At 54.3% G+C, this 53,117-nt stretch carries 71 protein-coding genes (2 of these 71 running past the window's edge); 17 read left to right on the plus strand and 54 right to left on the minus strand.

Features of this window, described 5'->3' with window-relative positions; all coding sequences use genetic code 11:
• The 3 genes from MF6394_RS01925 to MF6394_RS01930 form a co-directional block, all read right to left on the minus strand.
• Window positions 1–314, minus strand: the 5' portion of a protein-coding gene (locus tag MF6394_RS01925) for a hypothetical protein (RefSeq protein WP_078466016.1). The gene continues 145 nt to the left of window position 1, outside the view; only the first 314 of its 459 coding nucleotides appear in the window; the start codon lies at window positions 312–314; its stop codon lies beyond the left edge, outside the window.
• A 90-nt stretch (window positions 315–404) separates the two neighbouring features.
• Complete coding sequence (locus MF6394_RS35090; RefSeq protein ID WP_352231491.1) at window positions 405–782, minus strand: DUF6283 family protein; 378 nt, start codon at window positions 780–782, stop codon at window positions 405–407.
• A 148-nt stretch (window positions 783–930) separates the two neighbouring features.
• Window positions 931–1,917 (minus strand): ParB/RepB/Spo0J family partition protein, encoded by a 987-nt coding sequence (locus MF6394_RS01930; RefSeq protein ID WP_078466017.1) that lies wholly within the window; start codon window positions 1,915–1,917, stop codon window positions 931–933.
• Window positions 1,918–2,675: 758 nt separating this feature from the next.
• Here MF6394_RS01930 and MF6394_RS01935 point away from each other — a divergent pair.
• Entirely contained in the window at window positions 2,676–3,665 is a 990-nt protein-coding gene (locus tag MF6394_RS01935; RefSeq protein WP_078466018.1) for a hypothetical protein, read from the plus strand.
• Window positions 3,666–3,691: 26 nt separating this feature from the next.
• On the plus strand, window positions 3,692–4,159 hold the full coding sequence (locus MF6394_RS01940; protein WP_011923104.1) for a hypothetical protein: 468 nt from the start codon (window positions 3,692–3,694) through the stop codon (window positions 4,157–4,159).
• A 20-nt stretch (window positions 4,160–4,179) separates the two neighbouring features.
• Here the strand turns inward: MF6394_RS01940 and MF6394_RS01945 are convergent, their stop codons facing one another.
• On the minus strand, window positions 4,180–4,677 hold the full coding sequence (locus MF6394_RS01945) for a hypothetical protein (RefSeq protein ID WP_078466020.1): 498 nt from the start codon (window positions 4,675–4,677) through the stop codon (window positions 4,180–4,182).
• A 182-nt stretch (window positions 4,678–4,859) separates the two neighbouring features.
• Window positions 4,860–5,498 (minus strand): SOS response-associated peptidase, encoded by a 639-nt coding sequence (locus MF6394_RS01950; RefSeq protein ID WP_011923102.1) that lies wholly within the window; start codon window positions 5,496–5,498, stop codon window positions 4,860–4,862.
• Between the two features lie 226 nt (window positions 5,499–5,724).
• Here MF6394_RS01950 and MF6394_RS01955 point away from each other — a divergent pair, with 226 nt between their 5' ends.
• Window positions 5,725–6,132, plus strand: coding sequence for a hypothetical protein (locus MF6394_RS01955; RefSeq protein ID WP_011923101.1), 408 nt, complete (start codon window positions 5,725–5,727; stop codon window positions 6,130–6,132).
• A 140-nt stretch (window positions 6,133–6,272) separates the two neighbouring features.
• Here MF6394_RS01955 and MF6394_RS01960 read toward each other — a convergent pair whose 3' ends face one another.
• The 3 genes from MF6394_RS01960 to MF6394_RS01980 form a co-directional block, all read right to left on the minus strand.
• Window positions 6,273–6,521 (minus strand): hypothetical protein, encoded by a 249-nt coding sequence (locus MF6394_RS01960; RefSeq protein ID WP_078466021.1) that lies wholly within the window; start codon window positions 6,519–6,521, stop codon window positions 6,273–6,275.
• A gap of 122 nt (window positions 6,522–6,643) precedes the next feature.
• The gene (locus MF6394_RS01965) at window positions 6,644–6,862 is read right to left on the minus strand and encodes a hypothetical protein (RefSeq protein ID WP_078466022.1); all 219 of its coding nucleotides are present in this window, start codon (window positions 6,860–6,862) and stop codon (window positions 6,644–6,646) included.
• A 523-nt stretch (window positions 6,863–7,385) separates the two neighbouring features.
• On the minus strand, window positions 7,386–7,577 hold the full coding sequence (locus MF6394_RS01980; RefSeq protein WP_078466024.1) for a hypothetical protein: 192 nt from the start codon (window positions 7,575–7,577) through the stop codon (window positions 7,386–7,388).
• A 200-nt stretch (window positions 7,578–7,777) separates the two neighbouring features.
• Between MF6394_RS01980 and MF6394_RS01985 the strand changes: the two genes are divergently transcribed.
• On the plus strand, window positions 7,778–8,488 hold the full coding sequence (locus MF6394_RS01985) for a CPBP family intramembrane glutamic endopeptidase (protein ID WP_161952150.1): 711 nt from the start codon (window positions 7,778–7,780) through the stop codon (window positions 8,486–8,488).
• Window positions 8,489–8,862: 374 nt separating this feature from the next.
• Here the strand turns inward: MF6394_RS01985 and MF6394_RS01990 are convergent, their stop codons facing one another.
• From MF6394_RS01990 to MF6394_RS02040, 10 genes are all read right to left on the minus strand, one after another.
• A complete protein-coding gene (locus MF6394_RS01990; RefSeq protein WP_153045980.1) occupies window positions 8,863–9,273 on the minus strand; it encodes a hypothetical protein in 411 nt (136 codons plus the stop codon).
• Window positions 9,274–9,677: 404 nt separating this feature from the next.
• Window positions 9,678–10,319, minus strand: coding sequence for a hypothetical protein (locus MF6394_RS34435; protein ID WP_233100506.1), 642 nt, complete (start codon window positions 10,317–10,319; stop codon window positions 9,678–9,680).
• A 142-nt stretch (window positions 10,320–10,461) separates the two neighbouring features.
• A complete protein-coding gene (locus MF6394_RS02005; RefSeq protein ID WP_078466027.1) occupies window positions 10,462–11,247 on the minus strand; it encodes a hypothetical protein in 786 nt (261 codons plus the stop codon).
• 76 nt (window positions 11,248–11,323) lie between these two features.
• Window positions 11,324–11,698, minus strand: coding sequence for a hypothetical protein (locus MF6394_RS02010; protein ID WP_078466028.1), 375 nt, complete (start codon window positions 11,696–11,698; stop codon window positions 11,324–11,326).
• A 127-nt stretch (window positions 11,699–11,825) separates the two neighbouring features.
• Window positions 11,826–12,308: a hypothetical protein gene (locus tag MF6394_RS02015; protein ID WP_078466029.1), complete on the minus strand. Its 483-nt coding sequence runs from the start codon at window positions 12,306–12,308 to the stop codon at window positions 11,826–11,828.
• A gap of 105 nt (window positions 12,309–12,413) precedes the next feature.
• Window positions 12,414–12,695 (minus strand): hypothetical protein, encoded by a 282-nt coding sequence (locus MF6394_RS02020; protein ID WP_078466030.1) that lies wholly within the window; start codon window positions 12,693–12,695, stop codon window positions 12,414–12,416.
• A gap of 59 nt (window positions 12,696–12,754) precedes the next feature.
• Window positions 12,755–13,255: a hypothetical protein gene (locus MF6394_RS02025; protein ID WP_078466031.1), complete on the minus strand. Its 501-nt coding sequence runs from the start codon at window positions 13,253–13,255 to the stop codon at window positions 12,755–12,757.
• A gap of 126 nt (window positions 13,256–13,381) precedes the next feature.
• Window positions 13,382–13,594 (minus strand): hypothetical protein, encoded by a 213-nt coding sequence (locus MF6394_RS02030; RefSeq protein WP_078466032.1) that lies wholly within the window; start codon window positions 13,592–13,594, stop codon window positions 13,382–13,384.
• Window positions 13,595–13,800: 206 nt separating this feature from the next.
• Complete coding sequence (locus MF6394_RS02035; protein ID WP_078466033.1) at window positions 13,801–14,136, minus strand: hypothetical protein; 336 nt, start codon at window positions 14,134–14,136, stop codon at window positions 13,801–13,803.
• Between the two features lie 75 nt (window positions 14,137–14,211).
• Complete coding sequence (locus MF6394_RS02040) at window positions 14,212–16,038, minus strand: phosphoadenosine phosphosulfate reductase domain-containing protein (protein ID WP_078466034.1); 1,827 nt, start codon at window positions 16,036–16,038, stop codon at window positions 14,212–14,214.
• Window positions 16,039–16,307: 269 nt separating this feature from the next.
• Here MF6394_RS02040 and MF6394_RS02045 point away from each other — a divergent pair, with 269 nt between their 5' ends.
• The 3 genes from MF6394_RS02045 (at window position 16,308) to MF6394_RS02055 (ending at window position 17,666) form a co-directional block, all read left to right on the plus strand.
• Window positions 16,308–16,682: a hypothetical protein gene (locus tag MF6394_RS02045; protein ID WP_153045981.1), complete on the plus strand. Its 375-nt coding sequence runs from the start codon at window positions 16,308–16,310 to the stop codon at window positions 16,680–16,682.
• A gap of 31 nt (window positions 16,683–16,713) precedes the next feature.
• Complete coding sequence (locus MF6394_RS02050) at window positions 16,714–17,202, plus strand: hypothetical protein (RefSeq protein WP_078466036.1); 489 nt, start codon at window positions 16,714–16,716, stop codon at window positions 17,200–17,202.
• Window positions 17,203–17,276: 74 nt separating this feature from the next.
• Entirely contained in the window at window positions 17,277–17,666 is a 390-nt protein-coding gene (locus tag MF6394_RS02055; protein ID WP_078466037.1) for a hypothetical protein, read from the plus strand.
• A gap of 700 nt (window positions 17,667–18,366) precedes the next feature.
• Here the strand turns inward: MF6394_RS02055 and MF6394_RS02065 are convergent.
• The 7 genes from MF6394_RS02065 to MF6394_RS02090 all read right to left on the minus strand — a co-directional run bounded on the left by MF6394_RS02065 (window position 18,367) and on the right by MF6394_RS02090 (window position 22,864).
• A complete protein-coding gene (locus tag MF6394_RS02065; RefSeq protein WP_078466039.1) occupies window positions 18,367–18,669 on the minus strand; it encodes a hypothetical protein in 303 nt (100 codons plus the stop codon).
• 171 nt (window positions 18,670–18,840) lie between these two features.
• On the minus strand, window positions 18,841–19,635 hold the full coding sequence (locus MF6394_RS02070) for a hypothetical protein (protein WP_078466040.1): 795 nt from the start codon (window positions 19,633–19,635) through the stop codon (window positions 18,841–18,843).
• A gap of 86 nt (window positions 19,636–19,721) precedes the next feature.
• The gene (locus MF6394_RS33685; RefSeq protein ID WP_153045982.1) at window positions 19,722–20,015 is read right to left on the minus strand and encodes a hypothetical protein; all 294 of its coding nucleotides are present in this window, start codon (window positions 20,013–20,015) and stop codon (window positions 19,722–19,724) included.
• A 224-nt stretch (window positions 20,016–20,239) separates the two neighbouring features.
• Entirely contained in the window at window positions 20,240–20,662 is a 423-nt protein-coding gene (locus MF6394_RS02075; protein ID WP_078466041.1) for a hypothetical protein, read from the minus strand.
• 276 nt (window positions 20,663–20,938) lie between these two features.
• Window positions 20,939–21,142: a hypothetical protein gene (locus MF6394_RS02080; RefSeq protein ID WP_078466042.1), complete on the minus strand. Its 204-nt coding sequence runs from the start codon at window positions 21,140–21,142 to the stop codon at window positions 20,939–20,941.
• 76 nt (window positions 21,143–21,218) lie between these two features.
• Window positions 21,219–21,635: a hypothetical protein gene (locus MF6394_RS02085; protein ID WP_078466043.1), complete on the minus strand. Its 417-nt coding sequence runs from the start codon at window positions 21,633–21,635 to the stop codon at window positions 21,219–21,221.
• Between the two features lie 524 nt (window positions 21,636–22,159).
• Entirely contained in the window at window positions 22,160–22,864 is a 705-nt protein-coding gene (locus MF6394_RS02090; protein ID WP_078466044.1) for a hypothetical protein, read from the minus strand.
• A 243-nt stretch (window positions 22,865–23,107) separates the two neighbouring features.
• On the opposite strand from MF6394_RS02090, the gene MF6394_RS02095 reads away from it, so the two are divergent.
• Entirely contained in the window at window positions 23,108–23,392 is a 285-nt protein-coding gene (locus MF6394_RS02095) for a hypothetical protein (protein ID WP_153045983.1), read from the plus strand.
• A 7-nt stretch (window positions 23,393–23,399) separates the two neighbouring features.
• On the opposite strand, the gene MF6394_RS02100 is transcribed toward MF6394_RS02095, so the two are convergent.
• Window positions 23,400–23,669: a hypothetical protein gene (locus MF6394_RS02100; protein WP_153045984.1), complete on the minus strand. Its 270-nt coding sequence runs from the start codon at window positions 23,667–23,669 to the stop codon at window positions 23,400–23,402.
• 122 nt (window positions 23,670–23,791) lie between these two features.
• Here MF6394_RS02100 and MF6394_RS02105 point away from each other — a divergent pair, with 122 nt between their 5' ends.
• A complete protein-coding gene (locus MF6394_RS02105; RefSeq protein WP_116827136.1) occupies window positions 23,792–24,079 on the plus strand; it encodes a hypothetical protein in 288 nt (95 codons plus the stop codon).
• Window positions 24,080–24,175: 96 nt separating this feature from the next.
• Here the strand turns inward: MF6394_RS02105 and MF6394_RS02110 are convergent, their stop codons facing one another.
• A complete protein-coding gene (locus MF6394_RS02110) occupies window positions 24,176–24,895 on the minus strand; it encodes a hypothetical protein (RefSeq protein WP_078466048.1) in 720 nt (239 codons plus the stop codon).
• Window positions 24,896–25,083: 188 nt separating this feature from the next.
• Between MF6394_RS02110 and MF6394_RS02115 the strand changes: the two genes are divergently transcribed.
• Window positions 25,084–25,782, plus strand: a complete 699-nt coding sequence (locus tag MF6394_RS02115) for a DUF4262 domain-containing protein (protein WP_078466049.1) — start codon at window positions 25,084–25,086, stop codon at window positions 25,780–25,782.
• Window positions 25,783–27,084: 1,302 nt separating this feature from the next.
• On the opposite strand, the gene MF6394_RS34400 is transcribed toward MF6394_RS02115, so the two are convergent.
• The 3 genes from MF6394_RS34400 to MF6394_RS02140 form a co-directional block, all read right to left on the minus strand.
• A complete protein-coding gene (locus tag MF6394_RS34400) occupies window positions 27,085–28,290 on the minus strand; it encodes a hypothetical protein (protein ID WP_198834114.1) in 1,206 nt (401 codons plus the stop codon).
• Window positions 28,291–28,336: 46 nt separating this feature from the next.
• The gene (locus MF6394_RS02130; RefSeq protein WP_078466051.1) at window positions 28,337–28,999 is read right to left on the minus strand and encodes a hypothetical protein; all 663 of its coding nucleotides are present in this window, start codon (window positions 28,997–28,999) and stop codon (window positions 28,337–28,339) included.
• A 473-nt stretch (window positions 29,000–29,472) separates the two neighbouring features.
• On the minus strand, window positions 29,473–29,664 hold the full coding sequence (locus MF6394_RS02140; protein WP_078466053.1) for a hypothetical protein: 192 nt from the start codon (window positions 29,662–29,664) through the stop codon (window positions 29,473–29,475).
• Between the two features lie 46 nt (window positions 29,665–29,710).
• Between MF6394_RS02140 and MF6394_RS02145 the strand changes: the two genes are divergently transcribed.
• The 5 genes from MF6394_RS02145 to MF6394_RS02170 all read left to right on the plus strand — a co-directional run bounded on the left by MF6394_RS02145 (window position 29,711) and on the right by MF6394_RS02170 (window position 32,233).
• A complete protein-coding gene (locus MF6394_RS02145) occupies window positions 29,711–30,223 on the plus strand; it encodes a hypothetical protein (protein ID WP_153045985.1) in 513 nt (170 codons plus the stop codon).
• Window positions 30,224–30,416: 193 nt separating this feature from the next.
• The gene (locus MF6394_RS02150; protein ID WP_078466055.1) at window positions 30,417–30,611 is read left to right on the plus strand and encodes a hypothetical protein; all 195 of its coding nucleotides are present in this window, start codon (window positions 30,417–30,419) and stop codon (window positions 30,609–30,611) included.
• Window positions 30,612–30,945: 334 nt separating this feature from the next.
• Complete coding sequence (locus MF6394_RS02160; RefSeq protein WP_078466057.1) at window positions 30,946–31,278, plus strand: hypothetical protein; 333 nt, start codon at window positions 30,946–30,948, stop codon at window positions 31,276–31,278.
• A gap of 188 nt (window positions 31,279–31,466) precedes the next feature.
• On the plus strand, window positions 31,467–31,781 hold the full coding sequence (locus tag MF6394_RS02165; protein ID WP_078466058.1) for a hypothetical protein: 315 nt from the start codon (window positions 31,467–31,469) through the stop codon (window positions 31,779–31,781).
• A 170-nt stretch (window positions 31,782–31,951) separates the two neighbouring features.
• Window positions 31,952–32,233, plus strand: a complete 282-nt coding sequence (locus MF6394_RS02170) for a hypothetical protein (RefSeq protein ID WP_078466059.1) — start codon at window positions 31,952–31,954, stop codon at window positions 32,231–32,233.
• Between the two features lie 17 nt (window positions 32,234–32,250).
• Here MF6394_RS02170 and MF6394_RS02175 read toward each other — a convergent pair whose 3' ends face one another.
• The 5 genes from MF6394_RS02175 to MF6394_RS02190 all read right to left on the minus strand — a co-directional run bounded on the left by MF6394_RS02175 (window position 32,251) and on the right by MF6394_RS02190 (window position 38,076).
• Entirely contained in the window at window positions 32,251–33,549 is a 1,299-nt protein-coding gene (locus tag MF6394_RS02175) for an HNH endonuclease (protein ID WP_078466060.1), read from the minus strand.
• Between the two features lie 220 nt (window positions 33,550–33,769).
• The gene (locus MF6394_RS02180; RefSeq protein WP_153045986.1) at window positions 33,770–34,468 is read right to left on the minus strand and encodes a hypothetical protein; all 699 of its coding nucleotides are present in this window, start codon (window positions 34,466–34,468) and stop codon (window positions 33,770–33,772) included.
• 2,009 nt (window positions 34,469–36,477) lie between these two features.
• Entirely contained in the window at window positions 36,478–36,978 is a 501-nt protein-coding gene (locus tag MF6394_RS02185) for a hypothetical protein (protein ID WP_078466062.1), read from the minus strand.
• A gap of 95 nt (window positions 36,979–37,073) precedes the next feature.
• Entirely contained in the window at window positions 37,074–37,253 is a 180-nt protein-coding gene (locus MF6394_RS33695; RefSeq protein WP_153045987.1) for a hypothetical protein, read from the minus strand.
• 118 nt (window positions 37,254–37,371) lie between these two features.
• Window positions 37,372–38,076 (minus strand): hypothetical protein, encoded by a 705-nt coding sequence (locus MF6394_RS02190; protein ID WP_078466063.1) that lies wholly within the window; start codon window positions 38,074–38,076, stop codon window positions 37,372–37,374.
• Between the two features lie 186 nt (window positions 38,077–38,262).
• Here MF6394_RS02190 and MF6394_RS02195 point away from each other — a divergent pair, with 186 nt between their 5' ends.
• Window positions 38,263–38,820 carry a hypothetical protein gene (locus tag MF6394_RS02195; protein WP_153045988.1) on the plus strand — a complete coding sequence of 186 codons (558 nt, stop codon included), beginning with the start codon at window positions 38,263–38,265 and terminating at the stop codon, window positions 38,818–38,820.
• Between the two features lie 175 nt (window positions 38,821–38,995).
• Here the strand turns inward: MF6394_RS02195 and MF6394_RS33700 are convergent, their stop codons facing one another.
• The 8 genes from MF6394_RS33700 to MF6394_RS02235 form a co-directional block, all read right to left on the minus strand.
• Entirely contained in the window at window positions 38,996–39,211 is a 216-nt protein-coding gene (locus MF6394_RS33700) for a hypothetical protein (protein WP_153045989.1), read from the minus strand.
• Window positions 39,212–39,215: 4 nt separating this feature from the next.
• Window positions 39,216–39,563 (minus strand): hypothetical protein, encoded by a 348-nt coding sequence (locus MF6394_RS02200; protein ID WP_153045990.1) that lies wholly within the window; start codon window positions 39,561–39,563, stop codon window positions 39,216–39,218.
• 73 nt (window positions 39,564–39,636) lie between these two features.
• Entirely contained in the window at window positions 39,637–40,692 is a 1,056-nt protein-coding gene (locus MF6394_RS02205; protein ID WP_078466066.1) for a hypothetical protein, read from the minus strand.
• Between the two features lie 205 nt (window positions 40,693–40,897).
• Entirely contained in the window at window positions 40,898–41,341 is a 444-nt protein-coding gene (locus tag MF6394_RS02210; protein ID WP_078466067.1) for a hypothetical protein, read from the minus strand.
• 592 nt (window positions 41,342–41,933) lie between these two features.
• The gene (locus tag MF6394_RS02220; protein ID WP_078466161.1) at window positions 41,934–42,425 is read right to left on the minus strand and encodes a phage protein NinX family protein; all 492 of its coding nucleotides are present in this window, start codon (window positions 42,423–42,425) and stop codon (window positions 41,934–41,936) included.
• A 108-nt stretch (window positions 42,426–42,533) separates the two neighbouring features.
• Window positions 42,534–43,121: a DUF262 domain-containing protein gene (locus MF6394_RS02225; protein WP_078466068.1), complete on the minus strand. Its 588-nt coding sequence runs from the start codon at window positions 43,119–43,121 to the stop codon at window positions 42,534–42,536.
• Between the two features lie 99 nt (window positions 43,122–43,220).
• Window positions 43,221–43,625 carry a hypothetical protein gene (locus MF6394_RS02230; RefSeq protein ID WP_078466069.1) on the minus strand — a complete coding sequence of 135 codons (405 nt, stop codon included), beginning with the start codon at window positions 43,623–43,625 and terminating at the stop codon, window positions 43,221–43,223.
• 185 nt (window positions 43,626–43,810) lie between these two features.
• Window positions 43,811–44,446: a hypothetical protein gene (locus tag MF6394_RS02235; RefSeq protein ID WP_078466070.1), complete on the minus strand. Its 636-nt coding sequence runs from the start codon at window positions 44,444–44,446 to the stop codon at window positions 43,811–43,813.
• Window positions 44,447–44,700: 254 nt separating this feature from the next.
• Here MF6394_RS02235 and MF6394_RS02240 point away from each other — a divergent pair, with 254 nt between their 5' ends.
• Complete coding sequence (locus tag MF6394_RS02240; RefSeq protein WP_078466071.1) at window positions 44,701–45,384, plus strand: hypothetical protein; 684 nt, start codon at window positions 44,701–44,703, stop codon at window positions 45,382–45,384.
• 57 nt (window positions 45,385–45,441) lie between these two features.
• Here MF6394_RS02240 and MF6394_RS02245 read toward each other — a convergent pair whose 3' ends face one another.
• The 11 genes from MF6394_RS02245 to MF6394_RS02295 form a co-directional block, all read right to left on the minus strand.
• The gene (locus MF6394_RS02245) at window positions 45,442–45,816 is read right to left on the minus strand and encodes a hypothetical protein (RefSeq protein ID WP_078466072.1); all 375 of its coding nucleotides are present in this window, start codon (window positions 45,814–45,816) and stop codon (window positions 45,442–45,444) included.
• 55 nt (window positions 45,817–45,871) lie between these two features.
• The gene (locus MF6394_RS02250; protein ID WP_078466073.1) at window positions 45,872–46,174 is read right to left on the minus strand and encodes a hypothetical protein; all 303 of its coding nucleotides are present in this window, start codon (window positions 46,172–46,174) and stop codon (window positions 45,872–45,874) included.
• A 354-nt stretch (window positions 46,175–46,528) separates the two neighbouring features.
• The gene (locus tag MF6394_RS34115) at window positions 46,529–46,666 is read right to left on the minus strand and encodes a hypothetical protein (RefSeq protein ID WP_161952151.1); all 138 of its coding nucleotides are present in this window, start codon (window positions 46,664–46,666) and stop codon (window positions 46,529–46,531) included.
• A gap of 1,044 nt (window positions 46,667–47,710) precedes the next feature.
• Window positions 47,711–48,244, minus strand: coding sequence for an N-acetyltransferase (locus tag MF6394_RS02260; RefSeq protein WP_011923042.1), 534 nt, complete (start codon window positions 48,242–48,244; stop codon window positions 47,711–47,713).
• Window positions 48,245–48,448: 204 nt separating this feature from the next.
• Window positions 48,449–49,075 (minus strand): hypothetical protein, encoded by a 627-nt coding sequence (locus tag MF6394_RS02265; RefSeq protein WP_078466075.1) that lies wholly within the window; start codon window positions 49,073–49,075, stop codon window positions 48,449–48,451.
• 96 nt (window positions 49,076–49,171) lie between these two features.
• Window positions 49,172–49,819, minus strand: coding sequence for a hypothetical protein (locus tag MF6394_RS02270; protein ID WP_153045991.1), 648 nt, complete (start codon window positions 49,817–49,819; stop codon window positions 49,172–49,174).
• 68 nt (window positions 49,820–49,887) lie between these two features.
• The gene (locus MF6394_RS02275) at window positions 49,888–51,069 is read right to left on the minus strand and encodes a hypothetical protein (protein WP_078466077.1); all 1,182 of its coding nucleotides are present in this window, start codon (window positions 51,067–51,069) and stop codon (window positions 49,888–49,890) included.
• Between the two features lie 78 nt (window positions 51,070–51,147).
• On the minus strand, window positions 51,148–51,378 hold the full coding sequence (locus MF6394_RS02280; RefSeq protein ID WP_078466078.1) for a hypothetical protein: 231 nt from the start codon (window positions 51,376–51,378) through the stop codon (window positions 51,148–51,150).
• A gap of 22 nt (window positions 51,379–51,400) precedes the next feature.
• Window positions 51,401–51,607 carry a hypothetical protein gene (locus MF6394_RS02285; protein WP_078466079.1) on the minus strand — a complete coding sequence of 69 codons (207 nt, stop codon included), beginning with the start codon at window positions 51,605–51,607 and terminating at the stop codon, window positions 51,401–51,403.
• Between the two features lie 40 nt (window positions 51,608–51,647).
• The gene (locus tag MF6394_RS02290; RefSeq protein ID WP_078466080.1) at window positions 51,648–51,881 is read right to left on the minus strand and encodes a hypothetical protein; all 234 of its coding nucleotides are present in this window, start codon (window positions 51,879–51,881) and stop codon (window positions 51,648–51,650) included.
• 250 nt (window positions 51,882–52,131) lie between these two features.
• On the minus strand, window positions 52,132–53,117 hold the 3' portion of the coding sequence (locus MF6394_RS02295) for a hypothetical protein (RefSeq protein ID WP_233100507.1). The gene runs 187 nt beyond the window's last position; only the last 986 of its 1,173 coding nucleotides appear in the window; the start codon falls outside the window, past its right edge; it ends in the stop codon at window positions 52,132–52,134.

Genomic DNA, 53,117 nt, shown 5'->3' on the forward strand with positions numbered 1-53,117 from the left:
TCTTCCCCGCCCCAGTCGCAGTCCTGGTATTTCTGCTTTGTGAAACAGAACCATTGCACTTCGTCATCAGACTGCAATGGGGAGTAGTGCTCGAGCATTACGGTTTCGATCTTGTCTGCCAGCGTGACAACGCCAACTTTCATGGTTTCGCTGACTGATGCCAGGGTGCCCGGCGGCATACTGAGCAATCGGTCGCCAATCAGAAACGCCAACTCCTGCATGCGGTTCAGGTGGGCGTCGTACTCAGGAAACAGTTGCGGCGGCTGACCTGGGCGATAGATGCCAGTCGTTGTCAGGGCTTTGTTCATTTGCATGGTGGCTTCATCAATGGCTTAGAGTTGAGCCATCGTAGATCGCGTTATGGCGTGCCAGAAGCCAAGCGCCAGCTCCTGGCTTGTTGAGGATCACTCGACGGTTGACTCCCTGAGCTTGTCGAGGACGTCTAGGTAGTTAGAGTGCAGCTCTGGCCAGCCAGTGCCGGGGTTGAGTGCCTCTGCTGGGAGCTTACCAGTGCTAACGAGATATCGAATGCGAGGGTGGGCATGCCCTACCTTGGCCAGCCAACCGGCGCAGGCGAATTCCTCTCCCACCCGGCTTTGGTGACATGCGAATATCGGGTCGAGATAGCTTGGACCCATCCCATTGATGTCCGGGCTGCAGTTTCTCAGCCGTTCAGCCTTCTCCAGATCAAAATTGGGAATGTCTGAGGCTTCTTGATTCACTCGCCAAGGACAAGAGCCGCAGGGCTTTTTGAGAGGGTTCAGCGCGCATGAACTGGACACGGGTGATCACCTTGATCTGGGCGGTTCAGAGACCATTATTATGCCTGAGCTGTGAATCGCCACCCTAGGTCAGGGGCTAAACACGGCGGCGGCCGGTTGAGCTGCTCCGTCTAGTTTTCCCGCGACGGAATAGCGGTGGCTTTGGGAGTTAGTTGGTGGCGACTGCTGGCAGTGCATCCCCGGTCGCAGTGCGATGTGCATTGCGTAAGTTGGCCAGCGCAGTGAACAGAGCTTGTAGGTCGCCGCCGAGTTTCAGCTGCAGTGTTACTTCGCCGGGTGTGTCGCCCATCATCGGCAGCTCTTTCTCAAGTGCATCTGCGAGAGTGAGCAGCACAGGGACAGACGCATCGAGATCTTTGCGGCTGAAAAGGGGCGAGGGCGCCGAAGTGTTCTTGGGTGTGATCTTCTTGTGGCCGTTTTCGCGTGCTTTGGCCAGTTGATCTTGCATGTGAACTACGGTGTCCGCCCCTTTCATCTGGCACTTGAGATCTTCGTTGATCGCGCGCTTAACCGATACCTGTCCGGCCACAACCATTTGTTTTACTTCAGCCGGTACACGGTCGAAGTCCAGCATGGTGCGCACATGGCTCTCCTTGACGTGGAGACGGGTGGCAATCTCAGGGACGGTCATCTTGAGCTCAATTAGTTCGCGATACGAGTTGCCCAACTCCACAGGCTTCATGGCCACCTGACGGTTAGAGTTCAGCTGGCGGATGATGATCGACGCAGGGTCCGCATCGGTTTCCATAACCCACACCTGCTTGATGGTGCAGCCCTCGGAGATGGCAAGCATCAGGCCAGCGTAGCGAGTAATGCCGGTCACCACTCGAAGCTTGCCGCTTTCTGGTACCACAGTCATAGGATCGACGTGGTCGCCAGCCTTGTAAGCATTGGCGAAGCTACGGATCTGGTCCGGATCCAAGGATTCACGACGGGAGTCGGACATGTAGCAAACCAATAGAGCGACGGGTAGTGCAAACGCGTTGTTGCGTTTCGGGGCGAAATCGAGCCCGAGTTGTTGGTTCTTGATCAGGGTCTGGGTTACGTCGTGAAACTTGCGCAGAGAATTGCATGCGGCGAGGGAGTCGATGGCATGAGGGGTGATCAGGTCCGCGGCGATGTTGGGGGTAGTCATGAGGAGTTCTCCTGTTAGTTAATGAGCCTAGTTTCCTACTGATTTAGGTGTGCCAGAACCATACTTTAAAAAAATACGTAGCTTGAAAGCCCGTGTGCTCAGTAAAGAAAACGGCATATTTTTTACTTCCTTTAAATCGGCATGACAGAGTTTGTAAAAGTTTAGGAATTGGCTTTTATTTTCCATCCGGCCAAGTTAGATTGTTCAGGTGTTTTCTTTTTGTGGTGGTCGTGAGATGTCGAGACATAAATTCTATTCTTTTTGTACGGATTCAAATGTACAGGTGTATTTTTGTATTTCCGCTCTGGGTTCGATGCTTGGCATTGTGGTATTGATGTTGCTGGCTAGGACTTCAGGTGCTTCGATCTCTGGAGTGGACGTAGTTACCTATATGCATTTTGGTTTGCTTTCATCACTCTTCACCTGGTTTGCATATTGTGAATTTTGGGTGGGGTGGAGATTTCCGAACAACCTATTAACAGATGCGGCTGCTGTTCTCCTCGTTGCAGCAGCGCCTATGCACTTGCTGTTCTTCCCACTTATATTCAAATAGTTCAGGCTTTTTGGCGTCATTTTGTATTGTAAAATAGTTAGTTAGGTAGGATTGGCCTCAGTGATTAACAAATCTACTCATTGACCTATGAGTTGCGGATTCATGTGTAAGATTTGCACGAGTAGGCATACCCAAAAAATCAATAGGGAATTTCAGGGGGCGCAGGTTAGGATAGGTGTCATACCAACTTGCCCAGCATGACAATATGAACGACCAGACAGTATTGAACCTTACCTCTATGGCCAGAAGCATTGAAAATGCAGTGGTGCAAGATTCAAGATCAATCATGGCCGAGTGGGTTATTAAGTCTATTGAAAGATTGGCTAAGGAAGCGGGGCTCCTTGAGAAGCTAGTGACTGATGCCGCAGGGGACGTGTCCGGACCATTGACCCTGATATTCGCGATTCAACTCAAGCTTGCACCTCTGATCGGAGCAAAGATCGGGGTGGCCTGCACGAAGGGACATCTGGGACGGTGGGAGTTCGTGGATATGCCCAACTTAAACGAGCAGTTTTCGACCGTGCGCGAGATCGCCGTAGGGGCGATCGGAACCCTTGATCGGGACTCAATGGAGCGTTTCGGGTACCGAGTGACGGACGTATTCAAGCAGGTTGTCGCCACCGGCGAAGACCAGCACCAAGCAAATGCCCGGGTTTATGCTGAGAAGGTAGGCTTGCATCAAGCTGGTGAGGCTCCTGACCGAGAACAACCTGCAGCTCCGGGCGCCCCGACAGCTATCGACCTGACGGAGGCCTGCGCAGTCCTTCAAGCCGATTTTGCTCGTGACGGGCTCGATGTCCATAGCCAAGATCTCATGAAGATCTTCTTGGATGAAGTGCGGGCCCTGAACTTGGGCAGTCAGGTTGCAACCCTTCCAGATGGCCACGTCTACTGCGACCTGTCACTGCTGTATCTCGCGCATGCCAAATGGGTTGGAATAATTGCACAGACTTTGGAACTGCCATTGTCCGAGGACCTTGAGTCAATCACGGTCGCACCAGCTGCGACGCAGACCCTAAAAAGCCTCAAGGGCCTTGGGCATTTGCGAATCCGGGTGATGGAGGCTGAGACCTTAAATAAACGAGGCTTTGGCGTACTGGAGCCTATATTTGAGTCAGCTCGAACAGGTGAGTCGATGGAGCAGGCGAGGGTCAGGCTGCACCACCAGAGCCTGGGTCTTCGTCCGGTGAAGTAGCACCGCTCAGCCCCAGGGCAAAAAACGTGAAGTTTTTGTTAGGCCAGTTTGAGGTGCATGAATCAGGTTTGAAACATAAGCTCGGCGTTCAATTTCCCTTTGCGTGCCGGCTAATGACTACCGCAGCGGTCGGGCTCCTCGCCCAAACTACCAAATCGCGACGCACATGCCTGTGGCTTGTGCTCGCAACGCTGGGCACAACTGTTGCCAGCTCACTGATCAGCGATTTCGAAGACAGCATCATGCTCGGGATAGCTGCCACCGTCCTGCTGTTGGTCGTGAACTGTCTACCCTGGAGCTTCAAAATCCACGGAGACACACCCGTTGAACTGCTCTACCTGTCCGACTATTTCAAACCCGTGTTGATAGCACTTACCGTAGTGGTAGCTCTTGCGTCTATGGGGGGAGGTAGTGACACCTGGAGCGCCATCTCATCGCTTCTGATGGTGAGCACCGCACTGTTACCTTTGCGCAAAAAACTTCTAAGAGCCTAAATGCCAACCTGGGCCGGCATTCAGCTGAGTTTTGAGCGCCAGGCCGGCCCCGCTTCGGCAAGTTTGGCCGCCTCATCAAGGCTCCCGCTGGAACCCCACCAGGTAGATCTGTCCCACGCTCCGCCATCAAGGCATCTGACGTCATAACGAACACCGTCCGGGAATTCAGCAAACCAGCGAAGTTTTTCCGCCTGGATCTTGGCCTCAAGCTCATCATCGGAAATAACGTAGTCGTTTGCCTGCTCGCGATGGTGGGCCTGATTGGCTTTGATGATCTCAACGCAAGATTCCCAGTCACGGGAGATGATGAAGGGCAGGTCCCACCAATGCTCCGTCTCAAGCGACTCGCGGTCCTCATTTGGAGTTTGGTCAAAGCAACGACGCAATGTGGGATTTAGGGGAAACCGCCCTGCGACCAGTTCTTGATTTTCGGGCCAATGTACTGGCTGGTATGTGTCGACCTCGACAAATTCATCTAGGAAGAGGATTTTCCGGGTACTTTCAGCCGGCTTGGTCATTGTAGGGCCTCTGATTGGGGATGCGTTGAGGGTCGCTATCCTAATGATAACCCCGCGGTGTGCCACCAGAACGAGCTCACCGCCTGGCAGTTTCTTGGCGAATGGTTAGCTCGGTCTGAATTTCGACCCCACACTATGGGGTGCACCGTCACAAATCCGTCGGTAGGATCTCATTTGTTGCCTTACTTCGGCTTGGCTTCGGCTTTGAGCTTATCCCCTGGATACAAGCGCATGAACTCCATGGACTGCTCTGGGGTGGCGCGTAGCCAGTCGTTGATCAGCCCGTTAGGAAGGATGACAACGCTTCGTTTCTCATCGTCGGGTTTGTGGTACTGATTCATGAAGTGATTTTGTGCGTTGACCGTGAGCATTGTGAAGCTGAGTAGCCGGCCTTCAGGGCTGTGCCATTCGTCCCATAAGCCTGCGATCGCCATGACCCCTTCATCAGAGCGGGTAATTCGGGTGGGCACTGCTTTGCCGCTTCTCCAATCGGGTTCGTAGATCCCCGAGGCAAGGATCACGCAGTGTTGCCCTTTCTTCCAGGCATCACGGAAGGAAGGTTTGCTGCTGACCGTTTCAGATCTGGCGTTGTAAGTTCGTCGTCCAAGATTCCGGTCTTTAGACCAAAAGGGGAGGAGACCAAACTGGCCAACTTGGGCTTCGAGTTCTGACTGATCATCATCGGTTGCTTCGCTGCCACGAAGTCGGATGAAGGGACCAAGGTAAGTAGGCCATAGGTCATGTTGGTATGGTTCTGTAGGGGCGACCCCGAAGCCTGCAAGAAGGCGGTCTTCAGTTGGGGCTTCGTAGTGTGAGCACATAGTCAGTCTCCAAAGAGTTGCGTCACAGGATAGACCGCAAGCGACATGTTGTGTCGCGGGGCGAGGGTAGGGCCACACAGGGATCGGCCAACTGAATACCGGAAATGGGATGTGAATTTCTCAGCCGGATACATAGTGCATCTGATTGCCGCCTGTCCAAAAGGTGTGACCCACCCTCTCTGGATAGGGTCAGCAGATGTAGATCCGATTTTTGTAAGGAGTACAGATGACCGCGCCAATGACCATCCTGGCCGCCGCGTTGGACAAGGTTCAACACGATCCAGCTGCATGTTCGCTGCCGGCACGCGCACAGGCAGAACGCGCGGCGATTCTGGTTATAGCCCAGACCATTGAGGTAGAGGGGGAGCCAGCACATCACCCTTCAAGTGGCTTGCTTCCCTACGTAGGGGAAGTTACAAGGGCCAAAGAAGGTTTGCGGGTGGCGCTAGAGGAGCTGGCCAGCGAGGCGCCGCCTGCAAGGCGTGCAGTGCTCTTGGCCAATTTCGAGCGGGCCCAGGACGTGTATTACCAGGCCACCGCCAGCGTTGCCGAGATCATCGGCCGAATCGTCAATGCTCCACCTGCGAGAGGGGGAGAGAGTGTTGACTCTGATTGGTCTGCCGGATATGTTTAAATCCTGGCTGCGAGAGACAGCCTTTATGGGCCCTGCCCCGCGACCCTAAGGGTGGCACCGCCGGAACTAGCCAAGAAGCCTCTGCTTCTCTCCCAAGAGCCCGCATTCGATGCGGGCTTTTTGGTTCTTGGCTTCCGAAGTCAAGCCTTCCGGACGTCGAGCTCCCCCGGCATTTCCGCTCCGAGATCAATTCCAAGCAACCGAGCGCCGCGAAGAATCGCTTGCTCGGCATGGCAAGCATCAGACATATGGACTGGCCGCTCATCACCTTCAAGAGGAAGGCCAGCCGCGTTCCGAAGCATTTTGATTGCGAATCGAAATGCCGCTGCACTTGGCTCTAGGTTTTCGAGTGGAACAGTCAGTTGCTTTGTTGGTGCATGGTATTTCATCAGTGCTTGTCCTGGGCCTAATCGACTTTTCAACAACCGCGGTTTTTATCCTTTGGAGGCCCAGGTCTGAGCTGAGGTAAAACAGGCCTGCTGCGCTCTATGCGCCCCGGCTGTCCAGCCGCTCACTCGTCATCAACTACTTCAAGCTTTCCGAAAAGCGCGATTTCGCCCAGATGGGTCTGGTCGGGCAGCATATGCTCGAGCTCGCGAAGGATTTTTTGAGCCAGACCTAGGGCTTCGTCTTTCGGGATAATCAACCGAACAAGGTCGGGATAATGGGACTTACCGTCCAATACTTCCTGGCCCTTATTGATGGTGAATTCTTGATCGTTGCAGCGCATAGTGCCGATTCCTTTTAATGTCTGTTGAACATGTCTGCTTGAGTATTGGCCGTATCTGTCTTTGGTGCGTTCAGCGGGTGGCCCAGCTGACGGCGAATCTCACCAAGCCAGGCCTTGTAAGGTGTGTTTGCTCGCTCCCCCCAGGGGTAGGCTTCTATTAACGCCTTACGTAGCGCTTTCATATCACTGCGGCCAACGTTGCGAATCACTTGCGCTACCACCGGCGCAGCTGCATCTGCCCATGACATTGTGTTTAGCTCCCGCTTATCAACTTCAACGGCGATACCAGTTTAGCTTGAAGCATCTGGCATCCGCGGGTATCTCGGCCGGCACCCAGCGCAGGCAGTCCAAGTACAAACGTTCAGGTTTGCTTGGGCTCGGTCGAGTTGCTTGGACTAGATAGGCTGAACCACCAGAAGTGACGATATAGTCGCCGGCGCTCAAGTCTTCAGCTCCGTCGATGTACAATTTACAAGGGGTGTAGGGCTGACGGCGGCTAGCCATAGACGGATTCCCTCTTAATTCAGTGCTTCTGGGAATTGGGCGTGATTGTACGTTTGATGGTGACAACCCCCAGATCAGCCTCAAATTCCAGATCATTCTTCGCCTCGTGGGCAAGGCAGATCAAAGCCCGGGCCATGCAGCTTGCAGCGCCTTCGGCCCCGAGAAGTTGTACTGCTGCCGCGATTTGCTCTGCGAACTGGCGATTTTCCATCGTGGGCTATTCCTTGCTATTGCGGACAGTGCCCGCTCGGTCATGTTCATAGTCGAGCACTGCAATGAGTGCCACAAGCCATAACAACCTTGCAAAATCCTTAACCTGCCGGGCATCCATTTTGGCGCTCTTGCTTTGGCTAGATCATTTGATGGACCGGGTAAGATGTAGGCACTTATTTTCGCGAAAGGATGCTTAGCGTGAACAACGCCATTTCCCCAGGTTACCCAGCAATCGATCAAGCCCGCTACTCATGGTGGCGGCGTTGCTTGATGGGCATCACAGCTCTCTTTCTTGCGCTAGCAATACCGACCTGGATATTCACTGTCGTTGGGAAAGAAGAATGGAATTCCCTGTGGCTTATGCTCGCACACGGTGCAACAGCCGTAGCACTTCTGTTCCTTGCCGCAGTACAACTCAGAGGCTCTGGCGGACTCAGGGCGCTTTTAGGCCGCGACCTTGGGCGCACCTACAAGATCTGTCTACCAATCGTAATCGTCATCTATGTGGTCTGCACCAGCCTAGACGTGGGGCTGGGGTTCGGCCGCGAGACTTTTATGGTTTCCTTCTTGGGCGGCCTAACTGCCCTGGAAAAGGTGGTATGTCTGGTTATGCTGCTGGCACTTCCCCCGATCAGTGAAGAGCTTCTGTACCGCCACTTTTTGATGAGATTGTTCCCTTTGAACAGCCGGCTCTGGCAGTGGGTTGCGATCTTGTGCACCAGCTCGTTATTCATGCTGATGCATAGCCAATATACGCATTGGCCCTCATTTGCCCTGATCGGGTCTTTGGCTGTGCTTTTTGCCTACGCACGCATGCGCACCGGTGGCATCTTGGTGCCTATTCTCCTGCATAGTTTTGCAGAGGTCTGCGGCATGCTGAGCGATACAGTTTTGAGCCAGTTGGTATAGGAAGCTATTGAGCCATATGCAGATGCGGTGCTGTGCATCAAGGCCATCAAGGCGCCAGGGATCTAGGTCGCGTTCTGTCCTAATATGGAACTGCCCTTTGGTGCGGCGTTGACAGGGCACTTTGCCGACCTGGATGCTCACATGTTCAGATTTGATATAGGGGTTCTAAAGCCCGATCTGAGCATTTACGAGTGGGCTGCGGGATATGAGCGTTGATGCGGAAGCTACCTGGAGGATGGGTGATTCCCAGCAGTGCGATAAATAAGGCGTCCGAGACGCTTGGCATCAAAGTGCATTTTCTTTAGCGGGCCGGCGGAGAGGTTCCTGACCTGCAGGAGTTTTGCAACATCGTCATTTGAACTGTCGATCTGTGATTACTTGTCCAGCATACGTTCCTGCTCCGCCACTAAAATGGCCCGACCGTAGAGATTCGTGGAGATGTGCGAAAGCACCAAGCTGCCGAGCCCGCAACCGATAAGATTCTTGAATGGAGGCCAGGCATCGGTGCCATACAAGCGAGACAAGACTGAGGTTATTTCCAGCGCATTCAGCCCCCACGTGAAGAAACTAAGCAGAGCCCCGAGGGACATGACGAATGACATGAACCAAAAAAATCGGGCGGCTAATTTACCGACTGTGCTCGCGACCATAGCCATCTCCTGATGGTTTAGTGATTTGGACGCATTGTGCCCTTGACTTTGAGCATGTGAAAGCCAAAGGGTATCCAGCAAATTCCCGATGTCTGGCCGCTGGAATGAATCATTAGCCAGTTTGAGCAAATACACGGTAAAGCATGGCCCTTTTTGGATTTGGCAAACTGGACGGTCGCGTTAATCTGTCGATTGACTATGAAATCCGGGGGCAGGGCTTTGAGGTTTTGGACTACAGCAGAAGAGAAGGTAATCAAGGAACTCTACGGGGACACTCCAATGGCTGAGTTGACGTCCATCCTAAACCGAAAAGTAGGGTCGATTCATGCTAAGGCAAGGACCTTGGGCATCAAGCGCAGCGACTCTTTCCGAGATGGTCAGCACGGTGGCCGATTCAAGTCAGGGAGCAAGTCCGGGGAATCTACCCGTTTCAAGAAGGGGAGGAATCCCCACGCCAACAAGCTTGCAAAGGTTTCTGCAAAGACGCCAGAGTAAGGATCCCTCCCTAGGACAGAGATCTCCCCAGCATAACCAAATTGCTAAGACTCCTGAGCTTTGAGCATTTCCAGATGTGCTTCTTCATCATCTGTCGATTTCCCATTCGCCGCCCGCCAGACAATCCTCAGTTCGTAGAGTGAAATTAGCCCCGCGTGAGTCGTGCGGAAATAAGTACCTGAATCATCAGACCGGATTTTCTCCAGCTGCCCGCGCCCATGCAGGTCATTTACGATCTCATCGAGGTCGCTGAGTCTCTCAGCTTCCTTCGGCGAAACGTGCATACCCTCAGGCTTGTTGGCCAGCCAAAGCACCTTTTCGGGATTGAACAGGTTTTTGGTGCCGGGTACGCCTGTCTTCTGGCTTACAGGCCTTGTCGTGGTTGGCGTTACTTTAACTACTGGGGACGGTGTCTCTGGCGCTTTGATGATCAGCCCCTGGGTACAAGCCCAACCAATGATCTCTTCATCGAGCCAGTCGGGCATTACCAGCTCGTCGGCAATCATCCGCCACTCAGCGTGCGTTGCTCGAGCCAAAAATGCAGAGCAAGAAAATGCCTGCGGCATTCGTGGAAAATGAAACGGCTCATCGCAATGTGTATTCAGAAACGCCGCCAGCCCATCACCACCGTCTGGAATCACCACATTGGCAACAAGCACCCGCGCGTGTGATACGGCGACTGACATGAACGCTCCGTAGATGTCGTGTACCTCAACGCCAGCCTGCCAATGAAGTTGGGGCTCGAACATGTACCATTGGGACAATGAGCGATTCAGGTACTGGGAGATGTTCCTGATCAAGCGTGGCCCGGCCGGGCGAGGATTATTCTCAGCTTCTTTCATCATTCGATTTCTCGGATCCGTTGGCGGCCACTTCTTTACCCTTGGCAGTAATACGAGCCAAGCCATTACCGATTACTTCGAAAAGCCCTAGCTTGAAGCCTTTAGCAATTGCGTCAGCGGTCAGTGAGGGTACTGCGTACTCAACCATGCCGGAAGTGGTTCTGGCTGCGCACGCAAGAGTTTCTGGTAGGTGATCGGTTGGTTTAGCGTCCGGATCATACTCACAGTCGAAAGCGACCTCAGAGAGAAGAACACGTCCTACAAACTCCCCCACCGGGTTGGCCCGGGCAAAGGAAGCGCCATCTAGAATCAGTGTGTCTCCGCCCTCAATGCGTTTCCACCAGATCCCAGCTGAGGTTTTCTGAAAACCGTAGTAGTCCGGCGATATGTCGAAGCGACCGCACTCAGACAACGTGGGGTCTTGGATGTCATCACCCTCAAATTCGAAGCGAACCTGATCGCAGTTGAAGCTCGCAATGTTGAGGGCGCTGATGTCGATAACGGACGATTTGTTGGTAAGCAGTGGGGCTTGGGTATTCCACAGATCCTCGGTGAGCGGCTGTGCGTTTCCGATGTCTATCACCCCATCCTGAAACAGACCAAGGTGTAGTGCGCGATCACGAAAGAACACTACAGAGACGGGCGATATGTTGATGGCCACATCTGTCCGACCTGCCAGCTCGTTGTCGTAGGCATCTGCTGCAGTCTGGAACGCTGGGAGGTTAGCCGTGGGTGATTTCAGGGCTTCGGTGATGTGCTTTTCAATGGTCATGGCATGGCGCCCTATGCAGGGATTGAAGGAGAGTGGTTGACTAGGGTAGAGGGGTGTTATCCAGCCCGTACGGTCTTTATGCCGGTTGTGGGTGATTCAGGTGGATCCGACGGGCATAAGATCGATTCACGTCTTTCTCCAATGCCTCGACGTAGTGGGTCACAGCTTCAGTCAGGCTTTCATCAGTCATGGCAGGATCGAAGCGCTTCATGTTGGCGCTAAGGATGTTGCGACCCTCGCTGTCATAGTTGCTGACCAGCATCAGAGTTTCAGACCATGGCTCAAGGGAGATTGTCGCGGTCTTATCGCCAACCACAGTCTCATAGTCCATCCGGGCAATAAGGCAGCTAATTTCCATGTCTCGGGCGGATGCGACTTTCCAGCCAAGGGCGTTAAGTGCTGCCGCGATGCGGGTTTTAACAGCGGTGTACTCGGTAGTAAAAATGGTCATTGGAATAGGCCTGATCAAAGAGTGTGTTGTTTCGATGGGCATATGATCAGGTCGTTTTGCCTGTGCCAGAACCACCCTACAAACTTTCTCAGGCCCCCGACGCATCCCTCGCTTGGGCTCTGGTTTCCTAGGCTGAGGCTTGAGTCGGCGTAGGTAGTGTGAAGCTCAAAACCTCCCACTCTTCCATGAATCCGTGATCGACGAGCTCTTCGATGACAGTCGGACCCGGGGCATCAATCCATTCAGCAGTCCTCAGCCAGGCAAGGAATTCAATCTCGGTTTGGTCGGATTGAGCCTGTAGGCTCGCCAATCCATCCTCCAGCTCAACCACCAGATCTACGCCCCAGTATTCGGGGTTACGATATTCCCGGGCCTGGTTCCTGATGACCTGCGAGAGGTGGCCACCGTAATAACGGAAATCGCTGGTTTCGCGCCAGCCGGGTTCGAGCAGCAAGGCTCGCGCCATACTGGTCGAAATTGAATAGTAGTCAGGACCGCCCACGCTTCTCTCTGACACGAATTCCCAGTACAGAGGGCCTAGCGTCGGGTGGGTGGCAGATACAACCACTCCGGTACGGGTTCGGCGTTCGTCATCGCGTTCGATTGGCATGGCTTGCAACTCCTAAAAGGTCAATGGCGCCATGTTACGGGGATTAGGGTGTGCCAGAAGCTGGGCCGCCGTGCGACCCGGCCCTTTGATTGCCTGCGCCGATACTTAGGCGAGATTGGCAGCCCATTCGGGGATGGCATCAGTTGTAATCAATCCAAACCCCACTGGGTCATTGAACAATTCAGCGTTTGCATCGATTAGCGATTCCTCCAGGTCGGCCATCTCGTGGTGGCTGGCTTCGGAATAGGTGGAGTCCATAGAGCGGATGCGTTGAATTTGAGCAAATACGAGCTTTTGGCTTTCGGCATCGATCACGATCCGAGTCATCCGCTCGCTTTCGTCTGCTTCAAAAATGTGACCCCAGTTTCCACTGATGTACTTAGACATGGATATTCCTTTGAATCGTCGCTTTTGGTTGGTGGCCGGGATGGCGTCCACCTTTGAATTTAGGCCTGCAAGCGCTTCCAGACAGGTAAGAGCTGCAATTGAGGTGAAACAAAGTACTGGGGAAAGTCGAGTGCGGCGCCGGGGGCTTCTACATCCAACCAGGCGGCTGAGGTTAGCCACGCCGTGAAAGCGTCAACATCCTGCCCGCTACGTCGCTGCAACGACTTGAGAACGCCTCCAAGGGTGGTGGTGGTAGACCAAGTACACACTTTGGTTTCGTCTATGTCGTGCTCTTGCTGAAACTGCTCACTGTCGAGCATCAGTTTTGTCATGTGGTCGCGATGACTCCACGCCATGATTCCCTCTCGCCAGCCTTTGCGCAGCGTCATTGCGTCCTCAAGATTGGTCGTTAGCGTGTAGCAGTTAGGGGCGTTATGGTCCGAGCCATCGACAAAGCACCAGTAGACAGGGCCCAGGGTTGGATGGCTGGCGCTGATCACGACGGTTGCTTGTACGCACTGGGAAACAACATTCAGCGATGGCGATGCATTGAGTGACATGGGTGACTCCTCAAGATTTGATGATTCATCTTGCGGCCGGTATTGGAGTGCCAGAACCCCCTTCCACAGGTTCTTACAGGCACAAAAAAGGCACCGCCGAGAGGTGCCTTGGTGTGTTGAACGGAATCAGCTTGGATCGCGGCACTCTTTGAGAACTTTGTCGGCCGTCTCGCGGGAGTTCAGACCTTTACCCCACGCCTGCTGGACGTAAAAAGGCTGACCCTCAACGATGCCCGCGGCGTCCGAGTGCGAGATCTCCAGGTCATCGGCAACGAACTGGGTTACCTCGCCTTCCCACACGCTGTAAGTCTGAGTACTGCTCTGATCGTAAGTAGGCATGGCTGTGTTCCAAGTGGCTTCAAGATGGAACCATGTTCAAACCATATTAGGTGTGCCAGAAGCACCTAACGTTGCTGCGGGGTGCAAAAAGCCAACCGGTCAGCCTTGGGCCGCTGCGTCCCAAGCCTGAACCGTCGCTCTGTCCGTGCTCTGCAGATTACCGTACGCAGAGTGGTTCAGCAGTTATAACGGCCGCTATATGCCTATCAAGCCGCTACCGGCCGCACAATGTTGTCAGGCTCGGGGTGAAATTTATCGAAGAAAGATTTCCGCCGGTCCTTATCGATCCAGCGCTCGTGCTGGCCCGGGTTCCCGTCAGCCAGGACGTCGATAGCGCTGTAGTGATTACCGACGAAGGCCACATCCTTACCCTTAGACGGGTCGCGCGCTACACACTGCACCCAGCCATCAGCGACATGGGTGATCTCTTGCCAGATAGAGCAGCACGCGAACCGAACAAACCAACCAGGTTGGACGCCCAGTTTCTTGAGGTCGGTATCCGAGGTGCAGCGGGTGATGGTAGCTGGCTTGGCTTGAGTCATTGATTAAGCTCCTTGTCGATGAGCCCAGTATCCGGGTGGGGGAGGTGTGCCAGAACCTGCCCAAGTGAAAAACAGCTACAACCAGAACGAAAGCTGCTCAAGGGTCGTTTGTGCGGCTGGGGGGACTGCCGGCGACTGTTCCGTTTCGAACTTGGACTGAAGAGCCTTCAAAAGAGCGTGCGGGTCATGCAGCACGTCTTTTATCCCATGAACATAGATCTGGTTACTCATTTTGGCCATACGATTCCATTCCCCAAGCCCGCCTTTGTAAAGGGTGGCCGTACCCAGCCCTACGAAGTAGTCGACCACCAACATTGGGTTATCCAGCGGTGCAATACGATCAAGGGCATAGTCGAGATCGAAGCCCATAAAGTATTCGGCACCTTCCTCGTCGATCTCAAACTCATCCCCGACGTTTGCACTTTGAACAATCGTCCCATCCGCCAGAGTGGTCGTAGACTCCCAGTCGACCATCGCATGGGCGAGGTTGCGGAAACCTCGCCAGGCGCTGTGATACTCAGCGTCGACAAACGGAGCTTCAGCCCGGAACGCCACATCCTTCTCTGTGAATTTGGGAATCGAATCCAATGAAGGAATTTCATACCGCATTCCGCGCTCATAGATGTCTTTGTAGGCCCTCAGAGCCGAAAAACTATTTTGATACCCGTATCGCGCACTGATGAAGTCAATTGCAATAATTTGACGCTCGTCCAAGATAGTGAATCGAGGGGCAATCCCCAGTCGACCGGATTCAATCTCTTCACGGATTTGGACTGTCAGCATGATTCGCAACAGGTCGAGACAATGTTGTGGGCTGTACGAATTAGGAACGATCTTGATAGTTCCTGTTTCTTCATTAACAGTGCGTGCAAGCCAGCAGCGGGCGGAGGGATCGAAGTGCTTTGCCAGCATGAATGAACGGAGGTCACGAAGAGGTGCCATCCAAGAATAAACGCCACCCTCAGTGGCGATAATATTGTCTGCGCTAGTGTCTTTGGATATCTTCCCACATGTCCAGCATCCAGTGCGGGCTCCACATGCCGGGCGGGCTTGCTCAGTACCGCTCAAGTACATATTAACCATGCACTCGCCACCATTCGCTTCCCGGTATATTTCCACAAGCTCATCAAAGTTGTCGTAGGCGGCGAACTTACCCGAGCGAACATAGCCGATGTATGTGAAAACATCGAAGGTATCCCAGTTGGCAATAGGGCTAAGGACCATCTGGCCATTGCCCATAGCGTCTACCGCGTCGGTAGCGCTTTCTCCGCGCGCCTTCATCTTGGTGGCGCGAGCGCTGCTCTCATCAAAGCGGGTGCCGATGAGAGTGACTAGGTTTGCATCCTTGGCCTTTACGCCATCCTTCTCAGCAATGTAAGCCTTGACTTGTCGCTTGATTTTATCAAGAGGGGCCGCCTTGACCATCTGCTGGCATTTGGAACTTGCGCCAACACTCATGATCGACCGGCCGGACAAGATCGCCACTAGATAATCGTTGCTCAGATTGGGTGAGGCTATCCATACCCTAGTAGGAATGCCTGCGGACTTTGCGAAGGCTTCGATAGATTTAATCTGCCCCTTGTTGTACTGGTCAATTCTTGGGTTTTCCATCCTTGTATTAGAATTGACAAGGTGCAGTGTGGGGACTTCAACTCCCTCAGCTTTCAGTTCGGAAAGTGCGCTGTAAGCCAGATTCAAAGTAACACTACTGTCCTTGCCACCGCTCCAGGCGACGGACAAGTTAGCGCCATTGATTACTTGCTGTTTGATTGCGTCGATCGCACTTCTGACTTTCTCATCAAAACTCAGGGTTACAACCGGCCCACGTGGAGACTCAAGCTTGATCTCTTCGAAGAGGCCTACTTGTTTAACGTTAATCAGGTTTGCGTGGGCGGTTGTCATGATTACTTCACTGTGTTCATTTCGGTATGAGCACAGTTTTAGGGCGAATCATGTGTGCCAGAACCACCCTGGTAGAAAATTTTAGACAAGAAGCCCCCAGTTTGATGATCCTTGGCAATTAGTTTGTCTTTGCACTTCCATGCTGGTCATCTAATAAAAAAGCAGTTGCTCACTGTCCTAGCTGGTGGCACGTGTCCATTGAGTGGATTATGACTATCCGTGGCATCCGTATAAGCCTCAGATCAGTCCCCTACCTAGGAAACGATAAGATGAATCACTGGCTCAAGACCCTCCTGCCAAAGAATGCATCTGCTGTTGAACTGTCGCAGAAAATCGACGATGCAGATGAGCGTGTCCAGAATTTAAAGGAGCAAATCATTGCCGTACAGTCACGGCGCGCTGAGCTTGAGCGTGAGGCGAAAGATCTGGCTTCTCAATGTTTGAGCGACGATCAGCTTGCCTCTGTATGCAGTGATGAAGCAGCTTTGCTCAACAGTTGCAGAGTGAGCGCCTCGATTCTCCAGAGCGAGCTACGCCGGCTGTTTGTAGAGTCCTCACCGTTTTTGAGCGAGCTTGCTCAATCAGAAATGGACAAAACCATCTCCATTCATGACAACCTAGGCCGTTGGCTTTCCCGCTTTTGATTCAGCCGAGTTTCCCAGGAAGCAAAATGTCATGAAAATGGAAGAACCCGACGACGTTTACGAGATCCTCAGCGAAGCGAAATTGCTAGCAAGGCGCTACTACCATTTGACTGGCAAGCCTCTGGGCGTCACCGGCGAGGTGGCTGAGTACGAAGCATCTCGAATCCTCGGTCTAGAGTTGGAGCAAGCCAGAACAGCGGGCTACGACGCCATCGAGACTAAAGATGGCATAGACCTCAAGATCCAGATCAAGGGACGGTATTTCCCGAACCGTCGCATGCGAGGTGGCAGGCTTGGATCGATCGACCTGAAGCAACCTTTCGACATTGTGATGCTGGTTTTGCTTGATGGCGACTACAACGCCTTCCAGATCTTCGAAGCAAAAAGGCCAGACGTCGAGGCGTTGCTGACCAGGCCGGGCTCGAGAAGTAGGAACGAGCGAGGTTCCTTGGGTATTAGCCAGTTCAAAGCGATCAGTATCCTCAGATGGGAAAGGACAGGGGTAAGTAAACCAGCTTGATTCTTGCGCTATGGCCGGTCTGGGCCGAGGCGTTATCCTAACCAGCACCAAGTAAGCACCATGAGGACCATCAAGTGCCACAGTCACTATTTGATCGGCTAGCCCAGTTCGACGCGGCCATGCTTGCGTCTGGACGGCCGGCTGTTCCTGGAGAAGAGCGCCGGGCGATACAGCTGACCAACTCTGTGAATCCAGAGGCTGGGCGGGGGTTCGACTGGCTTCTACCTGAGGCGGCAGGTACCGCCAAGATGATCCATCACGAAGAGTCTGCAGAATTCATGGTCTTTGCGTTTGATGATCGGAGCGTGCTGGTCTTGCTTCAGACTGGTTTCGTTTTCTCGGTTGCAAGTGGCAACCCCGTCAGCCTGGGCAAAATTAAGGCCTGGCTCGAGGGTCACAACATAGTGCACGGCCCTTCTTCCGGTCCCACTGCAGCCAACCAGTCCTTTGACCTGCCGAACTGACTGTTCCTGAGAAAACCACGTTGGATATAAATGCAATAATCCTCAAAGCGAAGCTCGGGCATACCCGCAAAGCCGCGGCGTAATCCCAAGCCTAAACACGGCGCGTGGCCTGAATGGTCGTGTCAGTTTCACAGGAATTTCTTGATGATAAAAATCAGTGTGGATTTGTCCCGGACCACTAAGACAGAGTACGACATCTACATGTCTTCTCGGCTACGCACGTTCCTTCAAAATGAATTGGCGAACGACCTGAGTGGCTGTGAGGCTTTGGTTGAGTCATCTGGAGGACCGCACAACGTTGAACCCGGGACAGACAAACAGAAGGCGGATCCCTTTGAGCCAGATGGCGTCATAGGTCACCAAGTGCGCCACGCTATCGAGGAGTATCAGCGAGCATTCACTTATGCTCATCGTCGCAACTGGTGGCACCGAACCCTCTGTTGGCTCGGCAGCGAGGATTCTTTGGCGAATGAGCTCCTGGTGCGAGAAACACGTGCACACGCAGTAGCTTTTTCTGGTCAATCGTCTGCTCACAAGATGGCTCTTGAAAGAATCGTCCGGATCAATTTACGGAAAGCTAAGAAGTTCGGACTCATATCGATCTTGACCGAAAGCAACCGGCTGCCCTAGTCGAGGACTATTCCTAGACTATTCGAGGTATTGAAAGCGAGTCCTATCAAGCATGCCTCTTGTTTTCTGGTTAGATCCAGGAAGTAAGAGACTTCCACCAGCTCTTGTCCTTCTTGTGCCGGATATGAGTGCGAGCGGCTAGCTTGTCTTTGTATTTGCGGCAGGTCCCGTTCAGCGACTTCCCGGCTGCTGTTTTGACGATCACCCGATCGCCGAGTTTGTGGTTAACACATGCAGCGAATGCGGCCGGTGTGGGCGAGGGGCCTCGGTCACGGGCAGCCTGGCTGGCGCTGGCCGGTGAGGTGAGAATGACCGAGATGCTGCCAGCGATGAGCGCACAGAGGATGAGGTGGCTAAGGGAGAGGCGTTTCATGAGGGTCTTCTACCTGGGCTGTTCTGGATCAGCCAAGGGTGCGGATCATGGCACGTCGATGCAACTCATAAGCATGACCCCAAATTCAATCGCCCGCCGGGCGCGAATGGCTTAATGGAAAACGGACATCCTCTCGGGAGAATTGTCCGTTTGGCATTCAGCTGGCTGCAATCACTCTGGGGTTTGTACTGATGTCATGATTGGCTGCGGCTCCCAGCTCTTACGCTTGTGCATATGCCGGGTGGTAAATCGAGCTGGCCATCCCATCTTTTTCAAGATCCACCTGCCCAAACCGCTGGCACTATCGGTCCATCTATCAATTAGCTTGAGCTCCGCCAGGCTCTTCACACCACACTCACGCTCATCGCGCAGTTCGGACTCAAATCCGAACCAAGGTTTCAGGCGGCGATAGTAGCGATCAGGCACGAACAGGTCCCCCACGCACTTTGCAGTGAAGGTTCCGCCAATGACTTCGATACCTGTCCTGCTCTGATCGTGATTGGAAAGAACGAAGCCGAAAGCCATGTAGAACCGATTGCGTTGCTCCCGTGCTTTTTCAGTGCTGGCGTCGATATCAGCAAGGGAACCTGGGTCAATTGCGTAGCCCGCAACATCCTGCTTGGTGAGCCACTCGATCACGTTGGACATGAGAGCTGGGCCCAGACCTACGCCCTTTTTGTGCATGATCAATTGACCAGTAGGCCCGAACTTCACGCGTCGGGTTTGATGGCAAATGACGACTGATACCTGATTGTTCCAAGTATGGAATGAGGATCCACTAGCTGCCGGGTGGACTGCGCGTGCCCTGTAAAACTCGTAGTTGCCCATGTGCCGTGATTCTGAGGATGTACGGGTGTATTCAGTGATGACAGGATAGACCTCCCGACGATCGCCAGCGGGCACCTCATATACGAACAGATCCTTGACGGTGCAGAGCTGCTCGAGCTCGTTGGAAATACGCTTCAATGACACTGCGCGACCTCAGCCATATAGGTTCAATTTTGTAGTGTGCCAGTAGAGCGAGGCATCGACTTCAGAGAAAGCGAAGCATTCTAGCTTCCTGAGCATGCTGTACTTATTAGTGCTGAAATCGGGATGCCTTGCTCCTTAAGGCCACCGATATAGCCTTCGCACGCTGCTTTCTTTGAGCCAGGATCAAGTTGTTCAATCTGAGCAGCAACAAGCTCATCCCGTTGGCGATTTTCAACATCAACCTGGTCCTGTTGTGATGCCGCGCGCTTCGAAGCGAGGTATGGCTCCAGGACATAAGACTTGCCAGCTAACATTACAGCGATGCCAATAGTTGCTCCGCAAACAGCCGTAATTAGTGTTTTTCGATCGTTCATGATTTAACCTACTCTTCGGCAATTATTGAGACTGGAGACGTCGTGCTGCGTAGAAATCAAACTCTCGCAACCATAAAGCAGGATGTTACTGCCACCCCAGTCGTACCTTGCCAGTATGGATATTAACGTTTCACAGAGTAACCCTTGGAAGGCCGAGCCTTCGATTACCTTGTTCCGTTAACGCTGATGTTTCGCAATGATTTAGGTTGGATCAAATTGGCTGCCTAGGTGCTGCATGCCGACTGAATCAGTTCGCGGGCGTGGCTATCATCTGATGCGTAGCCTTCACTTACAAGCCAATCACAGGTGGTAGCAATCTCAGCAGTTCTCACCGCGGCCCTGATAGTACCGATCAGCTTAGTATCCAGCCCACTTGGTCGAACTAGTTTTGTCTTGCTTATACTACTGTTTCCCTCCCGCGCGGTGGAATTGATCTCCTCGTAAGTGGCCTGACCGAGCGTCGTAAACGTCATCTGGTCGCGGCCTTGAGTGTCGACACCGAGCACCACGAGACCCTTACGCTCAAGTCCTCGGGCAGCACGCTTTTCCCCGGGCTCAACCGGCAGCGAAGTGCCTGCTTGGGGGGCGGGGTAGATGATGGAGGCGATCAGCGCTTCTTCGCCGGCTGAGAGTTTTACAGCGGTCATGGTCATAAACTCCGATATCTGTAGGATGGCTCACATTAACCGGCCGGGCTCAGGGTATGACTTTCTGAAGTCCATCGGCTAAGCCTTCCCAGGTGTCTGCCATGCCGTTTGTGTTTACTGAGACCATCCTAGTATCGGGATCGAGCCAGTAAACTGTACCTCGTGAGCCATGCGCGTCGTGCCCACGATCCCCAAATGATGACTGTGTCTTCCAGCTTCAGGTCTTCAAAGGTGACGTTAATGGCGTTTTTGCTGGTCATGCTCATACCTCCAGGGTCAACTCTGGCCTGCAAGTGTCGCGTTATGCATCGCAACCACGTATGCCGCTAGGGCCGCGTCGCCTTGGAAGTGGCCGATGCGCAGGGTTTCGTTCTCTGACTTACCTGGCACGAAGATCTCACCGGCGCAGTTGTGCTCCCACGGTACTCTGACCTCATCAGACAAGGCATTAAGCAGGGCGGAACGACGTTCTTGATTCATTGACGGTTCACCTTTCACGGTGCTCCCTGTGGTAGCCAGCGCCGTGGGTTGTGGCTAAAGCCGACATTACACACGATTAGGCGCCCAGCTGCTTGGATCCGTACTCAGCTTCCATGTCCGACTTGAAACGTTCAGCCTTGAGCTTGCTGGCGAAGTGATAAATCACAGCATCCTCAGCAGGATCTGCATGGGTGTCTTCGACGATCCAGGGCTTCTTGGTGCTGCCCTCGTTCTTGCGCAGCGTGAATCGAACCTGTTCCGAGGGTTTGACCCATTGTTCTTGTTCGGAACTCCACACCACCGAATTGCCAGCTTCACAGCTGTTCCAACAGCGACCGTTGAGGTAATCGCCAGCCTCGTTCTGATGCTCGGTGGCTACCAGGCCAGTATCTTCACAGATGGCGCAGCAGAAGTGCTTGAAAAGTGGAGCGGTGCTGACGACGGCGCCGGCGATGCCGATAGCAGTGAGAGGTGACTCGGTTTGAGTGTTCATGGATTTGCTCCTGGTCATGTGGTAACGATGGAGCAATTCTCTGGCCCTTTAACCCGTGCCAGAACCACCTGGAGGCAACATTTCAAACCTAACGAGGTTGGGCCGTCTAATAGGCTGGATTGACACATGGCGACTCAGGCCAACTCTTAATAGAGATCACCCTCTGGTAGCCGATGCTGCAAACCCTCATTCATGGCGTGCGATGAATAGGCAAAACTGAGCAAACTCTTTGAAGAAAAAGTTTCTGACAAGTTGAAGGATGGTACGAAGTCCTCAACTACGCGTCGGATTCGACAAGTCGGGACAAGCTCAAGCGGGATTTGAAAGTCCACGGCCCCCAACGTGCCGCGCGGTGATGGCAGAGGAGATGAGTGGAACAATTACTAATGGCAAGTGGAGCGAGGACTGTACCAAGGGGAGGCTCAGACCAAACAGGTTCATATTGAAACCGTTCAGCCCGTACAGCCCGCAAGCGCCGGTGAGTCAACCTCGTCCAGCGCGGATTTGTGGAAGTTAAGGCTCCTTTAAGGGCTGACAAGAAATTCGGCGCTAGCGTCTTCGTGTGCTTCGACCTGCCCCCAGAAATGGCTGACTGCGTCACGAGCCAGATTTCCACGATACACGTCGCCGGCATATTCATTCTCGTGGCCGAGGTAAGGGCTGTTGATCACGAGGGTTCCACTCTCTTTGCTTTGCGCCGCATAGGCGCTGTCCATGACCAGTACCTCGGCCGGGCGATCGGTAAAAATGAAGGTTTGAGCACCATTATCCATCCCCAAGGCTACCCGTACAGGCTTTAGCAAGGTCAGCAGGCCGTTGCATACGGACTGGGCCGCCAGCATGCTCTCCGAGGTCATGAGCTGATAGGGCTCGTCCGGAAACCCATCTTCATACCCGACGACGCGCCAGGCCTCACCGGCGAAGCGGGCCATACTTACCTCGGAGTGTGGATCCTGGCCGGCATCAGCCGCGAGGTAAACGTCGCCGTCACAGTGGTCGATCATGGCCATCTGCACACCGCCAGGCTTCTGGGACAGGATCAGAGAAAGGTTAGGGTATTCGGCCAGGCTCTGCTCGTTGCGAACCGGCTCCAGGACACCTTCCACTTGGCGCGGGTCGATTGGAAGGAACTGTGATTCGATGCCGTACATGACACGGATGCAGCGCTGAGTCTCGAACTTAATGAACACTGGTTGGCCTAGTTCGTTGATGTGATCGGTAGGGTTCATATCGATATCTCCGTGAGTGATTTGATGGGTTCATCATCACGTGGGCCTAGGTGTGCCAAAACCCCCCTAGCGTTTAGACTGGCCAGCCTCTTCTATGGATGACTGACAATGCCCCAATACCGGTTTTCATCTCCTGCTGTTCGCAGATTTGGCTTCACTCTCGTTTCCGCAGCTGGTGCAGCAATCTTGGTGGGTTGCGCCGCGAATCCCGGGAGCGATGAGTCCTCTTCATACGATACTGCGATGTCTCAACAAAACACCGCTATCCGATCGGTTCGTGTCTACAAAGCAATTCCAGAGGGCGCCATTGGGGTTCGCTCGGTCATGGCGGCCGCATGTGGTAGCGACGCAAATGAATTCGGATCTGATGAAAACTACATCCTGACTGGCTTGAAGATGAAGGCTTACAAGAGTGGGGCCAATGGCCTTGCTATGGTCGACATCCAAAAGATGCCAGACCCTAAAGGTCAGTGCGATGTTGGATTCTCGGTGGGTGGCACTGCCAAAGCGTTCACCGTCCAACAGTAGGTTGGAATTAGCTGGAGCTGGTTATCTGCTGCATCAGTTGATGGACCTTGGCGACGATCTCATCCACCTTTGCGGTTGCTGGCAGATCCAGCATATTGCGAAGGCTTAGGATCGCATTAGATGCAGAGCCGGCCGCTTCCCGATGTCCATCGTGATCTCCGTTGTGTTTGATAGTTTCCAGTGTCGGCCAGCTCTGGATGTGCCACCAGCTAACGGCTTCACTTGGAATGAATTCCGTTGCGGGGGTTTGAGTTGCCAGGCGGATAACCTTTGGCATCATGTCGGCCTGACTGAGATCAGGCTCGGCTAGCCCGATCTTGCGTCAAAAGAGAAAGCATCAGAACTAGAACATGAGGGTTTGCGGACATGAATACAGCTACCACCGCCACTGGAAGCCACATGAGTCACGAAATGCAGTTAGCTACATTGCTAGGAATCAAATCCTTGTTCAATGACGGTTTCAATGCCTCTTCTATTGCTGGCATCCTCGAAGGGCAGGTCAAGGCCGCCGATGAGCGAGGCGGGTGGGGAAAAGCCAAGACGAATCTAGATCAGGGTGCACCTTTCATTATTAGCTTGATCGGAACCGGCTTGTTCTCTTCTTCCGTCGAAAGGATATTCGCGATCGTCGACCGGCCTGACAGAGCGATTGATGGGGCGATCGAGTTACTGAAAGCGATCCGCTGAAGATACTCTTATCATCAGCATCAGATGGTGATCGGACTCAGATGACCGGGCAGCTAGTAGAAACTGTTCGTGGCGGCATGATGCTGCCCTGGTCTCCTAATGCGATGCTAGGCTCAATGGACCAGCGCCTGGACCGTTGCCATCATCTCCCGCGGCATTGTCTTCAACAATCTTCCCGACCCACATGGCTGTAGTGACCTCTCGGCTGCGCTGAAACTTCACCCAGACGAAATTTGGGTCAACCTGAGGGTAGCCGAGCAAACCGACCGGGGCCGTTGTCATCGACTCCCATAGCTCATTGAATCCCGCCCCGTCCTCTGCCTGGCTAACCAGCACGTACCCACGCTTTTGCTCTTTGATGATCTTCAGGATCTCGCCGAGAACCAGTACAGGGAACGCTTGAGGTTCATCGATCACCACTGGGAGATGTGGGTCTTTGCTCACCTGGTACCAAAACCAGTTTGCGTTCGAGCAGTCCGACGTACGTCCATTCAAGTAGACCGCGTTTGGCAGTGCGGCTTGAAGGAAAGTGGTTTTGCCGCTGGCCACTTTACCGGTCAACAGCACGGCTTTGCGTTCCTCAAGCCATTGCTGAACGGTCGAGGTCTTCAGCTCACGCGCTACATTACCGGTGGTTTGCTTCACCAGATTAAGAAGTGCCAACCGATCAGCCTTTGACAGAAGCCTCGCCTTGATTCCGAGAAGCCCTGGGGCTTCGATGAATATCCCATCACGGTACGAGATACCGTTCAGCGGGTAAATGCCAACCTTGAGCTTACCGGCAAGCATGGCTGTCTTGATATCTTCGTAGAACATGGTTCATTCCATCAGATCGGGTTTCAGGCGAATCATTCCGCCAAGTTGGGTTGAGTATATCGTCAGGTAGAGATGCAACCACCCACAAGAGAAATCGGAATCTAACTTGAGGCTTCTGGCACAGGCTGGGCAGGTCAAAATGGCCACATCAACTTGAGACACACCTAACGAACCGTTCTGGAGTACCCATGACCGACCTCCCCGAAGCTACACCCGCTCAAATCGCTGCGCTCAAGCTGCAAGTGCCCGGCATTGCCAATCACATCAATGAGTTCCAGATGAGCACCCTTGCCGCAAATATGACCTTTGAACTCGCGCCATCGGTGACCGTCGGTTTCCGCCTCAATCAGCTGGTTCAGGATGGACAGGTGACTGAAGAAAACCTTGTCGACGTAGTTCGAGCTATTCGCATTCCATTGCTTGCGCCTAGCATGGCTGCGCAGATTGATGGGGCGATCGGCGCGCAAGGCTACGCAGTGAAATCAATATTCGGAGGTGACGACTCTCCTTCGTTCGCGTATTCAGTCGGTCTGACTGGCACCGTGGGGTTTGAGCTGATCTCGATGGCGGGGATGGATCATCAATTGAACGCCTACATGGTCAACGCATATGCTGAGTTGGCCAAGGCTGGCGAGGTGATCGAAGAAGAGCGCACAGATCTCGTTGAATTGTCATCAACGCCAGGTCAAGGCCTGCGCACGAAATGCGTGCCGGTTAACGTATCAGCGGCCATGGAGACGCATGTTTGCGATGTCCGAGGTGAGGTCGAGCGAATCTATCAAGTTCTTGTTGCTGACAAACACAATCTGTTGCCAGATGAAGAAGGCTACGAGCAGGCATTCTTGCAGCCTTGCTTCCCTGCTCTTAAAAACCCTGCCACGCATTAATTCAGACCTGCAGGCAGCCCTCAAACCGAGCTGCCTGCCTCCTTTTAAGTCGAAAAGTACCCCCCGAAGGGCTCATCGTCTCGACTCAGCTCATCCATACGCTCTTCTGAATTTCGCGGACCAGTCAGCCACATTGAATCAGCAGACGCCCTCGATTCGTACTGCCAGCGCTCCTGCCCTTCGAAATGAAGGTCCGTGGTTACGATTACTGGAAGTTCTGTGCTCGATGCGTTAGGGGGCTCCGGAATGTCGGGCTTACCGGCTACGTACCAATCCCATGCTGCCTTTGTTGTTTCGAACAGGGGCCGGTAGGCATAACAGACGGTGCAGTCATAAATGAGGTAAAGCCTGCGACCATCCTCAAATTCAACCATGGCCAGGGATCGTGACATCTTCATACTCGATAATTAAGTGGAATAGGTGCTAATCGATGCTACTCATTCTTTGGGTATCTACGCTTAGTAGGGTCAATGATATTACCTCATTGACCATTAATGCTTGAGGCTCTCAATCATGTTTCAGATGCCTGGCTACTTGACGAATGATCGTCCCCACACAGACTTGCTAATAGACATACTATGAGCAAAATTGGCCCTATGGCGGGAAGTAGAGTAACCAAACCTACCGCAGTTCTGATGACGAATGGTTGAGTGGAGATGAAGTCTTGCGTCCATTCCCCGCACACGGACATCATTGCGTAATACGAGGGTGTCAGGCCCAGAAAAATTGAGCTTAGTGACAGCAATCCAAAGGGAATGCCCCATAAGGAGTGTTGTTTGCCCAGCTGCAATGCAATACACAGCGACCAGGCAGCGACTATGAAGGTCACCCATTGAATATAGGCTGCTGGCAAAAGGTTTGAGCCGCCATCGGTGAGGACTGCCGACACGTGCTGCCACATTTGGGCTCGCCATTCCTCGATCACAGGTACTAGAGCTATGAGCCCGGACAACATGCAAATACACAAAATTCCGACACCTATCTTAAGGGTGCAGGACAGAACTGTATCTCTCACCAAGTTTTCTTGATTACTCATAATTTACCCATTTTGAATTAATGCTTAGTGTTTTCCCATGACTGGGAATTAACCCCTAAATCAGTTGTTGTCAGCTAGTCCCGGAGCCGGTTCATATGTAGGCTCGTCTGTAGTGCAAGAACCTCCACACTTAGGGCAGTCTGCGAAGTAGCCAATGAGAGTCACCTCAGGGTTGCATCCGTACCAGGTGCAACGCGAGCAGGCGAAGGTCCACCGTGCTGTAGTTTTTGCGTCTATTGCATCAGTAGAAGTGACCATCTCTGCTCCTAGCGCCGATCAGAGTAAACGCCCGGTAGAGGGCTGAATGCTGGTTTGCCTTTCTGCTTTTCACGAATCCGCGCCATCACGTCTGGGCAGCTGATTCGATCAAGCTCAGCTTCGCCGCACTGATGCATTGCAAGCTTGTGGGCGTGACAGAGTGCAGCCAGTGTCACCATAACGCCGCCGACCTCTTGCGACTGCTTGCCAACATCCCGTCCAAATACGTAGTCGACCAGCTGGTGAGCCTCGTCGGATGTAGCGCCGCATGCTTGAACCAGCTCGAGGGCCTCCTCAAGAAACCTTTGGTTGCGCTCTTGAGTGTCCTGGGCGATCACTTCTCCAAAGCATTCGACCAGCCAAGGGGCTACACGGGATTGAAACGAGGCTCTTTGCAGCGAGGGCCATGCATAGACCGGTCCTTGTTCGTTCAGCCAGCCTTGAACGTCACCACCGGACCACATCTGCCGAAGCATTGTCGGGAAGGCCAACTCGGCCAGACCCTCACCGCGGAATCGCGGCGATGGTTGATGGGTGTAAAGGCTTACCACTGCTCCGGGGGGGAGGGCATCAAACTGCCGGGCAAACTCGGGGCTGAAGGTCACCAGCGGTTCGTCAACTTCAATGCCCCGGTGCACAACGGTCAGCTTCACTGATACCGGTTCATTTTGCAGGGCCTGCAGATGAGCAAGCGCAGCATCGCGTTCTGCCTCTGCTCGAGCGATTGTCTCGTTGAGTACGTCTCGGAGCTCCACCGACCCAGGGCGCTCTGCCTCGAGCTGCATTTGGAAGTGATCAATCGTTTCTTCGAATAGGGTAGCTACGCCTGGTCGACGAACTTCGTGTTTGTAGAGCGCCTGGCGCACGCGATCCCGGTAAGACGGCGTCATGGACACACTGTAAATCCCTGCGTCGTCGCGGACCAGTGACTCCCGTAGTAAGGAAAGCAATTCATCGTTGCTCACCTTCAGCTTGTCGCGGGCCTTCCCGGTGTTGCGCACCATATCGTTAAGTCGGCCCAGCTGGCGCTGAAGGGACTCAGTACGTGGATCCGGAGGCGACTGAGGTGCTGCGTTGCATGCCGCTTCCCAGGCATCAGCCATCTCAACGTCATCAATACAACGCCGCTTGGAGTACCAGGCCTCGGCGAATGCCACCTCCATGTCAACGGTCAACGGTAAAGGCACGGTGATCCAGCGTTGGATGTCAGTCATGAAACACCTCGTGAGTGTGGGTTGTAGGGGAGGCTAGGGCAGTCGGTCAGATGCCATTGAGGTGTCTCTTGAACTCGATGCACCAAACCCAGGGGTTAGCCTCCCAGCTGCCGGGGCCGTGCTTCTCTTCCCACTGGTCGATGAAGGCTTCGCGGGCGGTCAGCCATGGGGTCATTAACCGTCGTGGGCCTTCACGGCCAACCCAGCAACCGCTGCCATCACGCGCCTGACGCACGCCCTCGCCGATGATCTCTTGATCACTGATGTCGTGTAGGCGTTGAATTTTGAGCCCGGTTATCTCGAGGGTCAGTCGGCTTGCTTTCCGCGGCATGCAACGACTGGAGCGCCACCTGAAAGGTACGTGCTCATCATGCTCTGGACTGTAGATGCCTCGGACTCCGTCCTTTTCATCTATCTCATAGCTGCGATCGTCATCCGCGCGATACCAAGTGGTGGTGAAAGGGTAATGGTTAGCGAAGTCCTGGCTCCAGGCTTCACGCACCCACAGCAGATCCCCAGCTTGGCCAAAGGGGCAGAGCTCATCAGCGTGGCTCGCAACCCATGCTGGGGATTGGTCGATCAGCCACTGTCGTGCAGCGCCTTTAACGATCAGTCGAGTGACGTTGCTGGCACCGTTCTGGAATGCACGAACCTTCTGGCCCGTGAATTCGATTGCGCGCTCTCGCCGCTTAGCCGGCGCTGCGTTCATTTGTGGACCGCCGGCTGGACGGGGGCGTGTTTACGGCTCACTGCATTCCAATTAACGGGCAGACCTTGTTCAGTGAAAGCTTGGACAGACTTGTTGCAGCCCGGGCAGCGAACTGCGAAGGCTGCCATATCAGCACCGCAACGCTCACGGCCCAGTGGTCCTGCATGTCCACAGTTGCAGGGGGAAAACTCACCGGGTGGTTGAGCGTGCACATCGGTGGGACTCAACCGAGTGTTCTCGGACAAATGAAAGGGGCACATGGCATGTTCCTGAGCGAATTCGGGACGTTCATACTGCGGGGCATATTGGTGTGCCAGAAGCATCGCCCCCAGCTTGATGGTCAATAAATTAACGCGGGAACATCAGATAACAGAGCCAAAACCGGTGTGCGGAATCCGAAGCCTGGACTTGATCACCACCAGCAACGGGTAACGGCGGAGCAATCTCAAGAAGCATTACAGCTGCCGCGGCGTTCAGAGTGCATAGCGTTGGGCGTAGGCTAGAGCAGCTTTACGGGTGCCGTGGCCACCGTCGTTCCATACGTGGCCATCTACGAACTGAACAGTTACACGCCAGTCGCGCATACGAGTCCTCTTGCCAGTACGAAAATCCCGAGGGCAGGCATAAGCCTCGATTTTCTTCACTTCTTTCTCGTTGATGACCATGTGATGCCCCTTTTTGTTATGGCCTCCATTATCGTGGTCAATGGGTGTGTCAGAAGCCCCCGGGGCCCCGATCCAACAGCGGATTGTCCAGCAGCGCGATTCTGGAAGCTGGGATATCCTTGAACCAGTTCAATCCCTCGTTTCTGAATCAGAGGTAACAGCAGTGGACGCAAAGAAGCTCAGCCAGATTGCAGATTTTGTTCGTGATGAGCGCCGTCTAGACACGGCATTCGTCAATGTCCTGGAAGGCATAGATAGTGGTGCCATCGCTGCTAGTGACTTGCCGATCTCGGCAGCGCCTGTGCAGCGAGTGACGTTGGGGCAGGGTGATGCTGTATATGCTGCCAGCATGGTAGAGAAGGTTTCAGGTGTGGCCCTGGATGATGCTCAGCGCACTGCTCTGTTGAGAGTTGTCCAGGACATGCCCTCAGGCGGCACCTTCTCTGCTCTAGTGGCCGAAATCGCCAAAATGGAATCCCTTTCTGCCCTTGCTGAGGGATTGAAAGAGGTTCAGACAGCTGGCATTTACGACAGCCTCTTCACTCAAACAGCTAGCTAATCCCGAAACGTCAGCCCTTTGTCCCTTAAGGGGTCAACCTGAAGGCGCTCCGATGCTCCCTGCGAATTTATGTCGGTTTAACAGATTTTCAGCCCCGCTTTATGGCTTCAGGCACGCCAGACTAGGCGGTATTGTGGTTTCTCTGTCAGCGCCGTCCTCTTGGTGCTGAACCACAACTGACTGGAATCAACCGATGGCATGGATCACTGCAAAAGACCGACTTCCAGCAGCAGGCACGACCGTCCTGTGCAAACTTCGCCACTGGAATACCAAAGCAACCGTTGAAGAGAAGCTCACCAGGGTAGATGAGAGTGACTGCACCTGGCGTACCGCTGGCGATGGCTGCGAGATCAGTTACGACTGGGATGTGATCGAATGGGAGGAATAAGCGAATAGCCTATCGAGTACACCGAGATGTATCTTGAATACTTCACCATTAGGTGCTTCTGGCACTCGGCGCACTCAGTTTTACTGCCACCATCAAAATGGACGTATTGGCGGGATCTGATATGAGTTTGCCAGAGTGGGTGAAAGTGAAGTGCAGGGCGGTTATTCGCCAGCCGGTGAGCTGTATGAGCGACAGGGTGGACAACGTTCGTGCTGAGGCCTACAAGCACGGTTATCTTTGGGACCACCTGGCCCGGGAGTTCGTCTACGTCGGTGATACACCGCCTCAACCAACTCTATTGTCTGCCGGTAACTTCAATTTATAGGTAAAGAGTATGAAATCAGCACTGGAACACTGCATTGACGCGAAAGCGGATCGCTTCCTTGTCCAGGATGATGGCGTTGTGTTCTTGCAGACATATGGCGGAGCGACTGTTGAACTGGTTGGCACAGATGCGACACCTTACCTAAAGGTCGCTAAAAATATGCGTACGGGGGACCGCAAAAAGACGAATGAACTCGTTCCGATCGGTTTGCGTTCGGATTGGAAACTGAGCGTCCAACGGCAGGATGGGTACACAGTCTTGACTGTGTATAGCCAGATACTTCCAAGTTTTTCTGCCGAATTCCTTGCCTCGATTGAGGCTCAAACCAACACGTCCGGCTAGCACGGAAAATGCTCCACGAGCAGGGTGGTGGCACGTTTAAAGCGCAGTAAAGTATCACCATCTCAACAAGGGCTGGATTGGGGAGTGGCCTGGAGTACCGATTGACCGGGATAGCCTGACCTTCATCGGGAAATCAAACGTCATGCCAGGCCGCTTCCCAATACAGCCCTAACTACAGGAATCGACCGATGGATAATTCGACCGTTGCCAAAAATGCACGCGCCTTTCCACCAGAGTTGGTGGCTAAGCTTGGGCTCATTCCAGACTCCGTAATGGCAGATCTGGTAAAGGCGCTTCCGCTGCATGGTCTTAACTTTGCAATGCTCAAGCCTGCAGAGTTGGAGGTCTTTGACTTCTTCCGGCAGCAAGGCCGCAAATATGGTGTTGCCGCTTCTGTTGTAAGCGATGCTGACCCTGCTGAGTTGGAAAATGCCACATCGCAGCAGCACCAGGACGAAATCATGCGCCGAGCCAACAGTTCTGTATCAGTAGTCCTGAGCTAAGGAATCAAGATGAAACCTGCCCAGCGTAGAGCAGTGAAGACAGCGGTCAATAAAGCCAAAACCGAGATCGCTCGTCTTGAGCGAGCCATCCAACGGTTTACACCTGGCACTCTCCCTCATGACAAGCTCACTCGTGAGCTGGCGGATCTGCGTCAGCGAGGCGGGTGACCATGTTCAACCGAAACTCCTTTCAGGCCGAGAGCTGGAAAGCCAAGTACCGTGCAGAGCTCACAAAACTGCAAATCTTCACGGTTCTACTTATGGCGCTGCTCGCTACAGGTTTTGTCTTCATATTCGTTCAAGTCTACCGGCACCCTAGCCCTTTCAGTTTTACCCTGGTAGGAGTTTCTGTGGTCCTGGCCGCTGCCTTTTACCGATACATGTACTACCTGCCGACCAAGCGCGATCGCCAGCGATATTCAAAACCCAGCGCCGGCAATCCCTCCTACTAGGTCCTGGCCTCTACTTGTCAGTGGTGCTCTTTACTCGACGCCTTGAACTCTTGGTAGTGGCTCTCCAGGAATAGAATCCTCGGCTTGGGGCTGTACATGAACATCCTTTTTCCCTGGTAGGCCTGATACCCGGCATCATCTACTGACTTGGCAACCTCCACGGTGAGTGTGGCCGGGTTGATGGTTATCAGGTGTGCATCGAACAGCCGGTGCAGATCCACCCTTAGCAGTAGCCCATTGGTTGCATCATCCGATTGATCCCCGCGATAGGGAATGATGTGGGCGGCCTCGAGCAGGGTATCCACCTTGCAGCCGGAGATGCAGCACTCTCCACCATACCGACCAAGCATGGATGCCCTGAAGTTGCCTTGCCCAGGGCGGGTAACCGAAACCTGTGTTCGCACAGTCCGCCGGTCGACCTTGAGCATGGCCAGCTCAACAGTGGGCGACGGCGCTGTTACCTGTCTCTCGTTTGGAAGCGAATCCTCAAGCTCTTGAATCAGCTCGTGGTCCATCATCAGCCGATAGGTTGGGTTCGTTGGCTGGCCCGAGTTGAGCGCTCGGAGGATGGACAGCGTTTCTGCTGCTGCCTCCAGTGAGGCAAAGCTGTCAGGGCGATTTGCCCAGGCTGACTTGAGCTGCTCCGTGGTTAGGTCTCGAATGTCGGCCAGGCTGAGCACCGGTCCTTCCACAACCTCTGTCAGGTTATCGATCACCGGGTTCTGTACGTGTACCACTTCCAGATCGACCAACACTTTCTGAATTGTCGCTTCTGCCTCGGCGATCGGGGTGAAGATGGCCAATACGTCTGGGTGGTACAGGTAGGTGGTTGCGCCGGCATAAAACTCATCGTCCCCGATCAACACCCTGTAGAGGGCAAACATCTCGGCCGCAGCTTCTTGTGAGCCACAAGAGTGGGCACGGCTCTCCCAGGCCAGCAGGATGTCATCACCCGTAAAGTCGGCAATGTCTTCAACGTCCAGGGCGTACAGGTGCGTAGGAGGCGTTGATAAATCCTCCTCGAGGACGGTGTCGGGCCGGGAAGTGATGAGGCTGGAGAAGTTGATTGTCGAGGTGAGGGCTTGACTGTCGTGGTGAAACGCACGCGAGCCCAGTACGCCCCCGTCTAACCACTGAGCGTATGCTGAGTGGTCTGCTGTACTGGTGCTTTCGTCCAGATAGAGACCGTAAGCAACTTTGAATTGAAGCCATGTCTCGTAACCAGCGTATTGGGCGCGGCTCAACCGTCCAGTTGGTTTCTTTGGCTTGGCTTTGGAAGTCGGGGTGGTTTTGCGCCCCCGGGCCAGCGTGGTCATGCGTGATCCGTCACTCGTTAGATGTGCCCTACAAGTGCTGTAGGTCAGATGGCCACGAGTATCGGTGATAAACCCGGGATTGGATAGCCGGCGACAGAGCCCCGGCCATACCAGCCCGGGGTGCATATCAAGTGAAATTCAGAATTGGGTGCTACTGCATCCAGTTGATCCAGCGGCACCGGAGATAGCCAGCATGACGCCGGCGCGACGAATGCCCAGTTTAAGCCGCCGCGCTCCGTTGCACGGATTTCTTGAGCTCGGTGAAGTAGTGGTCAATCACGATTTTCTCGCCGCCAGTAGAGTCTTGTAGCCACATAGCCACTGGCTGGCCATTAGTGGCGGTGTAGCCTTCCCGGACCTGCTCCTCGTCCAGGTCGTCACGGTGATGGCTGATGAATGCCACTTCCGCCGGCCGCTCGGCATAGATGCCGTGCAGTGCGCCACCAGTGACATCTGCCACAAGGCGGATCGGGGCGGTTGCTACCTCAAGCAAGGATTCGAATGCTTCCAGCACCTGACGCACGCTCTCTTCACAGGTACCGACGTTGAGCTGAACGGTTTCGTCCGGGCGATCAGACAGGAAGCCCACCACACGCCAAACCACACCGGCGTATTTACCAGTCGATGGCATGTGCTCGAGTTCGTTAGGATCGCTGGCCAGCGCATACATTGGGCTGTCCAGGGTATCCAGCACGATGCTGATGGTTTCGTCCACTTCGCAGTGGATGAGCGTCAGACGTGCGGCGTCATGACCAGTCAGGCTGTTGGAGTTGGCAACCGATGCAAGGATCTCTTCGCGCTGGCGGGCATCCACGGGCATGTAATGTTCGCCGCTATCGTAGATAACGTGCAGGCAACGCTCCATGGCGAACTTGGTGAATCGCAGACCAGCTCCGGGATTAGTTTGTGGGGTGTTCATCTAGTGGCCCTCTCGTGAGCTCTGTTAAGAGTTCTCATGATGGGGTTGCCTATCGGGTGCCAGAAGCACCTGCACCCTGTGCAGATGCCGGCAGTCCGTTAAAGCGGTCCGGGCTCAGTGGCATAGGGCGAGGGTGGTGACTAGATTCTGCAGTTCACGGTCGGGTGTTTTTTGAGAAGGCGGATGTTCTCGGTTACTTTGAAAACCACCGGTGTGCCCCCGTCCGTGGAGTAGCACCAGCGGATATCATCGCTGTAGTCGAGATGCGTAACAGGCAAGCGAATCCCCGCGACGTGGCCCAGTGCCCGCTCAACCAATCAAAATGCGCGGATTGAATGGTCACTCCGAAGATTCGGATGATTCTGGGGGCAGGGCGAGTTAACGACCGTTCTAGTCGTGGCACGCCTCGTAACGTAATAAATCGGTACTTTCGCCTTGTGCACATGAGGCATAAGAGCGAGACATTAGTTTGCCAGGGTAATACTTTACGCCGCCAACGACCCAGAAAAGAACCGGGTATGGATTAGTTGAATAAAGTCCGCCGGAGTCTTTGGGGAAGAACCGCTGCCCATTCAGATTCAATTCTTTGCCTCTGTCCTGGTTGCCTCGACAACCTCCCGAGTTCGTACCAATCCAAGTCGAGCCGCTGTAAGCGCATGATGGTCCAGCTGGAGCCATTGTACCAACAGCGGTTTGTTGGTTTGTTATTTGGCCAGAAGTGTAATTGGTCGTTAACCCGCCAACATTTCTGACCTGCCCAGTCACCAAGCTTTGTTCCCGGGCTTGAACATACTGGTAGTAGTTTTGGGTGCAAACCTGCTGTTGCGTGAAGCTACTGCCCTGCGCAACAGTGGCTGCGTCAGGACTCCATGCGCTGCAATTGAACAAGGCCCCATAGGGTGTCCAAGACGTATAGGTTGGGGCGATTGCTGCCCACTTGTCCGTGAAGGGAATCCATATCGAACCTGACCCACCCTCAACCATCCCTGATGCCGTTACGGTAGCCCCGCCAATTTGACTAGAAGATTTTAAACTCACCACAGTTTGTCCATTTGCGTTCGTATATGTAACCGAAGCGCCAAGGGTTCCGCTGGTTGTTGTCCACGTAATCGGAATACTTGCTTCAACAAGTGAGCCATAGGCATCGGTAACCGTCGCTGTGATATACGTCACCTCGCCAAGGGCCGCGAGGGTAGGGGGGGCTGCTGTCAAGACAATGATCAATCCCTGTTCGCAGTTGTTCCATCCATTTCTAGTAGGCTCACACACTACATACTGCCAGGTGCCGGGGTTGCTTCCCGGTGCTGTCCTAATGGGGGCCCATGTACCAGCGCTTGTATGGGCGCTTGTCAGAAGTGAGAGCGCTATAAGTATTGTGAATATTGCTCGCACCAGTTAAATCCCTCAGATCAGTCAATCAACGGTTTGGAAAGGCAAAACTGCAGCAGATTGCACATGACTCTGGAGTAGATAAATGTGCAGGGCAAGTCAAAACAGGGGTTCCAAATCTAACCACCGTCCCCGATGAAACATATAAATAATACATATCGTAGTTTCTTGCTTTTAACTTGAGGATGGGGTCCTCACGTAGGTTCTGAATGCGCACCGATCTAAAGGGACAAAAGCGAAGTCCGTCCGTTGCACATTCACTTGAAGCACCGCTTTAAGCGTTTCGAAGCGTTTTCGGCGCGATAACTCATGGTCTTGATCACTTCGCAGTGCGTGAGTACCAGGCGGGAGGCGTCTTCGTCAGTCCGACCGGTGGAATTGGCAACCGGGGAAAGGATCTCTACGCGCTGGCGGGCGTCCAAGGGCATTTATTGCGAGGCGCTGTCGTAGATAACGTGCAGGCAACGCTCGATGGCGAGCTTCGGGAATCGCATAGTCACTGCAGGAAAAGTCCTGGGGCGTTCATCTAGTGGCCCTCTTGTGGGATCGGTTAGGAGTTCTCATCGTGAGGGCAACTATCATGTGCAAGAAGCGCACGCACCGCTAGGCGGTGTTGGCAGTCAGCTACTGCTAATCTTGCTCAGTGTGACGACCACGTTCTGCAGTGCACGATCGAATGCTTCATCGGCAGCATCTTCGAGAAGGCTGATGTTTTCAGTGCGATTGAAAACTACCGGTGTGCCCCCGCTCGCCGAGTAGCGCCAGCGCAGATCATCTCCGTAGACGACTTGCGTGACGGAAGGGTGAATGCTTGCGACGTGGGCCAGCGCCTGTTCAACCAATCCTAAGGTGCGGAATGGATGGTCACCGCCGATGTGCTGCCCGGCATTCGCTGCTACGAACAAAGGGTTCTGCTGCTCAAACCAGTGCCATACATCGGCGACGTCGTCGCCCTTGTCGAAGTGCAGAAAGGAATTGTTCAGTTCAGCGCCATCATCAGCCAGGCAAACACCGCTAAGCACATTCCACAAGGTGCAGAGTTCAGCCAGCGTTCGGAAACCGTTGGTGGCTTTAGTGGCAATTGGGAAAGGGGAAGGGCGGTAGCTGGTGGTACCTTGCATGATGACCTCGATGGTGTCCGCTGGATGATGGACACATTTTGAGGTCGCTCCGAGTGTGCCAGAACCTAAGGCACACTCTGTATTTCCAGCGCTCCCTAAGACCAATCCGGATGGTCGGGATCGATCAGAGCACGTCCCGGCACAATCATTTCTTTTCCGGTGTCGATGCGGGCAACAACCCAGTTGCCACGTCCGCCGTAGTCAGTGGGTGATTTGGTGCGGACAAGGTTGCCGCTCTTAATGAACCGATACGTTGTTTCGGGTTGAATTTGCATTGGGTTCTCCTCAGTAGGCGTTGAGTGGATTCTAGCCCGGTACCGCGCTCTACATCTCGGAATTCGACGATAACAATAGTTGCCGAATGCCGGCGCTGCTGGGCCAGCGGTCAGAGTTTCAACTTGGGGCGGTGGAGCGCTCTGCTGCCTTGGCGAAGAAGGCCTGCATCTCCTCTGTTGCATTGTCGCGGTGATGCCAGATCGCCGCAGTCCTGCCGGCATTCTCCTTGAACCACTGTGCCTGTTCGCTGACACTTCCCTCGCTTTCATCCTCGTGGTCGAAGCACACAACGATGGCCTCGATAGGTTGCTGACTATGGATACCCACTAAGCCGCCATCGGAGAGTTCCACTACCACACGAGTTGGGGAGGGTGCAGGTGCTGGCGAAAGAAGCGACTGGAAAGCGCCCAGGGCTGCCCGCACGCCTGCTTCGTCATTACCACTGTTCAGCTGCAAGGCATCGCCCGGACGGTTGGAGAGGTAGCCCACAACGCGCCACACGACGCCTCCATACGAACCTTCTGAGAAGGTGTGCGAGTAATCGACGGATTCTGCATTGGCAGCCCGCTGGTAGAGCTCCCCATCGATGGTGTCCATAGCCGCGTAGGAAGCGCCACCAATTTCAATGGTGATGAGATTCAAACGCTGGTGGTCTCCGATGCTCAACGATCCATCCAGGGCAATCGGCGCTAGAATGTCTTCACACTGCCGAGGGTCAATCGGCAGGCAATGTTCGCCGTCCTCAGTCACGATACGAATGCAGCGCTCGATGTCGAACTTGACGAAGCGCAGGCCTGCGGCCGAAGTCAGGGTGGATTTCATTGGTTGTACTCATGAGTCATTGGACTAGATGATCACATGCTGATGCCATTTTCGTTGTGGCAGAACCTCAGGCTTTCAACGCAAATGAACTGAATTGTTGGGCTCGGATTTATCCTTGCAGTTATTGGATTGCCTGGGTCAAAAACGCCGTGCTACAAGGCTGTTCGATTCAGAAGGTAGATTTGAGTGAGCAATCTTTTAGAAAGTAGATCCGTGTACGAAATCGGGCTTGATGGTTCACCAGAAGGCTCGGCTTCAAACACCAGGCGCGGGAGTCGTAGTGGCCGTATAGCTCCGACCAATGCTGAGGTCTTCGACTTTGAATCATGTGAGATTGTGAGTGAAACCGCTCTGCGTCATGCCTTGATGACGCGCAGTTCGGTAGCTTTGGATTACATCGCAGATGTGGTGCCGGATCTAGCAACCCATGCGGAGGTCTGCTCCCACGTCATCAACACGTTACCCCGCGCTCCAAATGCGATCACCTTTCTTACTGAAATCAAGCGCCGCTGCCTGATAAAAAATGTCTATACCCATTCGATATTCATGCAGGCCGCTTTTCTGCATGGGTCTGTAAGGGTCAGAGTCAAAGACTCGACGGAGAAAGGGGCCAAACAAGCAGCTCATATTGCATTTGTGAAGCAGCTTTGCGAGAGAGTGTTGGCCGGTGATGAGTTTCAAACGCCCGGGAAAAGTCCCGTCCAGCATCCAATTGAACAGTCGTGCCCAACGGCATTTATCTAATCTTCATCTGAGTATTCGCAAGCTTGAGTTCCCCCGAACATCCCTGAGTCTGGGGTGGGCCTGAATAATCTCGCCCGTCTCTACCAATCCCTCAGCTTAGGGCGAATTCCTCACTGAGGATTTAAAGGCGAGTCCAAGTGCAGGTCACAAAAAGCCCGGACAGTGCCGGGCTCAGTCATTTGAAGCAACGCTTGCAGCGCTTTGACGTTTTTACCAACTCAGGATCCCGGTCTATCCCTGGAACAGAGACGCTGCCGCACTTTGAGCTGTAAATATGCGATTCCTGCCCCGTCCCGCCTGAAAGCACCTCGTGGAAGAAACGGTGAATCAGATAGCTATTGCCGGATGAAGCCATGGCCACCGTGTATTCGCGTTGCTGTGTCGTAATCATAAACTCACTCAGGGTCTGTGATGAGCATCCGGCCTGGCACCGCTGGCGCGGTTCGAATTTCGGCCAGACCTTTGGCAGTTCTGAATCCGATCTCGGTCACTGCGACCGGGTATTTAATTCCGCCATCCGGATTCAACACCACGAGACCAAACTTGCGGAGCTCGCTGAGCGTTGCTTGATCCAGGTCGGACGCGCCGTTGATCAGGTCTTGCAGTTTCTCGCTCGCTACCGCACCCAGTTCAACCGACCACTCACGGCCGTCGCGGCTGTAGTGGAAAGCGAATGACTCGGGCCGGGTTTCGATTGCGAGGAGCTTCAAACCTGGGCGTTCAGTGGTTGCGGGATTGTTCACGAATACACTCCGAAGTTTATGCGCGGTGGCCATGATCGGCATTGTAACTGGCCACCGCACAATCGACCTGAATTCAGCCTGCCAGGAAACTCAATTGCTCCATGGGTGCTTGCTGTGGGGTAGGCTTTGCCGCGGGCTTGGCGTCGATGACCCAAGTCGTGTTGGCGGCAGGGAACTGGGTGAGGGAGTAGATCTCGTCATGACCTTGCGGCATAGCGAAGTGGATTTCTTTACCAACAGAGCTGTGTTCAACCTTCGCCAACAAACGCTCAATGGTCCGCTGCTTGTAGTCTTCGACCTTCACGGTCGTGTCGACGATAACCCTTACGCCGGTGGCAGGCATCGGCTCTGCGTTTTCCACCGAGGCTCGGAGTGCCTGAATGCGTTTGCGGTAGCTGCCTGGCTCCTTAACCTCTGCTTCCCAAAGCGAGGCTACGAACTGGGCAACGATGCTGTATGCCCAGCCCTCACAGCGCCACTGTCCGTCACTGCCCATCATCAGGACGTTGTCATTGTCCCGGACCTGCATGCAGCGCGGCGATGTAACGTCGTATGCCTTGGCCTTCTGAGGCTTGTAGCCCAGGCTTTCGTCACGCGGGTTGCCCAGTGGGATGTTGTAGCTCTGAATAACCCGGTGTGCGCCTAGCGTCATGCCGTCATACAAGGTGCCCAAGAGGTTGCTGTCCGCGTACAGGGAAAGCTCAACGGATTCGCCGGCCTCAAGCGCCGCGACCTGTTTCCCATAGCCCCATGCTTGCATGGCGGGCTTGGAGTCGTTGAACGCGCTCATGGTCAGCGGAGAATTCCACTCTTTGCCAGCTTTCAGGATGATGTCCAGGTTGGCCATCGCGACAGGGTTGGCCATCTCTGCTAGCCAGCCCGCGATATAGCTTTCAGGCCTGATCGTCCGTCCGCCAGCACCCTGCAGCGATTGGCCTTCGCAGGAGGATGCAGACCGAAAGATCGCGCGGATAATCTGTGACGACGATCCAATTGCGCGGGCGCTCCAGCTCGGAGTGTGAGGGTGGCAGTTCTTTTCGTAGGTTTGCTCAAACATGACGTAGCAAGGCTGGCCATCTTGACCGCGGAATGCGCCAATGAGTTTGCCGGTGGTGACTGTAGAGCCCATGTTTGATACCCCTGAATGTGTTGAGAACCTGTGTTTCGATGGGTTCAGTATCAGGATACTTTGCGTGTGCCAGAACCAACTGGGACAGAGTTTTTACCTAATGCTGGCGCTATGAATCCTGTCCCAGGATTTGAGTCAGTCACGCTCCGGCTTATGGGAAATGAAAAGGCCTAGACATGCCGGGCTGAAGCATGAGAGGAATTTGTTAAAGCCCTATTATGCGGAGGCGAAAATCTCCCCAGACAGTCCATCGAGTAAGCTCAGAAGCGATCCAGCCCATTCCAATGATGATGAGTTCGCTGACTACATAGAAAGTAGAAAAGCCTTCAGGAGGCTTTGGAATCTGTACGTTTGAACCGAGAGTGGCGAAGACATAAATCAGCCCGTAAAACACTAGCATCGCGACCCAAAGGGCTCTATCCGTGCCCTTCTGGTAATACCGCTCGTAAACAAGTCCCGCCGAGGCTTGGATAATCCAGACAAGCAGGGTCATCCCAAGAAAATATTGGGTTACTGCTTGGGGCAGGACATGCCAGAGGGCTGTAATACCACTAATCAAATACAGATTGAATCCCGTGATAGCGGCGAGGATGAGCGATCGACGTGGGGGTGTTTCCGTGGTTTCTTGCGTCGGAACAATTTCAGTCATGTCTAATCCATCATTAGCGGCCAAAGCCAAGCTTCCAATTTAACTCAGAATGAGAGTCGCTCTTTGAAAATCACCATGGAGTTTTCCGTGGGCCAAGGGTTCATTGATTGGCGGAACTGGAGGTTCGAAAGGCAGGCTCCGGACTCGCACTCAGTTCAACCGGCACACTGACCCAGTCGCCAAACTTGGTGACGACGACGGCACGGCAGAGCGCTACCAACTCGTTGCGTGCAGGCTCGGTAGTGTATTGATCGCCGCAGTAGTAGATGTTTGCAATCCAGCGCTCGGAGGTCTCAGTACCTTCGGCCCCGTTGTGAGCTTCTGGGTAAACGCCACCTGGTAGTCGCGCATCAATGGGCCGGCTTGAGCCCATTCTGTGCTCGGACGGTGCGGTCACCCAATAGACAGTGCCTGAGGGATTTGTACCCAATAGACGGTCGTCCGAGTACCTAATAGACGGTGTTCCGGGCACCCAATAGACGGCGGCCTGGGGGACTGGTACCCAATAGACGGTCTCCCGCTGATTTGCTGGCAACCCGCTGAAGTGGTGCATTTTCAACAGTGCCCGACGTATAGACCCCTCGCCTGGATTTCAAAGTTCGGCAGCGTCAGTTCTCGGATAGCCAGGTTCCGGTGCCACACTCAATTCAACCGGCACACTGACCCAGTCCCCAAACTTTGTGACAACCACAGCACGGCAAAGCGCTACGAGCTCGTTACGCGCAGGCTCGGTGGTGTATTGATCGCCTCCGCTGTAGTAGATATTTGCAATCCAACGCTCGGAAGTCTCAGTACCTTCGTCCCCGTAGTGAGCCTCTGGGTTGAGCGCCACCTGGTATTCGCGCAGCAATGGGCCGGCATGAGCCCAGTCTGTGCTCGGACGGAACGGGATTAAGCCCCGTGAGGTAACGCGATAGGCGCGTGCGAGGTTCTGGTGTTGAGGGCTCTCGATCTGAACCTTGATCCCGGCCGCTTGAGCAACAGCCCAGTCCAGGGCTGGCCCGTCCAGTTCCTCAAGGTAGATTTGTACGAATCCGGAGAGTGCTTGGGGTTTTGCGGGTGGCACAGGAGCGTAGGCTGTCATTTCGGTATCCTCGGCTGAAATCATTACCTCTATGCTGCCTTGCTTGGCTGTGTGCCAGAAGCGGAAACATCACCGCCATTTCCACCGTTACCAGTTTGGGGCGTCCGGTTAGTTGGGGTCGACGGCTTGCTTGGCCTGTTCCAGCAGTGCACGCACACGTTGAATTTCCTTCGCGCTATGCGGCGTGCCGCCCGCGTTCAGGTCTAGGTATTGAGTAAGCAGTTGCTCGCGACTGGTGAAGTCGTAGACTGCGACCTTCACGTAGAATTTTCGTGCGCTGTACGCGGTGCCCAGCAACTCCTTAGCAGTGAACCCGAATGGCTTCACGTTTCCTTTGACGAACTCAGTGATTGCAGTGAAACGCTGCAGCCCGTCAACGCACTGCAACCCAGGCGGGAGATCGGTATCTGCTTTGGCGATATTATTCCAGCTAGCGCTGTTGAACTGGATAAGCAACCCGCTGACAGGTACAACGCCGCGCAAGCAGTTTTCGATGTAGTGAGCTTGCTGCTCGGGCGTCCAAACATGTCCGCGCTGGAAGTCCGGAATTAGCTCCAGTCCACCATAATCTTCGCCGAGACCAATCAGGGCCCGCTCCAAGCCATCCCAGCGGTAATCCGCGGACCAGCGCGCGGTGCGCAGTGGCTTGATGAGATTATTTAGTTGCTGCTCGAATTCGCTGATCTGACGTGCCATTGCTGTAATCCGTATTTAGGGACAATTAGTGTCCGTTCTTTCATGTGGCCAGCATGTCGGTGGAAGCCGAAATACAACCACAACCTTTTCAACTCAGGCTTACACCATCTCGACCTGAACACGGAACGTCCGGTCTTTGTCATGCAAATCCAACCGGGAGCCTATCGCGCCAGATTCCAGACCTGCCTTGAATTCGAACGCGCTGGATTCACTGAAAAAGTACGATTCCTCCACCTCTAGAAGCTCCCGCCCATCAAATGACGATTGCACAACGCAGTAGACGTACTTGCTGTCGATCGGGGCATCTGGGTAGAACTTGTACAGATTAATGCTCGAGGAGTGGGGCTTGCCGTCTTTGCCGACAGTGAATTCGATCTGCTCACTCGAAAAGCGGGCGTCTTGGTGGAAGCCGGTTACCGTTACAACGTAGGGCTGGTCGTCCATGAATCCCATAAACAAGGTCTGGCCGATGGTGGGTCGATAGTCCGGGGTGTGGGCGCTCATGGGTGATTTCCTTTATGAAGGGTCGCATTTGATTGACCCCATATTCGTAGAGGATTCAGCGTGCCAGAAGCCCCATCCAGTCAGAATGATGAGTAAGCACGGGCTGAATCCCAGATGTGAGCCGAAGGCTGCGCAATCGGTTTCCGCAGGTTGGGTCTGACGAATTGAATCGCTCGCCGCCGGTGTTAGGCCGCAAGCCCCAGGTCTTCACACTCCTCACGCCATCCGGCCCAGAGATCTGCTTCAATCGACGCATAGGTATCGTGAAGGTCCTGGCAGTACGCGCGGTGGGCTTCCTCCTCCAACATTTCCTGGTTGCACTCGTAGGCATCAATGCATTCCTCTGCCGTGTCGACCGGCGACTCTCCATGTGACCATTGGTGCATCACTGTGCGGTAATGCCCTTGCCGAATGTGTGCGACCGTGCCGACACGAGCGTCCATGAGTTGAGCGATAGCCATATCGACCGCAGCAAGCCAGCTTGTGTAAGGGAAGTGTTCATGTGGCTCAGGTTGCAACCAACTTGCTGAGAGCCTGCCAATCGATCCGCTCTTAACGTTGGTTTCATGCAGTTCTGTATAGAGCTCGTGAGCAAGGCTGTATTGGTCTGCCAGCTCAGGGATGTCTTGAAGCATGATTGGCACGCAGGGGCCATAGTGGCGGTAGGTCAGAACATCATTCGACGCAAGATCGTGCACCGCGTTGTAGGCAGCCTCCAAGGCGGCTTCGGTTTGAGCCTCGCACCCTTCGATGCCAGCAAAAGCAGCGACATTGATCCAGAGCAAGCGGGCGGCGAGGGCTTCTTGAAATGCTGGGTTCATGGTTGAGGCTCCGAGTCTGTTTGGACAGTGGAACCATCATCAGGGGGTATTAAGTGTGCCAGAACCTCCCAAGGGGAAAATAAGGCTGCCGCCCCAACGTTTGGAATGCCCGCCTAATCGAACTTCCAATGCCTCAGGCGGGGTACCAATGCGGTCGTTATCCAGCCTAGGGAAAGGTGTGCTGGGGTCGCTTGATCCTTGGTCGATCTGTATCGTCATCGCCCATTGACACTGAATCGCCGGAGCAAGTACCAATGCACGAGTACATAGACGCTTTCAAGGTAGCCATGGTGCGGACCGATGGGATTGCAGGTGGATTGTCGAACTACCCGCTGAGGATCACTCCAGGGTTGAAGATCGACATACCTCAGATTGTTGATGCGATCGCTCGTGACTTCTCGGAGTTTCTCCCGCATACCGACGTGCTGCCAGGGAAATGCTTCAGAGTCGCCCGTGAGCTGTCATACATCCTGCTTGAGTTGGGTGTCCGGCATACCGTCACTGTTGGAGACATCGAGCTGGTTGATGGCCTCTATGTGGGCCTTGACCTAGAGCAGCTGCAGCGCGACGTTGCCGGGGGCTATGGGTTGGACTTTCAGGATGGGCGTCCTGTAGGCCGGCCGATAAATGCTCATGCCTGGATCACCTTGGAGAATGGGTGTGTCATTGACACCACTATCCTTCCTTCTCAGCATCGCAAAAGCCAAAACCCATCTGAGCTTCTGAGTTTTGCTGAGTCGGTCTATTTTTCCGGCAAGCAGCACACTCCAGTAGTCCGGCACTTACCGATGATGACCGGGCTTGTGTATCACCAGTTGGTGCTGATCGGGGAGGGTGACGGTGACGCACAGAACTACTGTCAGTGGTCGGAGGATTACGCGCGGTTGATGGGGAGGCTGGACTTGGTCAGGTTGGTGCCGGCACTCAGACCTAATTGATTTCAAGGAACTCAACCCGTGTCTCATTGGCACCGGGTTGGAATTTGATGAAATGGCTCAATTGATAGGCGTAGAAGGCAGCATAGGTGCTTCGAAAAACGGGTGAAGCTCCGTAAAACCCGCATCTCGATAACACTGCCACCAAGCATCTACCTGGTCCTTCACACTCTCGGTCAGCTCCTTGATTCCATTGCGCAGATCTATCGCTAAGAACGCGCATGCCTTGTAAGCGTCTACGGCCTCAAGGTCATCGCGGGAGACTACTGCGCAGGCAGTCAGATGACGTGAACGTACATAGTGAAAAGCACCGGCAGGTATGGCGCCGGCCATGTACTCACTGTGCGCAGCGGCTAGGTTCGCATCGAGGACCGGCATAACACCGATCAAGTTGCTTTTGAGGGATTGAATACTCATGGTCTGACTAGGGTTCATGTTTTGATTCCTTGAGACCCAGGCGAGCCCGGGCGTGAGGGTGGGATGATCAGGCTCAGGCAGCTTGCGGCGGGAGGTCGCTACGTTTGTTTGCGATCCCGATGTTGGATTTGAAGTAATCCATGCACGCTTCAAAGCCTTGCGAGATAAGCGCTGAGTAGGCTGCGCGGTGATCACCATTGAGGATGTAGAACCCATCCATTTGATCACGCACTAGCGCAGTGGTGTCGCAGCCATAGATCCACATGTCGTGGTCGTTGAAGCTGACGTAGAACCCTTTACCGTTGATGGTCGAGTTGTACTGCACGACAGGCACCGCCAGTCCCGAAGCGAGTGTGATGGTGTGGGCGGTAGCCATATTGATTTCCTTGCATGAGCTGAATTTGATATGGCCATCTTGTTGCCACTTACCCTGTGCCAGAACCCTCTTTACGAAAAAAGAGCCGCATGGGCCCCTTTTTTGGTGGACGGCAACTAACTCCGTTTGCCAGCCCGATCATCTGCGCCTCGTGACCAACCGCGGGCGTACAATCGGTCTTCCCAGGTCGAATCCGGATTGGGGAAGGCTGGCCCCGGGTCTCCCTTCTGGCCTGCTTCACGTCCACGCTGATACGGCGTCTTCTCGTCCGCGGGGCCCAACAGCGCTGCTAACTTACTCATAATTCCTACCTTGAATAGCCGGGGCCGGCCAGTACAGCCAGTTGGTTGGGATTCAGAGTGGGGATTTCAGCTGCTCAACCCGAGCCTTTTGTTCCAGGTCCATGCACAGGCGGACCTGCTTTGCCGTCGCCTTGCCCTGAGCCCACCGGTTTCGCAGTGATTTCATTGTTCTTTCTTCAGCCTTGCTCATGATCTCTCCACACTCTTGGAAGTTGATGAGGGCAATATTGAGGCGTTCGCAAGCGTGCCAGAAGCATGCTTATGGAGGATCCACGAACCCGGCCGGGGGTATTGTGAATTGCAGGATCGAGTAGGAGGCGGCCTCACAGCCGCCGTCCTCTCACACCACCGTACGTACGGTTCCGTATACGGCGGTTCCTGCCTACTGACAAATAACGTCAGCGAGTTTGGTTCCGTTGATGTGTCGCCTGTGGTATCTAAGCGCCCAGACCGGCCCTCGGAGCTTCCGGCTCCTACCTCCTGATGGTCTCGACCCCCGCTACGCGGAGTTTCTGCTTTACGCTCCAACAGAGATCACACCCGACTATCCACTCATGGCAGGTTCAGCCCTTCATTACTCCGGTTCGAGCAACTACTACGGCCTCGGCTGACTTCTGTTCGCCCATCCCGTCATCTCGCGACGCCGGTAGCACATGGCAGGCTAAACAGATCTCCCAGGGTAATTCGCGCGACCTTCCTGCTTATGCCTGTCGGATCTACGTCACAGCGTTCCGTGCAAGTATCGGGCTTTGACGATTGTGGCCGTCTTACCCCGCTGTGCCGCCTCATCCGCTTCCTGTTCGTCAGGCCAGCATTTTGCCTCGGGCTTCCTTCAGATTCGCAGTCACCCGCGACACCCTTACCTCTGGCTAACACTTCCCCTTGCCGGGTGTGTAGAGGACTTTCACCTCCAAGTCGTTTGGCTCACCACCACAGTGAGCTAAACAGCGCCAGTCACGGCGCTACGCGCCATGCCTGGCGCACCACAAAAAAAGCCGCCCGTCAGGGCAGCTCTTTGGAAATCAATGATGCTTGTCAGCCAGCGAGGCGGCCAACGGGCTCGAAATCACGGCCTTTGGACATTGCTACGTCCAGAAAACGGCTGGCTTTCACGGAACGATTAGCAAGGACCGCACGAGCTTCTGCTTGGAAGCGTGCTGCCATCATTGGTTTCGGTTCGTGCTTTGGCTTCTGCATAGACACCTCTCGGGTATCGGGATTTAGGTGGATAGTATTACTGCTCAATAGAGATGACAAGCCGGTCCGTCGGATCGAAGGCGAACCCCAGGCTCTCATATACCGGGATAGCACCTGCTGCAGGCTCCTGGACCTCGATCTCCGTACAACCGATCATAAGGGCGTAGTTCTCGATTGCGGTCAGCGCCAGCGCAGCCACGGCACCTCGTAGGGGGTGCGACTTGTCTGGCTTGCCCTCGAGAATCACGATCTTGATGCAGATCTTGCTCTTTCGAGGTGTGGCGTAGCAGAGCCCACAGAGCTCCTGACCAAACCATAGCGAAAGATCGAAGCCGCGCGTGTCGTCCTGCTTCCAATGATGCACATCGTACCAAGGATAGAGGGTAGCCTCATCACCCCAAAGGTCCGAGGCTTCGATCTCCACTGGCGTGATGCTATCGAAGCGGATTTGAGTAGTGTCTATTCCCCGGGCCTTAAGGTTCTCGTTTGAGTGCGCCAGCGCCTGGGCTGCCTTGCGTGCTTCAGACCTCAGGATCTGGTAGCGGTATTCGTTGCCACGATTCTTGGACATTGGTAACCAGCAGCGGGATTCGGATCGTGGCTAGGATAACGGCTTTTCTATACTTTCACAGGGGTTGCGCGACGTGCCTGACTGGGGATGTGGCGGGAAACGGACATTTCCTGCTGGTGGATGTCCGTTCTCCTTCCTAAGTCCGCCCCCAGCTATTCAGCCGCTTACAGAGGAATTGAACCGGAGTTAGCCGGCGACTCCGACTTAAGAATGGTCGGTGCAATCGCAACGTAAGTGGTGGTCTTCTTGCTGGCGGACATCTTCAAGATCCCGGGCAACCTCATGCATGAACTCTTCGAGCTCGATTTCACCCAGCCCACCGATATGGCGCTTGTAAGACTCATGGATCTTTTCAGCTGCAACAGCTGGCAGGTCCTGGTTTCTCCATGAATGGAAAAAGTCCTCATCAAAGGAATACGTAGCAACCGCGGCTTCGGCACAGGTCATTTGCATCAGATCGGCAATCGCGCGAGTAACTGCGGCCATCCATTGGGAATAGGGAAGGTCCAGCGGTTTGACTGGTGGTAGCCAGTGCGACTGCATCACCTCGATAGATCCGTCGTGATAGTTCTTGTAGTAGAGCTCTGAATACATCTCGTACGCGAGATTGTAATGGTCCTCCAGCAAGGGAACATCCTGCAGCAGGAGAGGGGCAACAGGGCCGTAGTGGCGGTGGGAAAGCACGTCGTTCGAAGCGAGCTCATCTACTGCGTTGCAAGCGGCCTGGTACGCGGTATCGACCTGAGGTTCCGATGCTCCAATGGCTTCGAGAACGAGGTAGTCCGTCCACAGGAAGCGGGCGGCGAGGGCTTCACGGAATGCTGCGTTCATAATTTGTCTCCAGAGACTTGAGTTGTTCAATGGAGCAATCATGGGTGGCCTTTGCGTGTGCCAGAAGCAGGCACCACTTCTGGATCGCTAGGGAATCTACAAGGCTGCGCTCTTCGAAACCGCAGATGGGGTGTCGTTTGCTATGTGGTGGCGCAGGCCAATCAACCCCAATGCTGGGACCCATATGCCTACGAAGTCGGAAAGCAGCTGTGCCCACTGGATGTATCCCCGAGGAGGACCTTCATAAACATATTCGTGAGGCTGGATCCCCACCTCCCATGTGAGTGACCAAATCCACATCATTCCTGCACTCATGAGCGCCGCTTGCGTCGGCCGGGTAAGTGAAGGCCAGTCCCTCACATACTGCCGCAACATGACTGAGCCTATGAGGTAGAAAGGGATGACGATGGTGCAGATGAACTTTCGCAAGCCATGCTCCATCTGGAAAGGCATCCAAGTGGGCCATGACAGGAACAGAGGAAATCCACACAGGCCCGCCAATGCGACCATAAGGTTGGCGCGACGGCCTCGTTGCGTGGAAAACGACCGGATCAAAGCCCACCCTACCAGGGTGCAGCCTGCGAACCCCACGCAGTGTGCAAGCTCCCTCGGACCAAAGCCCCAGGCGGGGTTTGAACCGACGAAATACATCGTTGCGAAGGGGCGGGTGACTGCAATATCAAAGCCGAGGGCAATCAGAATCACGCCGAAACATCCCACAGCCAATATCTTTCCTGAATTCATTTGCTCGAATAGCCCTTGTGCTGTGCACGTCCGAGGATCTTGCCTGAGCGGGGGTATTAAATTCCTGACTAAGGATTCTGACTCTCTTGAATTCGCTCAATGATTACCTGGTGGCGGGAGAAGTTTCGGATCATGTAGTTGACCGTCAGCAGAGTTGCCGTGTACCCAAGACTAACGCCGATCGTGCCTGCAATAAGCAAGGGCCAGTCGTAGGGGGCTTGAGAAAAGAGTGTCAGCGCGGCGAGCAAGCTACCCAGCGTTAAGCTGGCCCCTAGATGTACCGCATTTCGCGGGCGGCTTACCCAAGGCCACTTTATCCGCAGCATAATCAGAGCGAAAACTGTGAGGAAGTAGAGCAGGATTAGGGGTGTCAACCGGTGTGCCTCAAGAAAGCTCTGACTCACACTCCAAACTAGCAGTAACGCCATCACCCCAATAGGCACCAGGTGATATTTGGCTCCTTTGGTGTCCCAGAGAGATGTGAGTATCGAGGATACTGTGGCCACGATCCCAGCCATGCTGAGCGCGACTAACAGCATCTGAGCGCCCCCTGTAAACCCGCCAGTCTGGAAGGCAATGCCACCCACTGCGGTGAGCCCCCCACCGATGAGTGCGATGGATCGAGTAATCACCCGATTCAGACGCTGTGGGTCTCTGAGGGTTGTGCATGACTGCCGCGCCCGTTTTATTGTGGGACTGGACGTCCGATCAACATAGTCGATGGAGAAATTGGTTTCCGAATCTGTGTGCCGAGCCGCTTCAATAATGCTCTTGATCCCGTTTTGGCCTGCGTCCAGGCACGGCTGCGCAACTTGGGCACCTGCACCGATCGCAGTCGGGTGGGCAGTGACGTCGCTGATATCGACGGGTTTTCCGGGGAACACCTTGAGGCGCCAGCAGTGACTTTCAGTCAGGATTAGAAACGATGCGTCCTGATTATGGATTCCAAGAATAGCCGTTGCGTGGGCCGCGAGATCGGCCTCCAGCGGAGTTGAAGGCCTAGTGGTACCAGCAGGCAGGTTCCGGTCAAGCAGGTAGTCAACAATCAGGTTGCTTACTAGAACGTTTCCGGATGCGCCCACGGCGACGATAGGCGAGAGCTCAAACGTGAGGGGTTTAACTGGGACCCAAAGCTTGGATTTCAGTGACCAATCCCGTTGGGCGATGTAGCCGGTCTGCACCATCGCTGCGCTGTCACTCACCAAAGTGTCGGCGCTGAGGGTTTTCAGATCCCATGTGATCGTTGTCAAAAAGCACCTGCGATGAAGTTGATGGGAAAGTTGACACGGTCACTGAGGTGCCAGGTAGGGGCTGCTGCGGCTGGCCTGTTATTCAGCCGGGAAATATTCCAGAGTTTCTGTATCAAAGCGAGTGTTGATAGCGTTCATTACCGCCTCTTCAAAGCTTTGGCCCTTCGCGTTGCACCAGCCGAAGCCTTCCACGTGCCAAACGGCGCGGTGTTGTTTGTAGGTGTGGTCGCGGTTGAAGTCGATTTGAACGGAAGCGAATCGACTCCGCTCATGCAACCACTCCCAGCATTTTTGCATATTGTTGGTCATGATTTGTCCTGTCCGCGGCTGGTTATTGCGGTGCCGTATCCCGAAGTTGTGTGGTGCGGAACATAGTTGCAGATGCGAGGTGTGCCCAGTCCCGAGGTGTGACCTCGAGGCAGTCGCTTTCAAACAGCTGGTTGATGGTGTCGATTAGTGCGGAAAGAGCCTCCTCTGTTGGTGCGCTCTCTACGGCCTCAAGGGCCTCATCGAAGTCACAAAATGTCAGGGTGGCCATTCCTTTTCCTTGTAGGCTGTTTGACTGGTTTCTTGTTGGTTCACACCCGCCGAACGATGTCGTTTATGCATTCGACATTCGAATAGAGGCGCCCGCTGCGATGCCAGCTTTCAGCGATCGCCGCACTATCCTCACCATAGAAGCCGTTGCAGTCGAAGCTGTGGCGCTGGGTTGCACGGACTACCGTGACGCGTTCGCCGCCCCGAGTGATGTACGCACCTGGTTCGGTGATGACTGCCGGAAGGGATACGAGGGGCCAAAGGTAGACGGACATTGCGAGCACTCCATAAGCTGATGTGCCTATGTTGTAGGCGACTGATGTGTGCCAGAAGCTACCAATGACGATAATTTCCATTCCCGCTGTGAGAGTGCGGCGATTTACGCCCGGTCCATTATCTTGGATCTGTCCTGATGAGATGAGATCCACCAACCGAACAGTCAGCTTTGGGGCGCCTGATGGTGGTGCAGCGCTACCGAAAGCCTGTCAGGGCAATATTTAACATTTCCCCCAACAGGCGGTTCAGTTATGACTTAACGGAGCTGCGGGTAAGCCAGGTAGCCATAGAGATATCCTCAAGGGCGTATTCACCGCGGTTTGCCTTCCAGACCAGCTCTTTGTCCCGCAGCACGTCTAAGGCCTTCTGAACGTTCGGGGTTGAGGCGTTGGCGTCGACTTGTGCGAGTTCGAGTTTACGGTTCACGGCCTGAAATGTTTGATCTGAGAAGGGCACGAATGGCTGCTTGCTGATAGCACGCTCAGCCATGACCTCAAGAACCGCTTGTTGGATAGGGGAAAGCCCGTTAAAGGCGCTCTCGTAGTCACTCCACACTCCTGCTTGGTGGTTCAGCGCGCCTGTGCGCAGTAGCTCGCCAAGGTTGCTGGCCTCACCTAGACCGACGCTTACCTCAGTGAGGAGCTGATTCAACATCTCAGGCCGGTGTCCAACAAGGTCGAATGCGTCAGCTAAATCCTCAACGCTAAACTGATTGCTGGATGCGAGGCGGGCATTCCAGATTTCCGTTGCGAACGCGACAAAGTCTTTGCCCAGCAATGGGAATGGAGTGATGTTGGCGCCGTAGAACGGCTGCTTGCTCTTGAGCACCAGGTTGGCCAACTTGTCTCTACTCGAGCCAGTGAAGACTAAGCGCAGCCCGTCGTCCCCCACGCCGCTGTTGAGGTGATCACGCGCAGCCTTGAGGGCGAACATGGTATTCAACCCACTCTCGCTGTTCAGAGCATGCTGAGCTTCGTCAATGATAAGTACGATCAATTGACCTGAGACCCGGTGAAGCACGTCCAGCGCCTTTGCAAGGGTGGTGCCCGCCGGCAAGTGAGGCTTTGAGAAATCCCAGCTGAGGGTCCGTAACAGGTTGATCTTCTCGATGCCGATCTTCTTGGCGGCCTTACTCATGGCGCTATCGAATTCCCCTAGGGCTGAGCCGATCACTCCAGCTATCAGTTCGGCCGGGTCAGTTTCGCGATTGGCCCAAAGGTCGACATACACTGCAA

The organism is Pseudomonas sp. MF6394, assembly GCF_002018845.1.
Lineage (GTDB): Bacteria > Pseudomonadota > Gammaproteobacteria > Pseudomonadales > Pseudomonadaceae > Aquipseudomonas > Aquipseudomonas lactis.

Coding starts and splice junctions, on each gene's coding strand:
- MF6394_RS02170 (WP_078466059.1), top strand. CDS start 31,952: ATGTTCAACCGAAACTCCTTTCAGGCCGAGAGCTGGAAAGCCAAGTAC.
- MF6394_RS02115 (WP_078466049.1), top strand. CDS start 25,084: ATGACCGACCTCCCCGAAGCTACACCCGCTCAAATCGCTGCGCTCAAG.
- MF6394_RS02270 (WP_153045991.1), bottom strand. CDS start 49,819: ATGAATTCAGGAAAGATATTGGCTGTGGGATGTTTCGGCGTGATTCTG.
- MF6394_RS02180 (WP_153045986.1), bottom strand. CDS start 34,468: ATGAACACCCCACAAACTAATCCCGGAGCTGGTCTGCGATTCACCAAG.
- MF6394_RS02130 (WP_078466051.1), bottom strand. CDS start 28,999: ATGAACGCAGCGCCGGCTAAGCGGCGAGAGCGCGCAATCGAATTCACG.
- MF6394_RS02010 (WP_078466028.1), bottom strand. CDS start 11,698: ATGACCATTTTTACTACCGAGTACACCGCTGTTAAAACCCGCATCGCG.
- MF6394_RS01965 (WP_078466022.1), bottom strand. CDS start 6,862: ATGCGCTGCAACGATCAAGAATTCACCATCAATAAGGGCCAGGAAGTA.
- MF6394_RS02095 (WP_153045983.1), top strand. CDS start 23,108: ATGTCTCAACAAAACACCGCTATCCGATCGGTTCGTGTCTACAAAGCA.
- MF6394_RS02210 (WP_078466067.1), bottom strand. CDS start 41,341: ATGACTGAAATTGTTCCGACGCAAGAAACCACGGAAACACCCCCACGT.
- MF6394_RS02150 (WP_078466055.1), top strand. CDS start 30,417: ATGGCATGGATCACTGCAAAAGACCGACTTCCAGCAGCAGGCACGACC.
- MF6394_RS02005 (WP_078466027.1), bottom strand. CDS start 11,247: ATGACCATTGAAAAGCACATCACCGAAGCCCTGAAATCACCCACGGCT.
- MF6394_RS02265 (WP_078466075.1), bottom strand. CDS start 49,075: ATGAACGCAGCATTCCGTGAAGCCCTCGCCGCCCGCTTCCTGTGGACG.
- MF6394_RS01955 (WP_011923101.1), top strand. CDS start 5,725: ATGACCGCGCCAATGACCATCCTGGCCGCCGCGTTGGACAAGGTTCAA.
- MF6394_RS02160 (WP_078466057.1), top strand. CDS start 30,946: ATGAAATCAGCACTGGAACACTGCATTGACGCGAAAGCGGATCGCTTC.
- MF6394_RS02250 (WP_078466073.1), bottom strand. CDS start 46,174: ATGGCTACCGCCCACACCATCACACTCGCTTCGGGACTGGCGGTGCCT.
- MF6394_RS34435 (WP_233100506.1), bottom strand. CDS start 10,319: ATGTCAGTCGCCGTATCACACGCGCGGGTGCTTGTTGCCAATGTGGTG.
- MF6394_RS02165 (WP_078466058.1), top strand. CDS start 31,467: ATGGATAATTCGACCGTTGCCAAAAATGCACGCGCCTTTCCACCAGAG.
- MF6394_RS02100 (WP_153045984.1), bottom strand. CDS start 23,669: ATGCCAAAGGTTATCCGCCTGGCAACTCAAACCCCCGCAACGGAATTC.
- MF6394_RS02015 (WP_078466029.1), bottom strand. CDS start 12,308: ATGCCAATCGAACGCGATGACGAACGCCGAACCCGTACCGGAGTGGTT.
- MF6394_RS01935 (WP_078466018.1), top strand. CDS start 2,676: ATGAACGACCAGACAGTATTGAACCTTACCTCTATGGCCAGAAGCATT.
- MF6394_RS02085 (WP_078466043.1), bottom strand. CDS start 21,635: ATGAACACTCAAACCGAGTCACCTCTCACTGCTATCGGCATCGCCGGC.
- MF6394_RS01945 (WP_078466020.1), bottom strand. CDS start 4,677: ATGACCAAGCCGGCTGAAAGTACCCGGAAAATCCTCTTCCTAGATGAA.
- MF6394_RS01950 (WP_011923102.1), bottom strand. CDS start 5,498: ATGTGCTCACACTACGAAGCCCCAACTGAAGACCGCCTTCTTGCAGGC.
- MF6394_RS01960 (WP_078466021.1), bottom strand. CDS start 6,521: ATGAAATACCATGCACCAACAAAGCAACTGACTGTTCCACTCGAAAAC.
- MF6394_RS02230 (WP_078466069.1), bottom strand. CDS start 43,625: ATGAGCGCCCACACCCCGGACTATCGACCCACCATCGGCCAGACCTTG.
- MF6394_RS02175 (WP_078466060.1), bottom strand. CDS start 33,549: ATGACCACGCTGGCCCGGGGGCGCAAAACCACCCCGACTTCCAAAGCC.
- MF6394_RS01930 (WP_078466017.1), bottom strand. CDS start 1,917: ATGACTACCCCCAACATCGCCGCGGACCTGATCACCCCTCATGCCATC.
- MF6394_RS34115 (WP_161952151.1), bottom strand. CDS start 46,666: ATGAGCAAGGCTGAAGAAAGAACAATGAAATCACTGCGAAACCGGTGG.
- MF6394_RS02260 (WP_011923042.1), bottom strand. CDS start 48,244: ATGTCCAAGAATCGTGGCAACGAATACCGCTACCAGATCCTGAGGTCT.
- MF6394_RS02040 (WP_078466034.1), bottom strand. CDS start 16,038: ATGACAACCGCCCACGCAAACCTGATTAACGTTAAACAAGTAGGCCTC.
- MF6394_RS02030 (WP_078466032.1), bottom strand. CDS start 13,594: ATGCCTACTTACGATCAGAGCAGTACTCAGACTTACAGCGTGTGGGAA.
- MF6394_RS02285 (WP_078466079.1), bottom strand. CDS start 51,607: ATGGCCACCCTGACATTTTGTGACTTCGATGAGGCCCTTGAGGCCGTA.
- MF6394_RS33695 (WP_153045987.1), bottom strand. CDS start 37,253: ATGCAAATTCAACCCGAAACAACGTATCGGTTCATTAAGAGCGGCAAC.
- MF6394_RS02140 (WP_078466053.1), bottom strand. CDS start 29,664: ATGGTCATCAACGAGAAAGAAGTGAAGAAAATCGAGGCTTATGCCTGC.
- MF6394_RS02235 (WP_078466070.1), bottom strand. CDS start 44,446: ATGAACCCAGCATTTCAAGAAGCCCTCGCCGCCCGCTTGCTCTGGATC.
- MF6394_RS33700 (WP_153045989.1), bottom strand. CDS start 39,211: ATGATTACGACACAGCAACGCGAATACACGGTGGCCATGGCTTCATCC.
- MF6394_RS02240 (WP_078466071.1), top strand. CDS start 44,701: ATGCACGAGTACATAGACGCTTTCAAGGTAGCCATGGTGCGGACCGAT.
- MF6394_RS02225 (WP_078466068.1), bottom strand. CDS start 43,121: ATGGCACGTCAGATCAGCGAATTCGAGCAGCAACTAAATAATCTCATC.
- MF6394_RS02105 (WP_116827136.1), top strand. CDS start 23,792: ATGAGTCACGAAATGCAGTTAGCTACATTGCTAGGAATCAAATCCTTG.
- MF6394_RS02065 (WP_078466039.1), bottom strand. CDS start 18,669: ATGAAACGCCTCTCCCTTAGCCACCTCATCCTCTGTGCGCTCATCGCT.
- MF6394_RS02035 (WP_078466033.1), bottom strand. CDS start 14,136: ATGACTCAAGCCAAGCCAGCTACCATCACCCGCTGCACCTCGGATACC.
- MF6394_RS02205 (WP_078466066.1), bottom strand. CDS start 40,692: ATGGGCTCTACAGTCACCACCGGCAAACTCATTGGCGCATTCCGCGGT.
- MF6394_RS02090 (WP_078466044.1), bottom strand. CDS start 22,864: ATGAACCCTACCGATCACATCAACGAACTAGGCCAACCAGTGTTCATT.
- MF6394_RS02075 (WP_078466041.1), bottom strand. CDS start 20,662: ATGACCGCTGTAAAACTCTCAGCCGGCGAAGAAGCGCTGATCGCCTCC.
- MF6394_RS02280 (WP_078466078.1), bottom strand. CDS start 51,378: ATGACCAACAATATGCAAAAATGCTGGGAGTGGTTGCATGAGCGGAGT.
- MF6394_RS02190 (WP_078466063.1), bottom strand. CDS start 38,076: ATGAAATCCACCCTGACTTCGGCCGCAGGCCTGCGCTTCGTCAAGTTC.
- MF6394_RS02045 (WP_153045981.1), top strand. CDS start 16,308: ATGAATCACTGGCTCAAGACCCTCCTGCCAAAGAATGCATCTGCTGTT.
- MF6394_RS01980 (WP_078466024.1), bottom strand. CDS start 7,577: ATGGAAAATCGCCAGTTCGCAGAGCAAATCGCGGCAGCAGTACAACTT.
- MF6394_RS02220 (WP_078466161.1), bottom strand. CDS start 42,425: ATGACAGCCTACGCTCCTGTGCCACCCGCAAAACCCCAAGCACTCTCC.
- MF6394_RS33685 (WP_153045982.1), bottom strand. CDS start 20,015: ATGAACGATCGAAAAACACTAATTACGGCTGTTTGCGGAGCAACTATT.
- MF6394_RS02020 (WP_078466030.1), bottom strand. CDS start 12,695: ATGTCTAAGTACATCAGTGGAAACTGGGGTCACATTTTTGAAGCAGAC.
- MF6394_RS02050 (WP_078466036.1), top strand. CDS start 16,714: ATGAAAATGGAAGAACCCGACGACGTTTACGAGATCCTCAGCGAAGCG.
- MF6394_RS02290 (WP_078466080.1), bottom strand. CDS start 51,881: ATGTCCGTCTACCTTTGGCCCCTCGTATCCCTTCCGGCAGTCATCACC.
- MF6394_RS02185 (WP_078466062.1), bottom strand. CDS start 36,978: ATGCAAGGTACCACCAGCTACCGCCCTTCCCCTTTCCCAATTGCCACT.
- MF6394_RS34400 (WP_198834114.1), bottom strand. CDS start 28,290: ATGACTGACATCCAACGCTGGATCACCGTGCCTTTACCGTTGACCGTT.
- MF6394_RS02080 (WP_078466042.1), bottom strand. CDS start 21,142: ATGAATCAAGAACGTCGTTCCGCCCTGCTTAATGCCTTGTCTGATGAG.
- MF6394_RS02025 (WP_078466031.1), bottom strand. CDS start 13,255: ATGTCACTCAATGCATCGCCATCGCTGAATGTTGTTTCCCAGTGCGTA.
- MF6394_RS02245 (WP_078466072.1), bottom strand. CDS start 45,816: ATGAACCCTAGTCAGACCATGAGTATTCAATCCCTCAAAAGCAACTTG.
- MF6394_RS02110 (WP_078466048.1), bottom strand. CDS start 24,895: ATGTTCTACGAAGATATCAAGACAGCCATGCTTGCCGGTAAGCTCAAG.